Genomic DNA, 57548 nt, shown 5'->3' with positions numbered 1-57548 from the left:
ACGTGGATATCGACGACATTCTGTTCAACGAGAAGAAGCGGATCTCCGGAATCTCGGATGTCGCCGTGACAGCAGCAATAGTGCCGGTTCGTGTCACCGGGGACCCGCGTTCGTTGACACGCTTGGTACGCAACCTCGTCGACAATGCTGTTCGCCACGCGGAAAACCAAGTGTGGCTGAGCTGTTCCGAGGCCGGGGGCACAGCCCACATCATGATCGAAGACGACGGACCCGGCATCCCGGCATCCGAGAGGGAAAGAATTTTCGGACGCTTCGTCAGGCTCGACTCCCCGCGATCAAGAGAGGGCGGAGGCTCCGGACTCGGGTTGGCCATCGCGTCGGATATCGCTGCCACGCACGGTGGAACCATCACAGTAACCGAAAGAGCTAGCGGTGGAAGCAGATTCGACATCGCGATCCCGACAGATCAGGACTGAGAATTCGAATCTGACCTGCATCGGTAGCCCACGCCGCGCACCGTCTCAATGCTGTGTGTCCCGAACGGTGCGTCTACCTTTTTTCTCAGGTAGCCGATGTAGACCTCGACGATATTCTCGTCACCCTCGTAGTTGGTGTCCCAGACGGATCGAACAATTTCGCTCTTGGTCACGACTACCCCATTGTTGCGCATCAGAAATTCGAGAACGCTGTACTCGCGGGGAGTCAGCAACAGCACGATGGCACCCCGGGTCACCTGATGCCTCGCAGGATCGAGCGCCAAATCGCCGACGGTCAATACCGTCGGCCGTTGCGGTGCGCCCCGTCGTACCAATGCACGCAGGCGCGCAAGAAGCACCACGAAGGAAAAGGGTTTGACCAGATAGTCGTCGGCACCGAGATCGAACGCATCGGCCAGGTCGTACTCCCCGTCCTTCGCTGACAGCATCAGGATCGGCGTCCAGATCCGGCGGGCGCGCAGTTCGCGAACGATCTCGTAACCACTTTTCCCCGGCAACATGATGTCGAGAACAATCACATCGAACTCGTCGCTGCCGGCGGCAATAAGTCCGTCGTCACCGTTGTGTTCGACGGCAACCACAAATCCTTCGGCGACCAACCCCCGACGAATTGTCTCCGCCAGTCGTACCTCGTCCTCAACTACCAGTACTCGCACCGTAGGCCCCCTTTCCGAACTCAGTACAACAGATTACGCACCGTCGCCGAACGTGCATTCAGCGTTTCTTCAGCATCGGCTGGGCAGACTTCGATCCATGCTTGCATCTGTCACGTCCCCGCATGCCGTGGTCACCGAAGTGTTGACCGAAAGCACCACCGCGGAAATCGCCGTCACCGCGATGCTCGTTGCTGCCGCGCTTTTCGGAGTCGGATCGATTTATCGGTCAGCCGACGTGCGATCGACGGTCTTTCGAGTTGTCGGACTGGCGATCGCCCTGGTGACACTATCGGTGCAGGTAGTGCAGGCCGGGTGGCTGACAAGGTTCGACGGTCCCGTGACCGAGTGGATGGTCGCCCATCGGAGCAGCGGACTCAACCAGGTTGCCGTTGCCGTCACCGATATCGGTAGTCCCGTCGCGACAGCGATCCTCGGCATCGCGGCCGGCGCCTTGCTCTCGTGGCGTGCGAAGTCGGTGATCCCGGGCATCGTCGTCGTCGGCACCGTTGGCGCTGCAGCCGTCGCGAGCACCGTATTGAAAGCGATTGTCGGGCGTGAACGTCCGCCGACCGCCACTCAGGTTCTCCTCGAGACCGACCATTCCTTTCCTTCCGGCCACGTCACGGGCACAGCAGCTTTGATCGGCATCGTCGTCCTCGTTGTGGCGACGCAGCACACTCCGTCGATCAAACGACTTCTCATGCTCCTGGCGGTCATTGTCACGGTGATCGTTGCCCTCACCCGGTTGTATCTGGGCGTCCACTGGCTCACCGATGTCATTGCCGGGGCTGTGCTGGCAACACTCGCGGTCACTGTCGGCGGCGCAGCCTTCCGTTTTCTGAATACCCGTGCGCAAGCGAAACGTTGCGCACTCGTCCAGCTAGAAGACAGAACGGTCGAGCCCGCGCGGTGATTGTGCAGTCGCGCGGCTAGTTCGGCCTGCGACTGCACAATTGGCCTGCGAGGAGTTCCGGCGTAGAAACAACGACGTGCTCACCGGGGAAGAAGACTGCCCCGGTGTGCACGTCGCGTTCAAAAGCTAGTTCATGTCGTTCGCGATGATGTTCTCGATATTCCGTTCTGCCAGTGCGGTAATGGTGACAAACGGGTTGACACCGACATTGCCCGGAACGAGGGCACCGTCCATGACATAGAGCCCGGGATACTCGGGAAGTCGTCCGTAGTTGTCAGTCGCCTTACCGAGAACACAGCCACCGAGCGGATGGTACGTGAGCTGATCGCCCCAGGTCTGCACCGGGCCGAAGAGATCGGTCCGGTAGATGGTGCCTTCCTTCGAGTTGATCTTGTCGAACATCTTCTTCGCCATGTTGATCGACGGCTGGTTCTGCGAGCGTTGCCAATTCAGCCCAACCTTGCCAGTTGACGAGTTGTACTTGAACTGCGCACGTTCGGGGTTCTTGGCAATTGCCAGGTACAAGCTCACCCACAGTTCCGTACCCGCCGGGAAGGGCGCGATTTCTGCGAACACAGGCGCCGTGGGATCCGCCCAGTTGTCGATGCCCATCACCGGTATCGACGCTTGCTTCGCCCCTGTTGCATCCCACATGTGATTGGCGCGGGCCACCATCACGTTGCCGTTGTGGCCCCATTCCTGGCCGACAGCTCCAGGCAGGTTGGCCAGTTGCCCTTGCGCTTTCATCGATACCAGGAGCTTGCTCGTTCCGACGCTGCCGGCCGCGAAGAAGACTTTGTCCGCTGTCACGGTCTTCGTGCCGATGACATTGCCCTGCTCGTTGATCTGGTTCATCACCACCTGGTACCCACCACCGGTGGTTGCCGGCTTCACCTCGGTCACGACGTGCAGCGTGGTGATTGTGAGCCTGCCGGTCGCCGATGCCTGCGCGAGATACGTCTTGTCGAGGGACTTCTTGCCGGCGTTGTTTCCGTAGATGACCTCGGATGCCAACGCGGACTTGGTCACCTGGCCGGCGGCTTCCTGCTTCATGTAGTTGAAGTCGTACACGTTAGGCACGAATACCGTTGAGAATCCGGACCTCTGAGCGGTTTTGCGACCCGTTCGCGCAAACTTGTAGTATTCGGTCGACTCGAACCACGCCGCATCGATGTTGTTTACTCCCAGTGCGGCGTTTGCCTTCGGGAAGTAGGTCGAGTACATCTCGTCGGAATCGACGTCGGGCAGGATCTCTTCGAAGTAGTTGCGCTTCGGCGTCACCGCCATACCGCCGTTGACCAGCGACCCACCACCTACCCCGCGGCCCTGGTAGACCTTGATCCCACCAAAGTCTTCGGCATCAAGAACACCCACGTATTTGCTGATGTTCTTGTCAACCGAACCACCGGAGAAATGCGAAACCGGTTGCACTGTGCGATCTCTGAGCCACGTCGACCGTCCGTCCGGCGATAGCGTCGGGCAGAAGATCTTTCCGTCCGATCCCGGCGTGGTCCAGGCCTTGCCCATCTCGACCATGTGCGTGTCGATACCGGCTTGCGTCAGTCGGAGTGCTGTGACGGCTCCGCCGTAGCCACTGCCGATGACTAGCGCGGGCACGCGGTCGCCGTCGCCCAATGCCCGACGCGGTGCGGCCGCCGCAGTTGTCCACGTGGATGACAGCGCAGCAGCACCTACAGCTAATCCTGTTGCGGCAAGGAAGTTTCTACGCGAGAGCGCCGAAGTGGTACGCCCGTGTCGGTCCTTTGATCCAGTGCGAATGCTCAAGTGATTCCTTCTCGTTCGGTAGCCCCTGCGCAGAGATATACCGTCCGCAACGGAACCAGCGGAGCATTACTGGTCGGTAATATGGAACAAGTGTCAATTTTCCACAAAAATGGCCGGTGAACCTTAGGTTCACCGGCCACCGCACGAGAAAACGAATCAGGGTAGAGCAATACGTCCTTCGACTGCACTGAGCCCGATATCGGTCCGGAAGTGTCCACCGGGAAGCTTCACATTCGCGATCTTGGCGTACGCGTCGTCACGCGCTTCGGTGAGATCTTTACCTACTCCGACAACACTCAGCACACGCCCGCCGGCAGAGACGACGGCACCGTCTTCACGCTTCTTGGTACCCGCGTGCAGAACGCCGTCGGCGTCCGCTCCGGTGATCACGTCGCCCGTGCGCGGAGTTGCCGGGTAGTTCTCGGCAGCAATCACGACGGTGACCGCACTACCGTCGCGCCACTGGAGCGGGCCCACGGAATCGAGAGTGCCGGTGGATGTCGCATTGAGGAGTCCACCCAGCGGTGTTTCGAGCAGGGCCAGAACAGCCTGAGTTTCCGGGTCACCGAATCGGCAGTTGAACTCGACCACAGCCGGTCCGTCGACGCCCATGGCGAGGCCGGCGTAGAGAAGTCCGGAGAATCCACTTCCGCGCGCAACCAACTCTGCGGCGACAGGCTTCACGACGTCGTCGACGATCTGCGTGACCATCTCGTCGGGCAACCACGGCAACGGCGTGTAAGCGCCCATACCGCCGGTGTTGGGGCCGCTGTCGCCGTCGCCGACGCGCTTGTGATCCTGCGCGGGCAGCAGCGGGACAACCGTCTCGCCGTCAACGAGACAGAAGAGGGAAACCTCGGGACCGTCGAGGAAGGATTCGAGCAGGACGGGGTGCCCGAGTTCGAGCAATTCAGCAGCGTGATCGCGGGCTGCGACGCGGTCCGTGGTGACGACAACGCCCTTACCTGCAGCGAGCCCGTCGTCCTTGACCACCCAGTTGGGGCCGAAACGATCGAGAGCTTCGTCGAGCTTGGCCGGGTTGTCGACGATCTCGCTGTGCGCAGTCTTCACGCCGGCGACAGCCATCACGTCCTTGGCGAATGCCTTGGATCCTTCGATGCGGGCTGCATCAGCTGACGGTCCGAAGCAGGCGATACCAGCGGCGCGCACTGCGTCGGCGACACCGAGGACCAGCGGAACCTCAGGACCGATGACAACGAGGTCGGCTTCGACTTTCTGCGCCAAAGCAGTGACGGCTTCACCTGAAGCGACGTCGACCGGGTGTTGCTCGGCGATTTTTGCGATCCCGGCATTGCCAGGTGCGCAGATCAGGGCCGTGACACCTGGATCGCGAGCGAGAGAGAGAAGGAGGGCATGTTCACGGGCTCCGGAGCCGATTACGAGTACGCGCACGTGAACAGACTACGGCCCGGCATTGCCCACGCTGTCAGTGTGTTCCACCTGGGGCTTCTTGCACCAGCCTGAACCGACTTCCAACGACGGGCGAAATATCCGGTTCGAGATGACATCATATGAATATCTGAATAGGTGAACAGATGTAATTGACGTCTGTTCGTCACGAAAGGACACCAGTGAATCTGACCCGAACCAGCGTCCTGACACTCGCGGGCGCACTGTTGGTCGCATCCTGCAGTAGTCCCTCGGCCCCCTCCGACGACGGCCTCGTGCTTGCCGACGGCTACGAATTGGGCGGATACAACCCCGTCGCCGGCTTCGGCGCGGCCGGCGAAGCCAAGATGTACGACGGTCTGGTCCGCCTCACCGGCGGCGCCGGAATGCCCGGTTTCGAACCGGCCCTCGCCGCAAATGTTCCGACGGCCAACTCGGACGCCACCATCTGGACCGTCGAACTCCGCAGCGGTGTCACGTTCTCCGACGGCTCCACCTTCGACGCCGCCGACGTCGCCGCCACCTACAAGGCGATCCTCGATCCGGCATCGGCGTCCGAAGCGAAGTCGTCGTTCGACATGATCAGCGATGTCGTCGCGCTAGACGAGCGCACCGTCGAGTTCCGTCTGGCGTATTCCTACGCCCCTCTGCTCACCAAGATGCTGATCGGCATAGTTCCTTCGGAGTCCGTGGCGACACCCGGCCTTGCTGCCGAGTCGACGCTGAACACCCAACCGATCGGCACCGGCCCGTACACATTGGTAGACCTGTCACCGGATCGTGCGGTGTTCGCGGCCAACAAAAACTACTGGGGCGGCGAACCCCGGATCAGGAAACTCACACTCTTGTACGTCCCCGACGACAACACCCGAGCCCAGCGCATGATGTCCGGCGAGATCGACGGGACCAACCTTCCTCCACTCCTGGCCAATACGTTTGCCGATCGTGACGGCATGTCGGTCACCGCTCATCAGTCGGCAGACTGGCGTGGAGTCTCCCTGCCGACAAACAACCCTGTGGTCGGCGACAAGGCGATGCGCATGGCTCTGAACCTCGCAGCCAACCGCCAGTCCATGATCGACAACGTTCTCGGCGGACACGGCCGCGTCGCCGCCACTCCGATTCCCGAGGTCTACGGCTCGTCCTACAACCCGAATGCCACGTTTGCCTACGACCCGGACCGCGCCGCGCAGATACTCACCGAAGCCGGCTGGCTCGAAGGCAGCGATGGCATCCGCTCGAAAAACGGGCAGCGCGCGCAGTTCACGATCATGTACAACTCCGTGGATACTGTTCGTCGAGATCTGGCGCAGGCCTTCGCTTCCGACGCACTCGGTATCGGCGTCGAAGTAGATCTGGAAGCACTGTCGTGGGATCGCATCGACCCACGAATCAACCTGGACTCCACACTGCTCGGCGGCGGCGACGAGCCCTTCGATCCCGATACTCAGGCCTACAACGCGCTCGATTCGAAGTACATCGCGCCCGGGGTGGGGAGCATCTACAACAATCCGAGTGACTACTCGAACCCCGTTGTCGATGCTGGACTCGACGTCGGCCGACGCAGCCTCGACCCAGCCATTCGCGATGCCGCGTACCGAGATGTGCAGCAGGCCTACGTCGACGATCCCGGCTACGTGTACCTGGTCTTCCTCGACCACACGTATGTCTCGAAAGATTCCGACTGGAGGATGTCCGGACCGGTGCTCGAACCTCATGCTCACGGTGTGACGTGGGGTCCGTGGTGGTCCCTGCAGAGCTGGACACAAGAACAGTGACAGCCATCGACGTCCGAACTGGCGCCCCGGCAACACATCCGGATGGAACCCACAGCTCTCGCCGACGCGCCATCCTCACGATGGCAGTTCGGCGGATGTTGTTCGTCGTTCCCGTAATCGTGGTCGTGTCCACCGGATTGTTTGCTGCCGCGGCGATGTCACCTTTCGACCCCCTGGTGGGCTATCTCGGTTCGCGCTACATGACGACCAGCGAGGCAGACAAGGCTCTGATCGCCTCACAGATGGGCTTCGGCAACCCCTGGTACAGCACGTACTGGACGTGGCTACAGGGAGTGCTCACCGGGGATCTGGGAATCTCCCGATCGTTCAATCAACCTGTTTCCCAAGTCATTTCCGAGCGTTTGCCGTGGACACTCCTTCTGGTCGGTATCAGCCTGATGATCGCGATTCTCGCCTCACTCACGCTGGGCGTTCTCGCCGGAATTCGCAAGGGCGGGTTCCTGGACAAAACCGTGTCAGGCCTGTGCGTCGTCGTTCAGGGACTTCCTCCGTTTGTCATGTCGTTAGGCGCAATTGCGCTCTTCGCGTTAGCCCTCGGTTGGTTGCCCGTCGCCGGATTGACGGACGGTGGTGCCGATCCCACCGCTGGACAGGTTATTCGCCACCTGATACTTCCGGTGGCAGTGCTCGCGATCTCTCAAATGCCGTGGCTGCTACTGGCAGTCCGCGAGTCCGTGGCAGGGGCGGCCGGAGAAGGTTTTGTAGCTGGCGCCGTCGCACGTGGAATCCCGGCACCGACAATCACGAAGCGCCATATCCTTCCGACGTCGCTCGCTCCGTTCGTCAACATCATCGGGGTGCGTTTACCCGAATTGATCGTCGGCGCAGTACTGGTCGAGGAAGTGTTCAGTTGGCCGGGAATCGCCGGTGCCATCGTCTCGTCGGCTCGCGATCTCGACATGGCACTGCTCGCATTCCTCACCGTCGGAACAACGTTCACCGTCATGCTGGGTTCGCTCCTTGCCGACGTCGTTGTTGCCGTAATCGACCCGAGAGTGAACACAGATGGCTGAGAGACGTTTCAAGATCGCCGTCGGTGTCCTGATCCTCATCGCGCTCTATGCGGCATTTGTGCCATGGATCGCGGATGTCGACGACCGCGTCACCGATTTCGCCCAAGCACGGTTGGCGCCGTCGCTCGCCCATCCGTTCGGCACGGACTCGGCCGGCCGAGACCTGTTTGTACGCATTGCCGCCGGCATTCGCACGTCCCTGCTCATCGCCCTCGCTTGTGCCCTATTGACCACTGTGATCGGTGTAGCCGTCGGTACCACCGCGGGTTTGATCGGCGGCTGGGTAGACCGAATTGTCATGCGCAGCAACGACGCTGTCAACGCCCTCCCCCATCTACTGCTCGGCATCGTCATCGTCGCAATGTTCCGCGGAAGCATCGCGGCCATCGTGCTCTCAATCGCGCTCACTCACTGGACTCAGGTGGCGCGCATCATTCGCGGCGAAATCTTGAGCCTGCGCGAGCGTCCGTACATCGACGCGGCCATCCTTGCGGGCGCGAGTCGGCGGCACGTGATCATGCGTCACCTCGTCCCGGCCGCCGCACCCCAGGCACTGATCGCTGTGGTTCTTCTCCTCCCCCACGCGGTGTGGCACGAGTCCACCCTGTCGTTCCTCGGATTCGGATTACCGCCCCACAAACCCAGTCTGGGAACACTTCTCGAAGAAGCTCGAGGCTCCCTACTGCTCAGTGGCTGGTGGACTCTGGTATTCCCGGCTGCCGTACTCGTGATCGCAACCGTCGCAGTAGCAATCGCTGGTTCGGCGCTGCGATCAATGCTCACACCCCCGCGACCATCGGAGCTGAGACTGTGACAACCGGCCTACATATCAACTCGCTCACCGTCCGAATACCACTGGCCGACGGCTCGGTTGTCCACGCCGCCAGCGATATCGACCTCGACGTCCACAACGGGACGATCACTGCACTTGTCGGCGAGTCTGGCTGTGGCAAGTCCATCATCGCCACCTCGGTGATGAACATGCTGCCACCGGATACACGAAGAACAGGCAGTATCACGGTCGGAGATATCGACGTCTTCTCCGGCACTCCGTTCCGGGGCCGGCATGCTGCGCTCGTTCCTCAATCTGCCGCAACATATCTCACCCCCGTGCGGACCGCGCGATCACAGCTACAGGAGACGATCAGCACTCTCGGCAGCAATCACACCTGCGACGGGTTGGCGAGGCGAGTCGGACTCGAACCTTCAGCCCTCGACTGCTACCCCCATGAACTCTCCGGCGGTATGGCGCAGCGAGTTGCCATCGCCGGCGCACTGGCCGGAAATCCGTCGGTGATCGTGGCCGACGAACCGACTGCCAACCTCGACCGCACCCTCACCGACCATATCCTCGGTCTCCTCCGCGAATGTGCCGACGAAGGCGCAGCCGTCCTACTCATTACCCATGACCTGTCGTCCTTGATCCACAACAAGATAGCGGATCGCCTGGCCGTCATGTATGCCTCACGCATCATGGAAATCGGGCCCGCCGCGCAGGTACTGCAGGATCCACTCCACGACTACACACAGGACCTGATCGGCGCCTTGCCGTCCCGCGGACTGAATCCCATTCCCGGATCACCACCGCAGTTGACGGACCTCCCCGACGACTGCGTCTACTATCTGCGTCGACCGGAGTCCACCCAATCCGGCGGACCGACCGAACTTGTCACGCTCGGCGAACGCACCTACCGCACACTGCGAAAGGTGATCTGAGATGAGCTTGCACGGACGCAACATTATTTTCGGCTACGAGCGAGGCCGGTCGGTACTCGACAACGTCTCTCTCGAGATCCCGGCCGGACAATTGATCGGCTTGACCGGCCCGTCCGGTACCGGAAAATCCACGTTGGCAAGGATTCTCGCCTCCTTGGACGCCCCGTGGTCGGGCGAAGTTCATATCGACGGCACCCCCGTCGCCGGCACCAAATTCGGTGTACCCGGTGCGCTGAGGGGCGCCGTCTCCATGCTCTTCCAGTCTCCCCGTGCCGCAACAGATCCCCGTCACACATTGTCTCGCATCATCAGCCAACCTGCCGACATTGCACGGCGAACCATCGACATCGAAGCCCTGGCATCAGAAGTCGGGCTCACTCCCGATCTCCTGACGCGTCGTCCCCATCAGGTGAGCGACGGCCAGCTGCAACGCGCAGCGCTCGCGAGATCATTGGCGCAGCAACCCAAGTACCTCATCTGCGACGAGGCGACGGCGATGCTCGACGCTGCGACCACCGCATCCCTCGTGAGATTGATCGAGCGTCGAGCCACCGAAGCCGGCATGGGAGTGCTACTCATCAGTCATGATTGTGACCTACTCTTGGCCTGCTGCGAGCAGGTACACGACCTCGACGGCATTCGGGCATAGCGGGATCAGGCAGTCAGGTCGTAGAGGGTCACACCGTCCACCGTTGTGGCCGTAAAGTTCTCGGTCACCCAGGTTGATATCGCGGTCGCCGTTCCCTCGGCGTTCATGCCGCCACCCATCCCGCCGCCGCCAATGAAGAAGTGAATCTTCCCGTCGGCAACGTACTGCTGGAACTGTTCGAGCGTCGGCGACGGATCGCTACCGTTGAATCCTCCGATCGCCATCACCGGAGACTGGGTGGCAAGCTGATAACCGGATGCACTGTTGGATCCGATTGCTGCTGCTACCCAGGTGAACTGGTCCGCGTCTTGTTCGAGCTTCGCCACCAACTCTGCGCTGGGTGTACTGCCCTGCAGTAGGCCACCCCCGGCACCGCCGCCCATTGCCCCGCCTGCACCCTCGGCGACCGTTCCCCGTACCTGGCCTATACCGGTGGGTGCTGTGCCCATTCCCGGAACCGTCGCCGCACCGGCGCTGCCGCCATCCATTCGACGGCTACCGCCGTCTGCCATACCGCCTGGCATACCGCCTGGCATACCGCCGAATCCACCGCGGCCACCCATTCCTCCCTCGACGCTAGGACCAGCCGAGACTATCGAACCGGTATGCGAAGTGTTGATCGTGTCGATCGCATAGGCGGTCGGACCGGCCAGCCCGGTGAACAGGGCCGCGAATATCACCGCTACCCCGACTCGTCCTCGGGTTACCTTCGGGATCAGCATTGCAACTGCGGCCATAATGCCGACTAACAGAACGGTCCACCTCAGCCACGGGACAAACGAAGGTGTGCGTCCGAGCAGCACCCAGGCCATCGCCACCGTCGCGGCCAGCGAAAGTGCCAATACGATACGGACCCAGAATGTTTCGCGGTGACGCCACAGCAGCACGGAACCCGATCCAACCAGTGCGGCAATCGCCGGTGCCAGCGCCACTGTGTAGTACGCGTGGAAGATGCCGGCCATAAAACTGAAAGTCAGTCCCGTCACCAACAACCAGAGACCCCACACGATGAACGACGCACGTTGCGTATCTACACGAGGAGCTTTGCCTCGCAGCATAATTCCAGCAATGAAGAGGATCAGAGCGGCGGGAATCAACCATGCGATCTGGCCGCCTTGTGCAGATTCGAACATCCGGCTGATACCGGCAGTTCCCCACATACCGCCACCCCCACCACCTGGAGCCATACCACCTGCAACATCGCCCATCCCGGGGAATCCACCCGCAGCAGCTCCCGCAGCGTCACCGGCAGTCCGCATTCCGCCGCCACCGACACTGCCGGTCTCGTTGCCACTCAATCGTCCCAATCCGTTGTAGCCGAAGGTCAATTCGAGGATTGAGTTGTTCTGCGACCCGCCGATCCAGGGACGCGAATCCGCCGGCCACAATTCGACGATCGCCAACCACCAGCCGGCGGAGACGATCATGCCGCCGAGCGCGGCGAACAATTGCAGCACGCGCTTACCCAGCTTCGGCGGACCGGCAATCAGATAGGTCAGCGCCAACGGCGGCACGACGAGCATGACCTGCAACTGTTTGGTCAAAAATCCGAAGCCGCAGAACACCCCGACCAACACGAGCCATCGGGTACGTCCGTCCTGGACCGCGCGCATCATCGCCCACACCGCGGCGACCATGATGAGAACCAGCATCGCATCCGGATTATTGAACCGGAACATCAGTGCGGCAACAGGAGTGAGCGCCAAAACGAGACCAGACAGCAGCCCGGCCGCAGCACCGAAGTACCGGCGAACAGTGGCCCACAGGAGTGCCACCGAACCGACGCCCAGCAGCGCTTGCGGCACCAGCATCGCCCAGGAGTTGAGCCCGAAGATTCTCACGGACAACGACATCAGCCACAGCGACATCGGCGGCTTGTCGACGGTGATCGAATTCGCTGCGTCGGAGGAGCCGAAGAAGAAGGCCTTCCACGACACCGAACCGGCCTGTACGGCAGCGGCATAGAAGGAATTTGCCCAACCGGAAGCTCCGAGGCCCCAGATGTAGGCAACACCGGTACCGAGAAGAAGTACACCTAGTGCCCAGGGTTCCCAACGTACCGAATGCGACGGTTCGGGTACAGGCGTGGCGACGCTTTCCCGCTCGGCAATGGCTGTCATCGATTGACTCCTACAGATTGTGTGGAACGGAAGACCCAGCGCAGTGCGATAAACCGACTCACTGTGGCAACAAGATTGGCGATCACGAGAACGGCAAGTTCAACGTGCTTGGATGCTCCCGGGGCAAAGGAATGCAACAGGAACAACGATCCACTGGTGAGGAAAAGTCCGAATCCGAAGACGAGCAGTCCCTGCATCTGATGTCGTGCAGAGCCTTCCACGCCGCGAACACCGAAGGTGAAAGCACGGTTGGCCGCCGTATTGAAGACGGCGGTGATGAGCAGCGAAATTGCGTTGGCCCACTGAGCGCCCATGACCGAATGCAACGCCAGGTACAACAGTGCATAAGCCACCGTCGAGATGACACCGACGACGGCAAACCTCGCCAGCTGCCCCACCATCCCGCGAGGTACACCGGGAACCAGCGGTTCACGGCCGAAGCTCACCCGAAGCTCCGCCATTGGCAATGAGCCCGTCGACAATGCCCGCCCCACGCGCACCACCCCTTTGAGGTCCGCGACGGCGGTGGCCACGATGTCGACACGACTGTCCGGGTCGTCGACCCAGTCCACCGGAACTTCGTGAATCCGCATCCCGGCACGCTCCGCCAACACCAACAACTCGGTGTCGAAAAACCAGCCGGTGTCTTCGACCAACGGAAGTAGTTGGCGCGCAACGTCGACGCGCATGGCTTTGAAACCACACTGAGCGTCGGAGAAGCGCGCATGCAGTGCACTGCGCAAGATGAGATTGTAACTGCGCGAGATGAACTCACGCTTGGGGCCACGGACCACCCGAGACGAACGTGCCAACCGAGAACCGATCGCGATATCCGAATGGCCGGACAACAAGGGCGCGATCAACGGCATCAGCGCATTGAGGTCGGTGGAGAGATCCACATCCATATAGGCGACGACGTCCGCGTCGGATGCACTCCAGACCTGGCGCAGCGCCCGGCCGCGTCCCTTCTCCTCGAGATGCACGACGCGAACGTCGTCGAATTCGTCCGCCAACTTCTGCGCAATCGCCAGTGTCCGGTCGACACTGGCGTTATCGGCGACCGTGATTCGGGCCGGAAAGGGAACCTGCGTGCGGAGATGGTGGCGCAGGCGCCGAACGCATGTTTCGAGCCCGGCTTCCTCGTTGTATACCGGAACGACCACGTCCAGCACTACCGTTTTCGCGGCGACCGCGTCGGCGTCCGTGCTGCCCGCAGTCTGCATGGCTTCAGTCGTCATGCGTCCCAGGATTGACTGACAGGCTTCGGCCACTCTGGATACAGCCTGGGAGTTTCCTGGCAACCACTGTGCGGGATAACCTTCGAGGTATGCCTTCAGTCTTCAGCGCCATAATCAACGGAGATCTACCAGGACGTTTCGTGTGGGAAGACGACGACGTCGTGGCCTTTCTCACGATCGCTCCGGTCACGCAGGGCCACGTACTGGTGGTTCCGCGCGCCGAGGTTGATCAGTGGCAGGACGTCGATCCTGAACTCTTCGCCAAAGTCACCTCGGTTGCCCGCACGATGGGGCAGGCCGTGCGCAAAGCTTTCGATGCGCCCCGCGCGGGACTTCTGATCGCCGGGTTGGAAGTCCCGCATCTGCATGTCCATGTTTTTCCGGCTTACGACATGGGCAATTTCGACATCAGTGGCGCGGATCCCTCGCCGACTGCCGAGTCGCTCGAAGACGCACAATCACGACTCAAGGCTGCGCTCGGGGAACTCGGTCACGCGAGCAAAGTCTCGACGCGCTGACGGTTAGCTGAGAACGCCCGTCGCAATCTCTCCGAAGTCGCGACGGTCCATTTTGTCTCGCTCACCGACCCTGACCTGCTATTCCACATTCCGAACAGTCCGTTTTGGCCGTCGCACAACAACGAGTTTCGCTGCTACCGTTGGGCACTGGTCGAAGGACCCAAGGCCCAACGGGCACATCAGTCGGGGATCACTCGGAGGAAACGGAACCAAATGCAGGAACGTGCCAAAATCAGTCGCCAACAGATTCTCCGTGGTGCGGCTGACCGGTTCGAAATTACTGGATACGGCAGCACCAGCATGAACGACATCGTGTCGGCATCACGGATGACCAAGGGCGCGGTCTACTTTCATTTCTCTTCCAAAGATGACTTGGCTCAGGCCATCATCGAAGAGCAGCATCGGATATCTCTCGCATCGTTCACCGACGTGGCCGCCACGGGAGCGCCGGCATTGGAGCAGGTCATCATGGTCTGCAACGAAATTGCTCGGCAGTTGACCTCCGATCCTGTAGTACGCGCCGGCATTCGACTCACTCTGGAACTCAACGCGACTGACAGGCAACTCGATCCGTATCTCAGCTGGATTCGAGAACTGCAACGACTTTCGGAAATCGCTCAACGCCAAGGTGACATCCGCGCCGAGATCACTCCGGAAGCGATGGGTCGCGTCATCACGTCAACTTTCATGGGTGTGCAACTAATCTCGAATGTCTTGACCCGACGAGCAGACCTCGACGAACGCGTCGACGAACTATTTGCGTTGCTTCTTGCCGGTGTGGTGTCGGACAAGCGCCGCAACGACATCGATACAATTGTTCGAACCCGACTCGATTCCTACGCAGCCTGAAGTTTCGTCGCCGGAAGTTCGCCGCACTACTGACAAGTAACCCACGATCTTTCCGGCGATGAACTGATCAATCGTCATGCCCGTCGCGTGGCAGTTCGACGCGGAAGGTCGCTCCATCTCCGGGTCTACTCGTCACGGTTACCGTTCCCTGATGAGCCGCAACCAACGCCGACACGATGGACAACCCTAGACCTGCTCCGCCGGTCTCTCGTGTGCGAGACGTGTCTGCCCGATAGAATCTCTCGAAGATTCGGGAAGCATCTTCCTCGCTCAAACCATGTCCGGTATCCGAAACTTCGATCACGGCATTGCTTTCGGTTGTGCCCAATCGGATGGTGATCTCGGCATCCGGTGGTGTGTGTTTGATTGCGTTGCCGACAAGGTTTGCGACGATCTGCCGAAGTCGTGCTTCGTCACCGATCACTTCAGGGGTGCCTGGGCCTCCGGTCATCTGCAACGTGACCGTTCTGTCCGGCGCAATCGCTCGGGCAGCCTGAACCGAATCTGCTGCAACGGCAAGGAGATCCACCTGCCTCATCGCGAGTGGCCGCTGCTCGTCGAGCCTGGCGAGCATCAAGAGGTCTTCGACCAGCAGACCCATCCGCGACGCCTCACCTTCGATGCGATTCATCAGCGTTGCCGTGTCCGTCATAGCTCCTTGGCGATACAACTCCGCGAATCCGCGAATCGTGGTCAGCGGGGTTCGTAGCTCGTGGCTGGCATCACCGACAAAACGACGCATCCTCTCTTCCGATCGTCTCGCTGATTCCTCCGAAGCCTCCGTCGAGGAGAATGCGCTCTGGATTTGAGTCAGCATTCCGTTGAGCGCCAGGGACAATCGTCCAACTTCTGTACGATCGTCCCATTCTGGAACGCGACGATGCAGATCGCCGGCGGCGATAGCTGCGGCAGTTTCCTCGACCTCCACAAGCGGTCGCAGACTCCGACCGACTACAAAGTAAGCACCCCCGCCGAGCACGAGCAACACCACGATGCCGATGCCGAATTGCAGTCTGATCAAATCGTCGACGGTTTGCTCGATATCCGTGAGGCGTACCGCAATTGTTGTGGTCGTTCCGTCTCTCACGATTGTCAGCACACGCCACTGCACATCGGAACCGTCGTTCGACCCGGTAGTAACGGGACCGTTTGTCGCGTCGACGGACAAATCGGGTTCCGTCCGCGTCGACGGTTGATCGTTGAGAACGATGACGCGTCCGTCAGCGGTTACCGTTCGAACGAAGAACGGACTCGGCGGTCTGGTATTCGGCCCGACATCGCTGGGGGGCTGGACATCTCGCGAATGGGGCCTCGCCCAACCGTCGATGGCCTCGTACAGCGTCTTGTCGGTGCGTTGCGTCAACGAGTTCTCGAGCGCCGACGTAACCGCAACTCCCGACGCAAGCAAGCCGAGACCAGCCAATACCAGCAGGGCGGCTACGAGCGTGAATCGGAGCGATAGCCCATGCAATCGGGAAAGCCTTCTCGAAGAGGACTTTTCGGATTGCGAGTTCGTGGTCATTGCCTAGGTTCGCGCATCACGTAACCGACGCCGCGCAAGGTATGAATCAACGGAGTCTCGCCGGTATCGACTTTTCGTCGTAGGTAGGAAACGTAAGACTCGACCACACCGACCTCACCACCGAAGTCGTAGTTCCAGACATGATCGAGGATGCGCGGCTTGCTCAGTACCGTGCCGGCATTGACCATGAAGTACCGCAGCAGTGTGAACTCGGTCGGTGAGAGCGACACAAGTTCGCCGCTCTTCCACACCTCGCGCGTATCGTCGTCGAGTTCGATGTCTGCGAATTTCACCCGAGCCGACTGCTGCGGCGCGACGCCCCGTCCTGCCCGGCGCAGGATTACCCGCAGTCTGGTCACTACCTCTTCGAGACTGAAAGGCTTGGTCACATAGTCGTCAGCACCGAGTGTGAGTCCGGTGATCTTGTCGTCAAGGGCGTCCTTCGCCGTGAGAAAGAGGACCGGAGCGTCGACACCGTCCGCGCGTAGGCGGCGGAGCAGACCGAAGCCGTCCATTCCCGGCATCATCACGTCCAGAATTATGGCGTCGGGGCGGAACCCCCGCGCCACATCGAGCCCCTCGGCGCCACCCGATGCTGTGGCTACCTCGAATCCTTGAAAGCGAAGGCTCACGGAGAGCAACTCCACGATGGTGGGTTCATCGTCGACGACGAGAATTCTGGCTTCAACGGTCTTGTCGGTCACAAGACCATCTTCTCCCCTCCCACTGGATTCACACTGTGCATTCCCTGGGAGGTTCCTGTGAGCACAGCCCAGGATGACCGATCTGACCACTTGCATCGACTGACAAGGCAAGCTCTGTTGCTATCGTGGAGGAACGTCGAGAATGACATCCGGACGAGCGCACCGTACCCGGCCAGCGAAAAGACGGTGCCGAGGAGTTTTTTGTCATGGCTTGGATCGTTCTCGTCATTTCCGGTTTGTTCGAAGCCGTGTGGGCGACCGCACTGGGAAAGTCCGAAGGATTCAGCAAGCTGGCACCCACTGTGGTGTTTGTCCTGGGTCTCATCGTCAGCATGGCCGGACTCGCATATGCCATGCGCACGCTGCCGATCGGCACGGCGTATGCCGTCTGGGTCGGCATCGGCGCCTCATTGACCGTCGGTTACGCGATGCTGACCGGCACCGAGTCGTCCTCGATCATGAAGGTTCTGTTGATCCTCGTCATCATCGGCGCAGTGGTCGGACTGAAGGTTCTGCACTAGCTCCAGTATTTGTGTGTTACCGGTTACAGTTAATCGATGAAACTGGCCGAGATACTCACGCTCCCGTTACGGGCGGGTATCGCTGCTACAAAAATTAGCCTGGGTATTGCCGAACTTACGGTGACAACAATGCGGATGGTCGTCACCAACCCTGGTGCGGCCACGGTCGGCGCAGCGTCTTTGGCCAGTCCCAGCGGCCCCCTGCAGATGATTCAGCAACTGTCCTCGCTGACTGCGGATGATCGGCCGATCGGTCAGGCACTCGCCGCCGGTGGACCGCTCGACCGACTCTTGGCACCAGGCGGTCCGGTCGACAAGTTAACCGCTCCCGACGGCACACTCGAACGCCTTCTCGCACCCGGCGGTCCACTCGAACGCGTTCTCGCGCCCGGTGGCCCACTGGATCGAGTACTCGCCGAGGACGGAGCGTTGGAACGCCTTCTCGCACCAGGCGGACTCCTCGATCGAATGATGGCCGAAGACGGACCACTCGAGAGACTGACTGCGCAAGACGGCGCGGTCGAACGCTTGACGGCCAAGGACGGCGTCATCGATCGCGCACTCGCAGAAAACGGAATTCTCGAGACCCTGCTCGCCGAGAACGGCGCATTCGAACGACTCATCGCCGAAGGCGGCCCTCTCGACCAGATCGTTGCACTCTCCGACACCTTGACCTCATTGGCACCCAACCTCGAACGCATGAGTGCAAGCATCGAGATACTTCAGGAAACCGTCGAAATACTCAGCGCGGCAGTAGGTCCCCTCGGCGAGCTCGCCAGCAAACTCCCCAATCGGTGGCTCAAGGGAAAGAGTGAACGCCCAGGAACCGACCTGCCGATCGAGTCCGCATAACAGATCCAACCCGTGAGATCAGTTGTTGATCACGATATTGAGATTGATGATGATTCCACCGAAAGTCAAGATCGTGTTCGCGAGGCCAAGCGTGAAACCACTGTTCAGAGCGGCAATTAATCCGTTCATTGTCGTATCCCCTTTACTGTCTTCGGGTTAGACGTACAAGATTGTGCGCTGGCGCTGAGAATAGGCCATATCGGCAACGTTCGTGCAGTTGCCGAGAAATCTTGCACCGCAGTCACATCGTTGGCCGTCACATGTTGGCGCCCAACAGATTTAGCACAGCTAAGCTGCTTACCCATTGTGATGCACGGCCAAACATAACAATTGCGATACAGCGCCGACGATTGATAACAATAGAAACCGATTCGGCCACAATCCACCCCTTCCGCGAAAAACATACCGCGTGACAGCTATTTCAGTGCACAATGGACAAATGGCCCGCACGTGCCGGGACGAAAGGAAAGGTAAGCCAGTCGATGATGCCTCAGGACGCCGGTCGAAACATTGGGATACCTTTCAGCACAAAATATTTCGCTTCCCCAGCCAAGTTGGAGGCTACGTCCGAAGCATTGCGGTCCCTGTATTCGCAACTCGATCCCCCCGCACACTTCCTCGATCAACTCTGTAAACACGCTGTCGAGCTGGTCGACGACGCGCACATGGCCGGTATCACCGTCGTCGAATCCGATTCCGTTCACCACACCATCGCGGCCACCGATCGCCTCGTCCATACCGTTGACGCAATTCAATTCAAACTCCGCACCGGGCCTGCGCTGGTATCCGCGAACTCGACAGCTGTCGTGCATGCGCATTCCGACGAAGCCAGCATTCGGTGGCCACAATTTTTCAGTGCAGCAAGAACTTTCGGAATCTCGAGCTTCCTGTCAGTACCTCTACCCGGCCATAACGGCTCCCTCGGAACACTGAACCTGTACAGCCGCGACAACCGCGGATTCACCGGAACCGACGTCGCGCTGGTCCAACTCTTCGCCATCGCATCGGCATACGCCCTGCACAATTCACAGCGTCTGGCTCTGGTCGGAAAACGCGTGGCAGACCTCGAACTCGCCCTCGAATCCCGCGGAATCATAGATCAAGCCAAGGGCATCATCATGGGCACTCGACACGTCGATGCCGATCATGCCTTCTCGATCCTCATTCAGGAATCACAGAAGAGCAACATCAAACTTCGCGTGATTGCGCAGCAGCACATCGCTGCCGCTGTCGGCGTCGGCCACGCCGGGTCCGAAATTCGCGACTCTCGGCCGGCCGGCAACTAGAATCGGATTCGAATCATCCTTCCAGAGGGTTCGGAAAGGCCGTCGGATGCTCAGGCAACCGGCGGCCTTTCACTCTGCGATCCGGACCTTCGAACCGATGACCCTCGCACTCTCCCTACATAAAAGAGAGCACCCTCCCGGCTCACTGCCGGGTGAATGCCCTCTTCGCTGGAGCCTCCTGTCGGGATTGAACCGACGACCTTTCGCTTACAAGGCGAGTGCTCTACCACTGAGCTAAGGAGGCGAAAATCAGATGCGTCGCCGCGAACTAACTTTGCGGAGCCATCATATCCAAGCCATCTCAGTGGCCGCGCCCGGGTCACATTAGATACCGTATGCCCCATGTGCACCCCCCGGAGTCGGCGAGCAGTCCGCCGCCCCTGATGTCCAAACTCACCGAAGCCCTTACCCGATTGACCGGTCACCGCCAGGCAACTGTCGACACTGTCACCTCTGCACCCGCACCGCTACAACCGATCGACCTGACCGACGACGCCGTCGTCGCAGAAGTCCTCGATCTGGCGGTGCGGGTCGGTGAGGTACTCCTCGCATCCGGAACTGCGGCAATGGATACCGCCGAGCAAGTCCAGTTCATTGCAGCGACGTACGGCCTGGCCCAATGCGATGTCGATGTCACGTACAACTCGATAGTCCTGTCCGCGTATCGCGGTCCGACGCGGCCACCGGCAAGCACGATGCGAATCGTGCATTACCGCTCGATGGACTTCACTCGTCTTGCTGCAGTGGATCGTCTGACCCGCCGTATTCGACGCGAAGCCATCACCCCCGGCCAGGCGCACGACGCCCTGACTGCGATCACGACCGCACCGCACCCGTACAGTCGCTGGACCGCGACGCTGGCGTGGGCAGCCATGGCGGCATCGGTATCCGTGCTCCTCGGCGGCGGACTCCTGGTTGCCACGGTGGCGTTCCTGACGACGATGGTGATCGACCGAGTCAATCGAGTTCTGAACCGTTTCGGATTGCCGTTCTTCTTTCAACAGGTGATGGGCGGTTTGATTGCCGCTGCGCCGGCCGCCACCCTGTATACCTTCCAGGAACAGTTGGGCATCATCATCAGACCGTCGTTGGTCATCGCGGCCGGGGTGGTGGTTCTGCTGTCGGGGCTGTCGTTGGTGGGCTCGGTACAGGACGCCATCATGGGCGCACCCATCACCGCGGTTGCACGCTTCTTCGAGGTTGTGATGATGACCGGCGGCATCATCGCCGGTGTCGCCATTTCGCTGCGAGTCACCGGATTGCTCGGCTCGACCCTTCCCCCGATCAACGTCGAAGCTCTCCCGATTACCCAACTGCCCGTGCTGATGTTCTCGGGCGCTTTTGCGTCCGTGTTCTATGCCTTGGCTTGCTACGCAGAGAAGAGGGCCCTGACAGCCGCGTTCCTCGGCGGCGCGGCGGGCAGTGGTGTGTCCGTGTTCGTGCAGACGCTCGATGTCGGTCCCGTGATCGCTGCGGCAATCGCCGCTACCGTCGTCGGACTCGCCGGCGGTTTGATGGCCCGCCGGGCGTTGACACCGCCGCTGGTCGTAGCGGTTGCCGGCATCACTCCGCTGCTTCCCGGCCTGGCGCTGTACAAAGGCCTGTACTCGTTACTGGACGATCAGGTAGTGGTTGGCCTGACTGCGCTGTTGTCGGCGTTCGGCATCGGCTGCGCGTTGGCTGCGGGCGTCACGCTCGGGGAATGGGTGGCCCGTACGCTCCGCCGCCCGCGCATCCTGCTTCGAGTGGACTCACTGCGCCGTCCGATGGTCCTCAAGCGCAAACGCCGCCTGCCGGTAAACGGCAAATAGTCTCGGTAAGACACGAAGAGCTGGGCACCCGTAGGTGCCCAGCTCTTCGATCGTTGTGTGGAGCGGTCAGCTCTCCGTTGTGCGCCCAGCAGCAGCTTGATCTGCTTCCATTGCTTCGCGCAGACTCTTCGGACGCATATCGGTCCAGTTCTTTTCTACGTACTCGAGGCACGCTGCTCGGCTGTCTTCGCCGAATACGACGCGCCAGCCCGCGGGGACCTCGGAGAACGTGGGCCACAGCGAATGCTGGTCCTCGTCGTTCACCAACACGTAGAAGCGTCCGTCTTCGTCATCGAAAGGATTAGTGCTCATCTCGCCTCACTTGTTACGTACGTTTCTTGTGCGCTCAGACTAGCAAGCGCACCGGTCACTTTGGTGGGTCCGAATCGACGGTGTCAGTCCGCGTGTCCGTTTCATTCCACTCTGCAAGTAGATACCGCCTGTCACGTTGTCCGTTACAGCCAATCGGTAGTCACGAGTTACGGTACGCGGAACCGGACCGATCGGGCACCAGTTCACCCAAAACTGTCCAGTGGCCCCTAGCTCAGTCCTGCCACGGCCCGAATTCGAGCAGAATGTCGATTGCCAACCCACCGTCTTGTGGGCGAACCACATGTTCGAGTGCATACACACGCGAGCCTTCGGCTGCGCGGGCCAGATCGGAAATGGCGGGCAGAATCTCCGGTTCCGGCGGACCGCCCACACCGCGGTGATAGTTCTCGATGGAATGGCCGAGGTACACAACTCGCCCGCCGGGAGCGACCCATCCCCCGACGCGAGCCAGAGTGTCGACGAGATCGGCCAGCGGCATGTGCAGAAAACTGACCAAGACCAGATCGACTTCGTTCTCCGGCTTCCACGACGTCGCGTCGCCAACCCTCCAGTCGACGCTCTTCTCGGCATCACTCGATCGCGCGAGGTCTATCGCCACTGACGAATAGTCGACGCCCGTGACCGACCAGCCATTCTGGGCCATCCAGCGAGCATGGCGCCCGTCGCCACAAGCCAGGTCGATCGCAGATCCGGGTTTCAAGCCTGCCACTCGCGTGGCGACGGTTCCTGCCGGGTCGATTCCCCACGGCTCCGTCACGGCCCGGTACCGCTCGTCCCAATCCGATGCGTCCAATTTCTTGCCCCTTAAAGTCTCCGCCGGTGGAGCTTTCACGTCCGGCACCATAGCGCAAATCATACCCCCCGGGGTATGATCGAGAGAAGACGACAAAGGAGAACTCCCATGAACATCGCCATCGGCACCAAGGTCAGTGGAACATTCGACGACGTCGTGACTCGCACGCGCCAGGCTCTGGCGGAACAAGGTTTCGGCATCCTCACTGAAATCGACATGCAAGCCACGCTCAAAGCCAAGCTGGGCGAGGACATGGAGAAGTACCTCATTCTCGGCGCCTGCAATCCGGCCCTCGCGCACCGCGCGGTAACAGTCGACCGACAGATCGGCCTCCTACTGCCCTGCAACGTCGTCGTGCGCGAAGACACCGAGACGGAGAACTCGTTTTTCGTCGAGGCCATGAACCCGGATCTGATGGTGCAGGTTTCGGGTGACGCGGGCCTGGAGTCCGTTGCAGCCGATGCGGCCGTCAAACTCCGCGCAGCCATTGACGCGCTCTGATCCTGAAGGATTATGTTCGCTGAGCGAGCACAATCCTTCACGATCACAGCCAAACCATCCAAGAAAGGGCCATCATGACCGGCGATGAAGAGAGCCAAGCGCTCGTATTGAACAGGCTGCGCCGCGCGCACGGCCAGCTGGCAGGAGTGATCTCGATGATCGAGAACGGTCGCGACTGCAAAGCCGTGGTCACCCAACTGGCGGCCGTATCCAAGGCGCTCGACCGAGCCGGCTTCAAGATCGTTGCCAGCGGCCTTCGTGAATGCCTGTCCGGCGACGGCGCAGATGCACAGGAGCCACTGACCGAGGCAGAACTCGAGAAGCTGTTCCTCGCTCTGGCCTGAATCTGGACTGAAAACGCCGCAGGGCCGAATCACGGGTCCGGCCCTGCGGCACAATAACTTACGAAGCCAAGAAGTCGATCAACACCTTGTTCACCGCATCCGGACGCTCCAGGTACCCGTAGTGGCCGGTATCCGGGATTTCCTCGTATGCCGCAGTGGCGATGCAGTCCGCAACCTCACGCGAGAGGTAGGGCGGAATCATCCGGTCGTCGGCGAAGGCAACCGACAAGCACGGCCGCATGATTGCCCGGTAATCCCGGCGACGATCGAAGGCGCGGTCCATCGCGAGCTGCGCTCGAACACCGGGTGATGTTGAACCTCCGGTGAATTCGAAGATATCCATCCAGTCGCGGGCAGCGTGTTCATCGGCCAGAGTGGCGGGCGACAAATTCATCACCGCAGTCACGGCCGCACGATACTTTGCGGGCAGTTCGACACCACTGTCCATCAATTCACGCTCTCCCTGAGACAGGGTCTGCTGGAAATGATCCATCCGGGCATGGCCCGCGAGGAAAACCGCTTTGCGCACCAGATCAGGACGAGCCAACGTAAGTTCCTGCGCCACTCGGGCACCCATCGACGTACCGATCACAAAGGCGGGTCCACCGCCCAAATGCTCGATCAGTGCCGCGGTGTCGGCAACCATGTCCGGCATCGTGATGCCGCCGGTGCTCTCACCGGAAGGCGCGATTCCGCGGTTGTCGAAGGTGCAGACGCGGTAGCCCGCTGCAACCAGTGCCGGGGTCTGATGAAGGTCCCAGACACGCCCCGGACTGCCCGTACCCATGATGAGCACCACTAGATCCCCATCACCCTTGACCTGGTAATTGATCGGGATTCCGTTGATTGTGGCGACCGTCATGTCAGCCTTCCTCCTCATATTCTGAAACCGTATTCGCAATGCTGGTGTGGGTTGACCGAAGCGCGCCCGCTTGCCGCAACCCTAGCGCGTCTCGCGCCCTTCCCACGCGGCCCACAACTGTGAATATCGACCGCCCGCGGACACCAGTTCGCGGTGCGGACCTTCCTCCACGATCCGGCCGTGTTCGAGGACGATCACACGATCGGCTGCCGCTGCCTGCGTAAGACGGTGTGCAACAACCAGAGTCGTTCGTCCGGCCGTCGCCGCGTCTGCCGCTGATTCCAATTCGCGAGCGCCGGCGCTACCCGCTTCCGCAGTCGCTTCGTCCAGCACCGCGACGGCTGGGTCCACCAGCACCAACCGCGCCAATGCCAACTGCTGCGCTTGGGCGGCGGTGATCTCGTGGCCGCCTTCACCGACGACGGTCTCGATCCCCTCACTCAGAGCCGCTACCCATTGCTCCGCGCCGACGGTTTTCAGCGCCGACGCCATGTCCTCGTCCGAAGCGTCGGGGGCTGCCAAGCGCAGGTCCTCGATCAGCGGTCCGGCGAATACGTGAACCTCCTGGCTGACGATGGCGACGTGCCGTCGTAAATCGTCGAGTCTCGACAGCGGAACACCCCCGATCGACGCACTCCCCGAGGTCGGAATTATCGAACCGGCTGCGATGGCTGCAACCGTCGTCTTGCCGGCGCCGGTCGAACCGACCAGAGCCACCCGCTCCCCGGCGGCCACGGTGAGACTGAGGCCGTGGAGTACTTCACGGCCGTCGTAGCTGTGACGGACGTCGACCAATGTCAGTGAACCGTCGGCGGGCGATGCGCCCGTACCGAACGTGCGATCGGTGTCCGGAATCTCGACAACACCAACCAGACGCGCAAGGCTCGCACCGGCGGACTGCACTTCGTCGAAGGTGTACAACAGAGCGCCGATCGGATTGAACAAGCGGTGAAACAATAGAGCCGCAGTGGTTGTCTGGCCGACGGTCACGATGTCGCTGCGAACCAGGAGAAATCCCACGACGAGGATGGTGGACAAGCCCACGAATTCTGCTCGATTGCCGCGGCCGGCAAACCTGGTAAACAAGCCGAAGACCCCTACTGCCAGATCGCGAGCCTTCCCCGACGCGTCGTCGAGCCGGCCCAGATGCTCCTTCTCGAGCCCGTACGCCCGGACAGTGCGAATTCCGTGCACGCTGCTGATCAAAGCCTGCGCCCGTGTCCCCATCGCCACTCGCTGAGCCGCGTAGATCGGGGCGGAGCGCGGCAGGTACCACTTCAGAGCGAGGACGTACATCGGTAGTGCCACCAGTCCGGCCAGCCCCAACCGCCAGTCGATCCCGAGCATGGTGAGCATGCTCAGAGTCACGAGCAGAAGTGATGAAACCAGGCTCGGGATCACGTCGCCGACAGCCTTCGCTATCACTGCCACGTCGTCGCCGACCCGAGACAGCAGGTCTCCGGTCCCGACCTTCTCGACGGTCTGCACCGGAAGTCGAAGTGCACGGCCGACTGCCCGCTCACGCAGCGTTGCCAAAATCGTCTCACCGAGGCGTTTGACCAGATATGCCGCGATGCCGGTGAAAATTCCGCCGACGATTGCGGCCGCGGCAATGACGATCACCACTCCGACGATGGTCGATGTCGGCGCGTTTTCACGGACCCGGTCGACGAGTACACCGAATACGTAGAGCGGAATCAGTGCCATCGCCGACGCCACCGTCGAGGCCGCGACCGCAAGGACGGCCGCGGTTCGGTCTTCGGCGAGTGCAGAACGCAACCACCGCCAGGTTTCACTGCCACTGGCAATCGGGAGCAGTTCACGTTCGGTTGTGGTCATCGCAGCACCGCTCCTCGGTAGTTCTCGTCGGTGGCGGCAAGTTCGTTGTGAGTGCCCACCGCGGCCACAACTCCGCGGTCCACGACGATCACCCGATCCGTGACTGCCAACAATGCCGGACTGCTGGTGATCAGGATCGTGGTGCTCCGCCCGCCATTCGGGTGTGCGTGCCTCAGTTGCGCAATTCCCTCGGCGATCGACGCCTCCGTCACAGCGTCCACTGCCGTCGTGGGATCGTGCAGCACCATCACCGGAGTCCGAGCGAGCAGAGCCCGCGCCAACGCAACCCGCTGGCGTTGGCCACCGGACAAGCTGGCTCCGCGATCGGTGACCTCGAGTTCAAGCCCGTCGGGATGCGAGTCGACGACGTCGGCGGCCGCGGACGCGGACAACGCTTTCGCCAAATCTGCCGTCGGTGCACCGCCAGCCTCGAGATTGGATGCGAGAGTGCCGCCGAAGAGATCGGAGATATGCGGTTCCACGAGAACCGTGCGCCGGGAAAGCGTCAAGTCCATGTCGGACAGCGACACTCCTCCGACGCTCACCGAACCTCGATACTCGTCCGACGCCAATTGGCCGGACAGTACTGCAGCCAACGCTTCGCCGTCCTGCGGCTGGTAGGCGACGATTCCCAACAATTCACCTGCCGCGCAGTGTAAATCGACTCCGGCGAGCGTGCGAAATTCGATGCCGTCGAGCGTCAGATCAGTACCATCGAGGTCCGTCACCGAGCCCGCCTTCAATATCGGTTCGGCATCGAGAACCAAGGCCAACCGGTCCGACGACGCCCGGGCCACCGCAAAATAGCCGGGTAGCGAAGCAAGGAGTCCGAGCGGTTCGATGAAGAACTGCGCCAATCCGACGACAGTGATCAACTCGCCGACGGTGATCCGGCCTTGCAACGCGAAGTAGCCTGCAAGACCCGCGATCGCGACCGCGAGCAGGGCGCTGATCGTCGTCGACAACCCGGTGTAGATCGAGGTTGCCCGCGCTGTATCGATCGTCGAGGCGAGCGCATCTCGACTGACTTTGCGATACCGCTCCGACGCGGATGCCTCCGCACCGATTCCCCGAAGTGGCCGCAATCCGCTCACCAAATCCGTCGCCGTCGCCGACGCGCGTGCAATCGACTCCTGCTGCCCTTTTGCGCGAGACGTGATCAACGGCGCAGCGCGTTGCAGCAAACCCAGGATGACGGGAGTGCCGATCAGTACGGCCAACCCTAGGGGGACGTCGATCCACAGCAAGGCGATTGCCGACGCCACCGCAGCGGTCGATGCCGCAACGGCCCGCGGAACGATATCGGCGATCCACGACGTGTGCTCGGCGTCGGAAGTCGACACAGTCAGCAGTTCTCCGGCGCGGAGGTCTGTTCGCACGCCTCGCGGATCGAGAATCCGGTGGGCGACTTCGAGCCGTAATCGATGCGACTCCTCCTCCATCGCCTTCACGATGAACCTCGCACCGAGCCGCCAGGCCGCGGTGAGCATCAGAAACAGCACGCCGAGCGCGCAGATCGAGACAACGAGAGCAGTGGTGTCCGAAGTCTCGATTGCTCGATCGATGATCACCCCGATCGAGATCGGCACCGCGGTTTCGGCGAGTTGATGTACACAAACCAGCACAGTGCCGATGGCCAGCGGTCCCCGGTTGCGCACCAGAACTCGTCGTAAGATCGCAGCACCATTGTGTTTACCGGTGTCGGATTCACCGGCATCGGCGGAGGTACTGGCGGAGGTCGAACTCATGAAACTCCAAGCATTGACAGGAACCAGAACGTCGAGCGACGAATCAAGTAAGTCGACCCTAATACATGAGCAACTAGCGTTGACGTGCCCAGTTCTCATAGAGTCGCAAGTAAGAACCATTGCCTGCGACGTGCAGGCAAGCCCGAGAGGAACATGATGTCTGAGAACACGACCGTCGAAACCGAAGTCGAGATCGCGGACGAGGAAATCGAGACCGTGGCCGAAGAGACCGCTCGCATGGCGCAGCGTGTTGTCGCTGCCTACGCGGAGGATGCCGACGAGTGCAGGATGCTGCTCTCGATGCTCGGCATCAGCCCGGTCAGCAAAGTCGACTGAGTCTCGACCGAGTCTTTCCCTAATTCCCCAACGAGAAGGAACCACGTGTCTGTCAGTCCGGAATCGGCCAGCCCCACCCCTTCTGACAGCGTAAGTGCACCTTCCCCGGAGAAGACCGTGTCCGGGCAGGCCGAGTTCGTCGTTGTTGCGAACCGCCTGCCCGTAGACCTCGAGCGACTCCCCGACGGCACTACCCGGTGGAAGCGCAGTCCCGGCGGCTTGGTGACTGCACTGGAACCGATCCTGCGCAGCAATCAGGGCGCCTGGGTGGGCTGGGCAGGCGTTGCCGACGCCGATATGGACCCCATCGTCGAAGACGGCCTCGAGCTCTACCCGGTGCCGCTCAGCGCCACCGAGATCAACGAGTACTACGAGGGCTTCTCCAACGCCACGCTCTGGCCGCTGTACCACGACGTCATCGTCAAGCCCGAGTATCACCGCGAGTGGTGGAACGCGTACGTCGAGATCAACCGACGCTTCGCCGAAGCCACGTCCAAAGCCGCCGCACACGGCGCCACCGTCTGGATTCAGGACTACCAACTCCAACTGGTACCGAAGATGCTGCGAATGCTGCGTCCCGACCTCACCATCGGCTTCTTCCTCCACATTCCGTTTCCGCCGGTCGAGCTGTTCATGCAGATGCCGTGGCGCACCGAGATTATCGAGGGCCTTCTGGGCGCCGATCTCATCGGCTTCCACCTCCCCGGCGGCGCCCAGAACTTCCTGTTCCTCGCCAGACGCCTTGCCGGACAACAAACTTCACGCGGAAACGTCGGCGTGCGCTCCAAACTCGGTGTCGTACAGGTGGGTTTCCGCACGGTTCGCGTCGGCGCCTTCCCTATCTCCATCGACTCCGGCAAGCTCGACGAACGGTCACGCTCCAAGGCAATTCGCGACCGCGCCAAGCAGATTCGCAAGGAAATCGGCAACCCCAAGAACATCATGCTCGGTATCGACCGCCTCGATTACACCAAGGGCATCGACGTCCGCTTGAATGCTCTCCACGAACTCTTGATCGATGGCCGGATCGACCCAGCGGATACCGTCATGATCCAGTTGGCGACTCCCAGTCGTGAGCGTGTCGAAAGCTACGTCCAGATGCGTGGTGACATCGAACAGATGGTCTCCCGCATCAACGGTGAGTTCAGTGAAGTCGGACGCCCTGTCGTCCACTACATCCACCGACCCGTCGACCGCGACGAGCTGATCGCATTCTTCGTTGCCGCCGACCTCATGCTCGTCACGCCTCTGCGCGACGGCATGAACTTGGTTGCCAAGGAATACGTGGCCTGCCGCAGCGATCTGGGCGGGGCGCTACTGCTGAGCGAATTCACCGGTGCCGCAGCAGAACTGCGTCAAGCGTTCCTCTGCAATCCCCATGATCTTGACGACGTCAAGGACTCCATGGTGAAGGCTCTCAATCAGCCCAAGGAAGACGGCCGACGCCACATGCGTGCGCTACGTCGTCAGGTGCTCACCCACGACGTGGACCGCTGGGCCCGCTCGTTCCTCGATGCCCTTGCGCACGGCGGCGCTGCCGGACCGGCACTGATCGCACCGGACGAGGCCAACGAACTCGAAGAGGACAACTGAGTTCGTACACATAGAGAAACCCGGCCGAGGCGACTACCTCGGCCGGGTTCTTTTATATGTCGATCAGAACGGCTGGACGCTGTTCACAAGCCAGCGACCGTCCTGCTTCTCCAAACCTATCTTGACACGGCTGCCGCTTGCCACGGCTTCGGGTGCATCCTTCGACACGGTGATCTGATTGAGGAAGAGCATCGTCGTGGCAGTAGCCGGACCAGCATCGAGAATGGATGCGCCCTGCACCACGACCTGGACGGTCAGCGCCTTCTCCTGTGCACCCGGAATGATCACCGACTCGATCAACTCGGTGAACTGATCACGAAAATCGCCGGTCAATCCTTCTGCAGCGGAGTGCAACTGACCGTCGACATTGGTGTAGTCGTATTGGAACATCGCGACGGCCTGGTCGGATGAAACCTGTGCTACTTCTTCTCTGGTCTGATCAATCGCCGCGATGTCGCGGGCGCCGCCAGGACCGAAATACAGCCAAGCCGATACCCCAGCGAGCGCTATGGCGACTGCGCTGATCACGGCCAGCACTACCGCGGGCGCGGACACCCGGCTCGAGTTCGGTTGCGCGGCTGCAACTTCCGGTTGAGTACGGACGGTTTCCTGAGTCATGGCACGAACTCCACATTCGAGGCAAGGAGTTGCCCATCGGTATCGCACATAGTGATGCGCAGGCGATAATTGCGTTCCTCGGGTTCGGGCTGATCAGTATTCTTCTGCATCGCCCGCACCGCGACAAGCGATGTCCCGCAGTCACCCTCGGACTTCTCCAACCCAGCTTCGAGGATCTCGCCGTCCGTCTGGACACCGACCTGCCCGAGCACGCTGACAAACGAGTCCTTACGGCCGTCGAGCTGCGATTGGAATTCCTTGGTGGTGCCGGCCAGGAATTTGTCGAGGTCCGCACCTGCGGTCTCGGAGTGCAGGGTAGTCAGGTTGAGCGCTGTGGTTCGCGCACCTGCTACGTATGCGGCTCGCTCATCCTCAGCGTTGGACGCTGCGCTCCTGTCCACCAACAGGGTCACCAACACCACCGCGAACGAAATCGCGACAATCGAAGCGATAGCGATCCCGCTGATCAACTTCTTGGAAACAGCCGGTTTAGCCGCAGGTGTTCCTGGCTCGGACGCTGGTCCCGGTGTGACTGAAGCAACCGGCGCAGGAACAGGTACCTGCGCTCTGACTGGCTGGTCCTCCTTCTCCGGAGCTCGTTTGCCCAGATCAATCTGTGTCGTGGGCTTCTGAGGCGCCTTCTCTCCGTGAACTACTGTTGACGCTGCATCGACATCTGCGCCGGTCGGACCGGCGCTCCGAGACGCTCGGCGACGTATACGCTGCCCGGCCTTGGATTCTTCTTCGTTCATCAACCTTGCTGACCCTTCATGAACTCTTCGAGACTGATGTCTCCGCCGGCACCGAGTTTCGGCTGCGAGTACGTCCTTCCATCGGGTCCTACATATGTGCCTGTAGTCGGATCGTACCGACGTGCGCTCACCCCCGGTTCCGACGTATAGGAACTGGGAGTCGCGGTGATCGGTTGGGGTGGCCCGGACTGCGGATTGGTACCCAAGGGCACATATCCGGTTCTGCACTGTTCGACCGTCGCCGCGCGACGCCCCGGAAACTCCGCACACGGCAAGTTCCTGGCCCCACGAACAGCGATCGGCGAGTCCTGGGCAATACGACAGAACAGGTCCGACGGGGTGGCGATCGGAGACTCGTCTGCCGGACTGCGCCACTCCTCTGCCGGTAGGAAGCCTGTGGTGCAAGGCGGCGGGTCGTTCACTTCGAGATGGAAGTCGACCAGCGCACCGTCTGCGGGGTTACCCGAACCTGCAATGGTGACGAGCGCCGCTGAGAGCGGCGGATAGATCACCAGGATTTGCTCGATCGCGCTGTTGTAGATGACGCCGACTTCTCCGACAGAAACAAGATTTGCCAGCAGAATCGGCAGTGTCGGCTGAAGTTCCTGAAGCAGAGCATTCGCCTCGGAAGCTGCCGCCGGCCCTTTCTGAATAATCGCCCGCAAGTCCGGGTCACTGGCCCGGAGCTGATCCGTGAACGTCACCAGATCACTTGTCCACGAACGGATAGCGTCACTACTGACGATCTGGGTGTCGAGGAGCGGACCGGCCTGCTCGATCAGCGTCTTGGTCGCGTCGGAGTTGTTGTTTGCTTCCTCCACGAACAACCGGGCCGAGTCGATGAGCTTCTGCAAGTCCGGCCCAGCGCCGTTGAAGGCCTTGAAGGACTCGTCGATCACGGTCTTGAGTTTGGTGTCTGAAATGCTCTGCAGCAACATATCGGCCTGATCGAGCAGTGCGCCGACATCCTGAGGAATGCTGGTTCGATCGACCGGAATGACCGAGCCGTTCTCCAGGTGTCCGTCCACGACGATGGCGCCGGAGCCGTCGGTGTGCGGAATCAAATCGACAAACTGCTCACCGATCGCCGACACACTCTTGACCGCTGCGTCGACGTCGGCGGGCACTTTCACACTGCTGTCCAAGGACAACTGCGCATTGACCCCTGTCGGAGACAGCTCTACGGCCTTGACCACGCCGACCGTTTGACCGCGGAAGGTGACGTTTGAGTTCTTGTAGAGCCCACCGGTGGAAGGTAATTCGACGGTGACGTCGTAGCGCCCGATCCCGACCATGGCGGGAACCCGAACGTACTGCGTAGCCATCACGACCAAGCCGATGACGGTCAGCACGGTGAAGATGACAAGCTGGATGCGAACGAACTTTGTGAGCATCATGGCGCTGGTGCCCCCTGTGGAAGTCCCGGAACGGTGATCGGCGGAAGTCCCGGGATCGTCAAGGTATTAGGTTCAGCCGCTGAAGTTCCCGGCACGGGAGCTGTCGGAGCTGCGGCCGGTCGAAGTGGATCGCTCAGCGGATTTCCCACCTGCCCTGCCAGACCGGCCTGCTTACCGAGCACGCCTTCCGGGCCACCGAGAGATCCGGCCAGTGGTGTGCCCATGAGGAAGTTGGCGTCGAGCCTGGGCAGTGTCACGTCGATAGTCATCGCCAAGTTGGCGTAGTCACCTCGAATGACGTTGTCGATTCCGTTCTGGGGGAACGGGAACGTGAGCAGAACTCCCAGAACCTGGGTGAGCGCGTTACCGGAATCGGCAAGAGCTTTCAGGGTCGGCGACAATGCCCGGACATTGGTTGCAAAATCGTCGCCGCTTTCCTCGATGACGCGACTGGCGACGTCGCTGAGCCCGCCCAGGGATGTCAGCGCATTGGTGATGTCCTGGCGTTGAGCCACCAGGATGTCGAGCGCCGGCGGGATACCGTCGAGCGCCTTGTTCAGTGTGTCGCGTTGGGCCTCGACGGTAGTCGACAGGCGGTCGATTCCTTCCATCGCCGAAATGATTTCTCCGCGTTGATTGTCCAGGCTTCCCACAAGCTGATCGAGTTGCGGCAGGAGATCGCGAACAGAATCCTCACGTCCGACGAGCGCCGCGTTGAGCTCGGTGGTGATGTCCTGCACCTGTGCGAGTCCACCGCCGTTCAACACGACCGACAACGAAGACAACGTCTGCTCGGTGGTCGGGAAAGCGCCCGCCCGTTCGATGGGGATCAAGTCCCCGGCTTCGAGGCGCCCTTCCGGCTCCTCTTCCACCGGCGGCGCCAACTCGATGTGCTGGGAACCCAGCAAGCTTGTCTGGCCGATCTTCGCAGTTGCGTTGGCCGGCAATTGAACATCGGGGTTGAGCGACACCGTCACCAGGGCATGCCAGCCCTGGACTTCGATGTTCGAGACACTGCCCACCGCGACGTCATCGACACGGACAGGTGAATTCTGCGACAGGGTAGTCACATTGGGCATCTCGATCTGAACCTCGTAGGCACCTTCACCCCGGCCTTGAGTGCCGGGCATGGGCACGGAATTCAGTCCGTTCCATTCACAGCCGCTCGCGCCGAGAGCGACGCCCACTGCCACCGTTACTACAATGGCTTTCCGGGTAGCGCGCATCAGTTGCCTCCCCCCATGTTGAAGAGATCGGTGAGGTCCTTGGGAACAGACGTCATCGGTACACCGTCCAACGGTCCTGATGTCGGCTGCGGCGACGAAGCGGGCTGACCTGGACTAGCCACCGCCTCCAAACCTGGCTCTGTATAGACGATCTGCTCCGGGAATGCTTGAACGCCTGAGACCGGATTCAACAAGAATCCTGGGTAGTTGGCGATCAACGTACTGAGCACCGGACCCAGATACTCCTTGCACAGGTCAGCACTCCGCTCAGCATCAGCGGTGGCGATCGCTTGGATAGAACCACAAATCCACTGAATCGGATTCTTGACGTTGCTCAGCGCGATTGCGCCCGTCATACTGCCCTGCGCCGGCTTATAGATCTGATAGAAGTTGGCCAGCGAGGTAGGACCAGAATGCAGCACCTGCTCGATCTCCGGGCGCTTGTCTGTCAGTACCTGCGTAGCGTCGGCCAGGCGCGCAACCGATTCACTCAGGCCCGCTCGATTATCCTTCACAAATCGCTGAACGTCTCCGACCGCGATATCGAGATCGCTGAGCGCCGTACCCAACTCGTCGGAACTGCTGGCGAGCACGCTGCTCACGGAGGCGAGATTGCCGCTGAACTGCACGATCTGCTCGTTGCTCGAGGAAAGAGCGGTCACAAACGCCTGTAAGTTGCGGACGGTCGAGAAGAGATCGGTCCGCCCCTCCGACAATGTGTGCATGGTGGCCGAGAGTTCACGCAGCGTCGACCGAATGGACTCGCCGTTGCCTTCGAGGTTGTCCCCGAGGGTGTTGATGAACCGCCCGAGAGAGCCTTCGTCGTCGACACCTTCCGGCCCGAGAGCTTCCGAGAGTTTGGCGAGTTCCGCCTTGATCTCGTCCCACTCGATAGGCACGGCGGTCCGTTCGATCGGAATCTCGCCGCCGTTGGGCATCTTTTCACCACCGTCGAAAACCGGTGTCAACTGGACGAACCGCGCCGATACCAAACTTTGAGCGACGATAAGCGCCTTGGCATCTGCCGGAATTGCGACGTCGGAATCGACCTTCATCTCGACGTAGGTATCCCGGTCACGAGGCTCGATCTTTGTCACCTTGCCGACGTTGACGCCGAGCACCCGCACAACGTCACCCTCGTACAGACCGGTGGTCGAGACGAAGTGCGCCGAAATCTTGTTTTTGCTCACCCCTGGAACAAGAAGGTATACAGCGCCGGCGACAAGCAGCGCGACGAGGGCGCCGGCGCCGATCAGTATCCACTTCTTACGCGGATCGGTGGAGGCTGTTGTGTCGGTCATTCTCCGGGCCCCCTGATTGTCGGCGGAATCCCGGGAAAGAAGTCCTCGAGGTCCGAGGGAACTTGCTCAGGATCAACGCTGGTGTCCACCAGCGTCTTCCACCAGTTACTGGGCAGAATATTGATGATGAAGGCGTCGAAGAACGGTCCGCTGGCAACAGTCTCACCGAGCGCCGTGATGTACGGACCGAGTCCGTCGAGTGCCCCGGAGATATTGTCCTTGTTCTGCTGCAAATTCGCGGTGACGGCATTGAGCTTTTCGAGAGTGGGGCCCATTTGGGCCTCGTTCTCCTGTACCAACGCAGAGAGCTGACGCGAGACTGCCGAGGTATTGACGATCAACTGGCTGATCGAATCACGTCGTAGGCTGAGTTCTGCGAAGAGTTGATTTCCGTCCACCAGTAGCGAGTCGATCTGACCGCTCCGATCGGCAAGAATCTTCGTAACATCCTCGGCACGCGAGAGCAACTGCAGCAAGCTCTCGTCCCGCGAGTTAATGCTCTGCGAGAGCCTGGTCATGCCGTCGAGGGCACCACGCAGTTCCGGAGGTGTATCGGCCAGTGTTTCCGAGATCGCATTGAGCGAGTCGTTGATCTGCGCCGTGTCGAGTTCGGACGCCGTGGACCCCAGATCCCCGAGCGCATCGTTGAGCGAGTACGGAGAGTTGGTGCGTTCCAGTGGGATCGGCGTGCCGGTTCGCAGCAGACCGGAACCTTCGGAACGCACTGCGAGAGATTTGCGGCCGAGCACCGTATTGGTCTTGATATCTGCTGCCGTCTGCTCACCGAGAGCAATACCGTCCTTGACGGTAAATGTGACCAACACACTCTGATCGGCGAGTTCGACATCGCTGACCTTGCCGACGTTCACACCCGCCAGGGTCACATTGTCTCCTGTCACCAAACCGCCGGCATCCTTGAAGTATGCGGAGTAGCGGATTCCACCGGAGAGGAATTGAAGCTGATCGTATTGCAGCGCAGCACCGACGGTCGCGACGGCCAAGACAAGACCGATCACACCGATCTGTACGGGATTTCGTTCACGGGTAGGACTCATTCGACCTTCGCACACCTTCCCGTGGTCTGTACTGCGGTGGGCAGGATAATCGTGGTGCCATCAGGTCCGGAGAACTTGAAGGTATTGGCGCACAGGTAGAATTGGAAGAACGAGCCGTAGGTTCCGACCCGGATCAGCTTCCGATAGTCCGACGGTAGGCGTTCGAGTGACGTGTTGATGTCTTCCTTGCCCAGATCCAACTGCGTCGACACCCTGTTGGTCTGCGTTATCAGCGTCTGGATGTCCGGGCGGGTACCTTGCAGCAACGACGCGAGGTCTCCTGTTGCACCGGCGATCTCGGTGATCGAGTTCCCGATCGGCCCACTGTCCTTCGCTAAACCGCTGACCAACTGCTGGAGTTGGTCGATCGTAGTGGAGAACTGATCGCCCTTGTCGTTGATCGTGCCGAGGACGTCATTGAGGTTTCCGATCACGTCGCCGATCAACTGATCTCGGTCGGCCAACGTATTGGTGAACGAATTCGTGTTTCCCAGAAGGGAAACCAGAGTCCCGCCCTGCCCCTGGAAGACCTGGAGCAACGCACCGGACAAATCGTTGACCTGCTGCGGATCAAGCGCCCGCAGCAGGGGCTTGAACCCACCGAGCAACAAATCCAGATCCAGTGCAGGCGATGTCTGGTCGACCGGGATAGAACCACCTGAATCCAGGGTTTCCGCGGAACCCGTACCTTCCATCAATTCCATGTAGCGATCACCGACAAGGTTCTCGTATCGGACCGTCGCCTTGGTGCTCTTCATCAAGGAGTACTTGGCGTCGACGTCGAAGTCGACCTCGGCCTGGTTGGAATCGTCGATGGACACACCGGTCACAGATCCGACCGGAACACCCGCGATCCGCACCTTGTCCCCGGACTTGAGTCCGGACACGTCGGTGAACGTCGCCTGAAAACCATTGCTGCTACTGAAGCGCACCTGGCTGAAAACGATGGCCAGACCGGCGAAGATCACCGACATGACGACAGTGAAGATCAAGAGTTTTACTGTTGTCGGTCTCATCACTCCCCGTCCTGTTCGTAAGAGTCCCCGAAGAGGAACTGGAAGATCGTCGGAACGGTCACCTCGAGTTCGGTGTTAGGCACGAAAGGAACGTTGCCAGTGTTGGTGACCGCAAACGGAGCCTGCCCGTCCACCTTGGGATCGAAGCTCGGGAGCCCGTAACAATTGGGGCCACCGGATGCGGCCACCTTCGGAAGGGATTCCGGGTTGGTATACGCCTGAGCACCCCACATGAAGCTCGCACTGAGCATCAATGCCGCCTTGTCGCCGGTGCCGGCCATCGGTTCGAATTTAATTCGACCGTCGTTCAATCCGACGAGGAAGCACGTCAGACCCGGTGAGTACTCCGCGAGTAGCGTCGTGGTTTCGGTGAGGGTGCTCAAGGCAGTCGTGAGATTCTGCTCGTTGTCGGTCAACAAAGCGTTGCCGGTATCGGCGAGGCCGGTAATATTGAGCAGCAACAGATCCAGATTGGCTTGCTCCGCAACGATCGAACCGCTTGTGACGGTTGCATTGTCGAGGATCCGCAGCAGGTCAGGCGCAACATCCGCATACAGATTGGTGACATCGGACGCCTTCGCCAGATCCTCTTGTAACTGCGGCAGAGTGGGATTCATCTTCTCCAAGTAGGTGTTACCGAGTTCGAGAACCTCACCCAACGCTTCGCCGCGACCGTTGAGCGCTGTCGAGATGGCACCAAGCGTGGCGTTGAGCTTCTCGGGCTCGATCTTGGCGAGCATCTCGGAGAGATGCTCGAATACGCTGTTGAACTCAACTGTGACGCTGTCGGATTCGATAACCGCACCTTCTTGGATGGGCTTGCTCGACGGATCATCCGGAATCACAATGTTGACGTACTTCGCTCCGAATACGGTGGTGGACTTGATTTCCACGCGCGCATTGGACGGAATCATCTCCATCTGCCCCGGATTCATCGCCAGCTTGAGGTTGGCCTCGTCGCCGTCGAGTGAAATCGATTCGACCCGGCCCACCTGGACTCCGCGCAGTTTCACCTTGGCGTCGGGTTCCATGACAAGACCGGCTCGCGACGACGTCACCGTAATGGGCGTGCTTTTGGTGAAACCGCCCGAGAACATGGTCAGTGCCACGACCACGATGGCAACGAGTCCGAGGATCAGGCCTGCGGCGGCAAGTTTCTTGTGCCAGCTGGGAACAGTCATTTCTCTCGCCCCCTATCCCGACAGGTTGAAGTTGCCGGACCCGCCGTAAATGGCGAGTGAGATGAGAAGCGTAACTGTGACTACCGCGATCAGCGAGGCGCGCACAGCATTACCGACAGCGACGCCGACACCCACCGGACCACCGGTTGCATTGAAGCCGTAGTAGGTGTGGATGAGCATGATTGCCAGCGCCATGACTATCGCTTGAGCGAATGACCACAATATGTCCGTGGGTATCAGGAACGTCGTGAAGTAGTGGTCGTACACGCCGCCGGACTGATTGTAGAGGAACACCGTCGCGAACCTGCTGGCGATGAACGACGCAATCACTGCAAGCGAGTACAGCGGGATGATGGCGATCATGCCGGCCATCACGCGAGTGCTGACCAGGTACGGGATGGACGGGATCGCCATGGTCTCGAGTGCGTCGATCTCTTCCGAGACGCGCATGGAGCCGAGCTGCGCCGTGGAACCGGCGCCGATGGTGGCTGCCAGGCCGATGCCCGCGATGACAGGCGCGGCGATGCGCACGTTGATGAAGGCTGCGAAGAATCCCGTCAGTGCTTCGACGCCGATGTTGCCGAGTGAGCTGTAGCCCTGCATGGCGATGGTTCCGCCGGTGAAGAGTGTCAGGAAGCCGACGATCACGACGGTGCCGCCGATGACGGCCAGGGCTCCCGTTCCCATGCCGATCTCGGCGATCAACCGCAAAGTCTCACGCGGGTAACGTATCAGCGCCTTGGGTGCGTGTCCGAGTGCCTTCGCGAAGAACAGTGCCTGATCACCGATGCTGTCGATACCGCGTGAGACAGATCGGATCTGCCGACGGCTGCGGGGGAAGCGTCCTGCTGCTGCCAGTGCCATCAGTACCTCTCCCGTCCGTCGTCAGTTGCTGTGTCGGTGTCGATCGCTCTGCGCCTCATCATCCGGCCGTCAACTTGATGCCGATGTTGGTGATAAGCACGTTGACGACGAACAGCGCCATGAATGCGAACACGACGGTTTGATTGACGGCGTCACCGACGCTCTTGGCGCCGCCTTTGACGTTGAGTCCGAGGTAGGAGGCGACGAGGCCGGCGATCATGCCGAACAATCCGGCTTTGACCATCGAGATCATCAGCTCGCCGAAACCGGTGAGCAGTGTGATGCCGTTGACGAAGGCGCCGGGGTTCACGTCCTGGATGAAAACCGAGAACACGAACCCGCCGAGGATGCCGATGGTGCAGACCAAGCCGTTGAGCAGCAGTGCCACTCCGGTGGACGCGAGCACTCGGGGAACGACCAACCGCTGGATCGGATTGATGCCGAGCACCTTCATGGCGTCGATCTCTTCACGAATGGTGCGCGCCGAGAGGTCTGCGCAGATCGCGGTGGCGCCCGCTCCGGCCACGATCAGCACTGTCACGATCGGTCCGACCTGGGTGACGGTGCCGAGTGCAGCTCCCGCGCCACTGAGGTCGGCTGCACCGATCTCGCGAAGCAGGATGTTGATGGTGAAGCTGACGAGCACCGTGAACGGGATGGCGACCAGCACGGTCGGCACCATCGAGACGCGCGCTACGAACCACGCTTGATCGATAAATTCTTGACGTTGGAAAGGACGCGAGAAGACTGCCCGCAAAGTTTCGGCTGACATCTGAAAGAAGCCACCGACCGCTCGCAACGGTACCTCGACGAGGTCTACCATTCGTCCTCCTCGTCCATGGTTGCCGCAGTACTGTGTGTTCTCATAGCCCAGCCCCCGACAGCTTGTGACTCAGGTCATATTAACTAGAACGTGTTCACCTGTCAAAGAAAGTGACAGATAACAGATGAATTTCTGAAATCTCGGGTAGGTGCTCCGTGTACAGCAAGCACTCAAGTGTGCTGGATACCCGAAAATTTCATCGAAATATGTTGCAAATTAGTACTTTTGGAGGACTCGACGCAATCTGGCAAACAGTCGGAAAATCGTCACCTCCGAATGGCGACTCGACCACACGACCGCCGCAGCACAACAATCTAAAGTGCAAAATAGAACACAGTCCAGCTTTTTCGAGACCGGGAGTCTCACTGGACGCGTCAGCAAGCAACCTCGCCAACCAGACACGCGAACACGCTATTTCTACCAAGGATCAGTCAAATCGCCCGGTTGCCCGCGACAAAGAGTTTCGTGTCGCGGGCAAAGCGTTGGCAAAGTAGATCAGCCCAGCGCACGGACCACTCAGCCCAGCGCGCGAAGCGCGGCCGAAGCCGAAAACATCTTGCCCGGATCGCGATCGGCAAAATACTCACCCATCGCTGCGGACAACGCTTCCGAAGACCAGGCGTCGCCGTCCGCATCGAACCGCTGCTCCACGACCGGAGCTGCCATCAAGGCAACCATCGGACCGTAAACGACAAAGACCTGCCCGTTGATGGCGTCTGCCGCCGGTGAAGCCAGGTACGAGACCAACGACGCCACATGTTCGGGCGAGAGCGGATCGATACCGTCGACCGGTGCGTCACCGAATACGCCTTCGGTCATCGTCGTACGAGCCCGGGGGCAAATCGCGTTGGCGCGAACGCCGTAGCGGGACAGTCCGCGAGCAGCGGAGAGCGTCAGCGCCGTGATTCCGGCCTTGGCCGCACCGTAATTCGGCTGCCCCTCCGGACCGAGCAATCCGGCCTCGGACGACGTATTGATGATCCGCCCGTATACCGGAGCGCCGGCCGCCTTGGATTTTGCCCGCCAGTACGTAGCTGCGTTGCGGCACAACAGGAAATGTCCGCGCAGGTGAACTTCGAGTACCAGATCCCAGTCCTCGTCGGACATGTTGAACAGCATCCGGTCACGGACAACGCCGGCGTTGTTGACAATGATGTCGACGCTGCCGAACTGACCCTCTGCCCTCTCCATGAGAGCGTCGGCGGTGGAACGTTCACCGACATTGCCGGCGACGAACTCGACCTTGGCACCGAGCCCCCGAATCTCTTCGAGAGTTGTCTCGACGGCTTCACTGGGCGCCAGATCGTTGACGACCACCGATGCACCGGCCTTGGCCAGGCCGATCGCCTCGAACTTTCCGAGTCCCGATCCGGCACCGGTCACGATGGCAACCTTGCCTTCGAGGCTCGTTTCTGGACTGTTCAGGGCATTCATCGACGCGTTCTCCCGGTTCTATGCTGTCATGGGCCCGTTCCCGCTCGGCTGAGTAGCTGGGCCCCACAGATTCGCAACCTTAGAACGTGTTCCTGTTTTGGGCAATAGCCCTCAGGGATGTTCGGTCAATGCCGCGCGCGGACACTGTGCGATCGCGGAGCGAACATCCTCCCAGCGATCCTCCGGCGGACGTACGGAACTGATCACGAGCTCCTCGTTGTCGTCGAGGTCGAAAATATCGGGAGCGATACCGACACACACTCCATTGGCCTCACAACGGTCCAGATCAACCCTGACCTCCATGAACGTTCCTCTTCTCTACTCATCTACGCACGTACGAACACAAGTCCGGAGCAGTCGCTTCGCGGCTGCACTGCACACCGTTCCTCCCGTAACACTAGAACCTGTTCCAGTCCTGTGCAATGATTCGAAAAAGTAGTGAAATCGACGCCTTCGATCAGTCGACGTTAGAGACTGCACCACTGGCCTTGTAGATAGAACTTGTGTCAGAACAAACGATTTGTATCTCTACCGGAGAGGCAACCATGCACATCACCTACACCCCTGAGCAGCAAGAGCTGCAGGAGGAGTTGCGTGCCTACTTCGCCCAACTCATGACACCGGCTCGCCGCGAAGCTCTCGCCGCAACCACGGGTGAATACGGCGAAGGCAACGTCTACCGCGAGGTTGTCGCGCAGATGGGCCAGGACGGGTGGCTCACGCTCGGCTGGCCCAAGGAGTACGGCGGACAGGAACGCTCCGCGATGGATCAGCTGATCTTCACGGACGAAGCAGCGATCGCCGGCGCACCGGTTCCCTTCCTGACGATTAATTCCGTGGCACCGACAATCATGCATTTCGGCACCGACGAGCAGAAGGCATTCTTCCTCCCGAAGATCTCGCGGGGCGAGCTGCATTTTGCGATCGGATACTCCGAGCCCGGAGCCGGCACGGACCTCGCCTCGCTGCGCACCTCCGCGGTCAAGGACGGCGACGACTACATCATCAACGGCCAGAAGATGTGGACCAGCCTCATCCAGTACGCGGACTACATCTGGCTTGCCTGCCGTACAGATCCGGAAGCCAAGAAGCACAAGGGAATCAGCATGCTGATCGTCCCGACTACGGCAGAAGGCTTCTCGTATACACCGGTCCACACGATGGCCGGACCCGACACCAGCGCCACCTACTACCAGGACGTACGTGTTCCGGCGTCGTCGATCGTCGGGCAGGAACACGGCGGCTGGGGTCTGATTACCAATCAGCTCAACCACGAACGCGTCGCACTCACCTCTGCCGGTCCGATTCTGACCGCTCAGCGTGAGGTCCGGGAGTGGGCTCAGAACACCAAACTGCCCGACGGTCGACGGATGATCGATCAGGAATGGGTGCAGATCAATCTGGCCCGTGTCCACGCCAAGGCCGAGTATCTCAAGCTGATGAACTGGGAAATCGCGTCAGCCACCGATCACGCGCCTGGACCGGAGGCAGCGTCGGCCAACAAGGTGTTCGGCACCGAATTCGCTACCGAGGCTTACCGGTTGCTGATGGAAATCCTCGGATCTTCCGCAGTGATCCGGCAGAACTCCCCCGGCGCACTTCTGCGTGGACGAATCGAACGCATGCACCGCTCCGCCTTGATCCTGACATTCGGCGGCGGCACCAACGAGGTGCAGCGCGACATCATCGGCATGACGGCCCTGGGCTTGCCGCCCTCAAAGCGATAAGGACTGTTCGAGACATGGATTTCACCTTGACAGAGGCCCAGAACGATCTGGCCGGCCTCACCCGCGGAATTGTCAGCGAACTGGTTACCAATGATCGCCTGCGGGTACTCGACGCAGCCGAAGACCGGACCGATCTGGCCCTCTGGACCACTCTCGCTTCCTCCGGCGTACTCAGCGCCGCACTACCGGAGTCTGTCGGCGGCGACGGATTCGGAGTCCTGGAGCAGTGCAGCATCCTGGTCGAGTTGGGCCGCGGCGTAGCCGCTGTGCCCTTCTTGACCTCAATCATGACTTCTGCCAGTGCGATTGCAGAATTCGGCAACGACGCACAACGCACCGAGTGGGCAGCAACTGCGGCTTCCGGCGAAAAGATTCTCACGGCAGCATTGGCCGAGGAGTTCAACGATAATCCGGCCCTTCCGACCACCCGCGCTTCCCGGACCGTCGACGGTTGGACCCTCCAGGGATCCAAGATCATCGTCGACAGCGCACCGGTCGCCGATCTCTTCCTGGTACCGGCTCTGACCGACGACGGCGTTGTCGTGTTCCTGGTGCAGCCCAGCGATTCCGGAGTCTCGATTACACGCGAGTCCGTAGTCGATTTCGGCAGTGCCGGGCAGGTGGACTTCGAATCGGTCCAGCTTTCCGACGCCCGAGTCCTCGGCTCGCCGGCTCAGGGCACCGAGATCGCCGACTGGATCGTCGAACGCGCGCGACTCGGTTCCAGTGCCTACCAATACGGCGTCCTTGATCAGGCGCTGAAGCTGACCGCCGAGTACGCACGCGAGCGAGTGCAGTTCGGCCGCCCGATCGGCAGTTTCCAGGCTGTAGCGCAGCGCCTCGCCGACGGATACATCGACGTCAAGGGCGTGCGACTGACACTGTGGGCTGCTGCCTGGCGTCTGAGTGAAGGCCTACCAGCCGCTGAGGCCGTCCAGACCGCCAAGTTCTGGGCAGCTGACGCCGGGCATCGAGTCGCGCACACCGCTGTTCACGTTCACGGCGGCGTCGGGCTGGACGAGGATCACCCGGTTCACCGGTACTTCCTCGCTGCCAAGCGCCACGAATTCTTCCTGGGAAGCGCCACCGATCAGTTGCGCATTCTCGGTAAGGAATTGGCAAGCGTTCCCGCTTGATCCGTCCCACCGAGTGGAAACAACAGACCTGATCCTCGAAGAAACGAAGATGATGCAGTTATGAGTGAGAGCCCCACTGTTTCCGACCTACTCCTCGGAGTCAGCGAGATCGACGCGTACGGCATCAGCTTCGAGGATCAGGTCCTCAGTTGGCGTGAGCACATCCAGTACTCGTTCGACCGCGCCGCACTGCTCGATTCACTTCTCGATCACAACAGCCCACGACACTTCGGGCTGTTGATGGAGAACATTCCGGAATTCTCACTGCTCCTCGGTGCCGCAGCATTTTCCGGCACTGTCGCGGCGGGTCTCAACACCACCCGTCGCGGCCCGGCGCTGGCTCGCGACGTCGAGCTCTCCGATTGCCAGATCATCTTCACCGAGAACAACCAGATGCATCTGCTCGAAGGCGTCGACCTCGGCGCCGTTCGTGTTGTCAACGTGGACTCGCCCGAGTGGCAGGAACTGTTGGCACCCTTTGCCCACTCGCCGCAGCACGCTGTTGCGGCGGCGCCCGACGACCTACTGATGCTCATCTTCACCTCCGGAACCAGTGGTGACCCCAAAGCCGTACGCTGCACCCACCACAAGATCGCAGATCCCGCGATCATGCTCGGTGATCGATTCGGACTCGGGCCGGACGATGTCGTCTACATGGCGATGCCCATGTTCCACTCCAATGCGATCATGGCCGCCTGGGCGATCGCACTTCACCGCAAGTGCGCAATTGGCATGCGTCGCAAGTTCTCTGCCTCAGGATTTCTGCCCGACGTCCGCAAGTTCGGGATCACGTTTTCCAACTACGTCGGTAAACCTCTCTCGTTCATTGCATCGACTCCCGAGCAGCCTGACGATCACGACAACACGCTGAGGATCATGTACGGCAACGAAGGCTCCGCTCCGGCGGTCGCTACATTCGTCCGACGCTTCGATGCGCGTGTCATCGACGGTTTCGGTTCCACCGAAGGCGGCGTTTCGATCGGTGCAGCGCCGGTTCCCCGAGCCGGCACACTCGGACTGTTGCCCGACAGTGTGAAGATCCTTCATCCTGATACCGGAGTTCCCTGCCCGCCTGCGCAATTCGACTCCGACGGCCGAATCACCAACGCCGACGAGGCAACCGGCGAAATGGTCAACGTCACCGGACCGGGCACCTTCGCCGGCTACTACAAGAATCCCGAAGCCGACGCCGAGCGCATGCGCGGCGGGAAGTACTGGAGTGGCGACCTCGCGTACGCCGACGCCGACGGCTACGTCTACTTCGCCGGCCGCAGTTCGGGTTGGCTGCGCGTCGACGGTGAGAACATCGGTGCGGCGCCCATCGAGCGTGCGCTAACCGGATTCCCCGGGTTTGCGCATGTCTCCGTCTACGCCGTTCCGGACAGTGATGTCGGAGACCGCGTCATGGTGTCGGTGATCCCGGTGGGCGATGTCTCGAACTTTGACCCCGAAGCGGTTGCCGCCTACATAGATTCGCGTCCCGAACTCGGCCCGAAACAGAAACCGACCCTCATTCGGGTCTGTAGTGAATTCCCGCGAACCGCGACGTTCAAGGTAGTCACTCGAACCCAGAGCGCCGAGCGGTGGAACACCACTGATCCGGTGTGGATCCGTCAGCGGGGCGAAAAGGACTTCCAATTGCTCACGCCTGAGCGGGCCCTCACCCTCGAAAAGATTCGCGAGGATGTGGCCCAGCCCGTTCACGTTCAGTAGTGCTGCGCCAGAGGTTTGTGCGCTGACACGGTCTTGTAAAACTCGGTAAGTTGGAGTTGCGACGCCGCAGCTTCGTCGATCACGACAGTGGCGTGCGGGTGCAGTTGGAGAACCGACGCGGGGCATACTGCCGCGAGCGGGCCCTCGACTGCAGCCGCAATCGCGGCAGCCTTGTGCTCGCCGGTCGCAATCATTACCAAGTGCCGTGCATCGCAGATTGTTCCGAGCCCCTGGGTGATCACATGCCGCGGAACGTCCTCGAGGCTCTCGAAAAACCTGGCATTGTCGCGGCGGGTCTGTTCGGTCAGAGTCTTCACGCGTGTGCGTGAAGTCAGTGACGACGTCGGTTCATTGAACCCGATGTGGCCGTTTGCCCCGATGCCCAGGAGTTGCAGGTCCACGGGTCCGTTTGCGGCGATCGCGCGATCATAAGCCGCGGCCGCACCGAAGGGGTCTCCGGTGGTTCCGTTCGGGCTGAAGACGCGTGCACTGTCGAGGTCGATATGATCGACCAGTTCCGTACGGATCACCTGAGCGTAAGACTCTGGGTGGCCGTCGGGGAGTCCGACGTACTCGTCGAGCAGAAATGCTTGCAGCCCTGCAAAACTCAACCCTTCTTCGCGATGACGCCGTGCGAGATCGCGATACACGGACAGGGGCGACGAGCCGGTGGCCAAGCCCAGAGTTCTTGCGCCGGAACGAACTGCGTGGTCGAAGATGTCGGCGACGACCGTACCGGCCGAATCCGCGTCGTTGACGATAACAATTTCCATCGGGGTCCTTGCCTCAGCTTTCCAGGGTTTTCGTGAGCCAGCTACCCGAAGCCATGACGGCTCGGGGAAAGAGTTCTTTGTCGATGACAACAAGATCGGCACGACAACCCGGGGTGAGGTCACCGACCTTGCCGGTCAGGCCCAACAGCGCAGCGGGTGTACCGGTTGCGGCAGTAACCGCTGACAATAGATCTACGCCGGCATGGATCACAGTTCTACGAACGATATCCATCAGCCGACTGGTACCACCGGCAATTGCCGTGTCGCCTTGTCCCGCCAATCTGGCCACTCCAGCGACCACGTCCACGTCCAGCGGCCCAAGCGGATACCGCCCGTCCGGCATACCGGCCGCTGCCATTGCATCGGAGACTAATGCAATTTGGTGCGGACCCACCAAATCGAAGACTGTGGAGACTGTTTCGTCTGCCAGATGGACCCCGTCACCAACTAGTTCCACCACCATCTGCCCGCGAGCTGCGGCTGACAGGCAAGCGGCCACAGCACCCGGCGCACGGTGGTGCATCGGCGCCATCCCGTTGAAGAGATGTGTTGCACTGAGCGGCGCGTGCGCAGAATGTGCGATCGAACGCGTTGCTGTGGGGTTGGATGCGTCGGTATGACCCACACTAACCACGACGCCGTGAGTCTGAAGCATCGTCGAGAGTTCCGCGAAGTGCGCTGTCTCGGGTGCGATCGTCATCGACCGGATGTGGCCGCGCCCAGATTCCAACAGCGACTCGAGCAGTGCGGGGTCTCCGTCGAGAATACTCGCGGGATCTTGAGCACCACAACGCAATACCGAGAGAAACGGCCCTTCCAGGTGAATCCCGGCAAGTGTGCCGTCGTCCACGAGACTGGCGAGCAGGTCGATGCGCTGACGCAGGATCTCGGGGGGTGCCGAGACCAACGACCCTACGACCGAGGTGGTTCCGTTGTGCCGATGGTGGTCGGCTGCCGCGGTGGAGCCTTCTGAATCGGCTTCCGGGAATCCGAATCCGCCGGCGCCGTGACAGTGAACGTCGACGAGACCGGGGATGATTGTGGTGCCAGGCTCCGCGGGCTCGGGAACCGGATCCTTGCGCTCCGATGCCGGACCGGCCCACACCACACGATCACCCACGGTCTCAACGACGCCGTCCGGCAGGAGTCGACCTCCGGTGATCAGGCGCCCACGCAGGATCACGACATCACCGCAGCGGCAGCCGGACTGGCGGTATCTGCGATACCCAGCGCACGCAGTACTGCGTCTGCCAGCACGTAGTGTCCGTGTTCGTTCGGATGGAATGCATCGGCCAGGAGCGCCGACTGCGGACCGTCAGGCGAATTCGCTATCCACTGCGCATCGTGATCAACGAGAATCGCACGCGTCGATGCGGCGACCTGGCGGACCATATCGACATAGTCTGCTAGCCCGGCGCGGGTGGGAGCGTTCTCGACATCGATGGGCGGCGGTGTCTGCAGAATCGGCACGGCACCGAGACCACGCGCCCGGAAGATGATGTCAGACAGGTCTTCCCGGAAACCTTCGAGCCCGTCAACGCCGCCCAACGCGTCGTTGGTTCCCAGCATGATCAGAACCACCGACGGTTCGAAGATCTCGATGCGATGGGAAAATCCGTCACGGATATCGGAAGAACGGTTCCCGCTCACCCCGGTGTTGACGACGACGTGGTTGAAGAGTGACAGTTCCCCCCGTATGCGTTCGGCACAGTGCTCGACGTAGCTGCGACGCCCGTTGGTGTGGGCCAGACCCTGCGTGATGCTATCCCCGGTGAATACCCATCGGATCGGAGTCACCGAATCATTAAGCAATGCTTCGACTTTTCGGAGTTCAGCAGTCATCAACTCCGCCTTTCCGCACCCACGACCGCTGCAGCGAAGGTCGAGGTAATGAACGCCGGATCGGTGATCGCCGTACCGACGACAACTGAATCCGCACCCAATGAAATCGCCTGTGCTGCTGCTTCCGGACTGTGATAGCGACCCTCTGCGATGAGCACTGCAAACGGAAGTGCTTGCCGCAGTTCCGAAATCAGTTCCAGGTCCGGGCCACTCAGACGTCGACTGTTCTCGGTGTAACCGGCGAGGGTACTCGAGATGATGTCGGCCCCGGCAGCGGCGGCCGCGATGCCGTCCTCGAGAGTGCCGCAGTCGGCCATCACGAGAGCACCTCGAGCGTGAACCGCCTCAACGGTGTCCGCAAATGTCAGTCCGTCCGGGCGTGGACGCAGCGTCGCGTCGGCCGCAACGATCTGCGCACCGGCGTCGACGACATCCAACGCCGATTCTCTTGTCGGAGTGATGAACACTCCAGTGGAACCGATTTTGGTCAGTCCGATCACAGGTACACGCACAGCAGCCGCAACAGCCGCAACGTCCGGAGTACCACCGACTCCACCACAGCGAATCGCGGCCGCACCACCGTCGATGGCCGCCCTGGCCATCCGTTCGATCGTCGCGGTATCGCGCAGGGCGTGGCCGTGGCCTGCCTGGCACGAGACGATCAGCTTCCCGCTGATGATCGTGAGCAATTCGTCGATGGTCATCGTGATACCTCTGTTCGTGTTGCGGCGGCAAGCAGTCCGGCACCAACCAGCGGTGCATCGGTTCCCAGACGTGCCGGAAGAATGGCGGTGTCGGCGACGGGAGGCATAGCTTCGACGCGGAATGCCGAGACCAGGGGAGAGAGAAGATCGGCTCCGATCTGGGCGGCGCCACCACCGATGACGATGACCTCAGGATCGAATGCTGTTGCCACGCCGGCCAGAACTCGGCCGAGTAATTCACCGGCATCGGAGATCACTGCGCGAGCGATAGGATCACCCGAATGCATGAGGGCGACAACTCTCTGCAACGGTTGCACGGGAACTCCGGCACGAGAGGCGTACTCGGCGGCCATCGCTGGTCCGGATGCTACGGCTTCGAGGTGGTCTTTGCGGCCACATCCACAGCCGATGGCACCGGTTACGGGAACCAGCAGATGCGCCAGTTCACCGGCTGTGCCGTGAGCGCCGTGGCGGAGCCGGCCGTCGATCGACAACGCTCCACCGATTCCGGTGCCGATCGACACGAACAATACGGAGGTTCGGCCGTGGCCGGCACCGATCATGTTCTCGCCGTGTGCCATCACTCGAACGTCGTTGTCCACGGTCACCGGAAGTCCGGTATGAGCTTCTAGCTCCTCCCGGACCTCCGCACCGTTCCACCCGGGCAGGATGTCGGACGCGAACACCACTCGGCCGCTTGCACGGTCGACGATTCCCGGTGATCCCACACCGATTCCCGACACAGCGTGTTCGGCGCGCAGTTTGTCGATCAATGCAGCGGTCGTGTCCAGCACCGCCGCTCTGCCCGCCGCCGGCGTCTCCGCCCGAACGGATTCGATCACCTCACCAGCGGAAGTAATCACCGCCGCAGCCACTTTGGTGCCGCCGATATCGACGCCGATCCAACGCTGATGCCCGTGTGTCATGGTCAGAGCAGTCCGGCGCGTTCGAGAATGACCTTGATCGTTGCGGCTTCGGACTCATCGAGCGAGAGCATCGGTGCACACATCGTGTTGCCCGTGATGACACCGCGCAGAACCAGAGCCGTCTTGAAAGCGCCCAGACCGGCAGCGCCGGGGCTTACGCGGCCCGGCGTCGGCGCCTCGACGATGGAAAACAGATCCGTGAGTCGGTCCTGCTCGGTCTTGGCAGCGGCCCAGTCGCCGGCCTGCGCGGCGCGCCACAGACGAACGTATCCGTGCGGGTCGACGTTGGCCAAGCCGGGAACTGCGCCCGATGCACCCATGAGCAGGCATCCGTCGACAACGACCTCGTGGCCGGTGAAGATCGCGAAGTTCTCCAGACCTACCGACTGACGGAGCAGCATGCGGAAGCTCACGTCGTCACCGCTGGAGTCCTTGACACCGGCGATGACGCCTTCTCGGCCGAGTTCGACCAGCATTGCCGTGTTGAGCTTGCTGTGAACGCGAACCGGAACGTCGTACGCGAACAGCGGAAGATCCACTGCTGCATGGATGGAGCGGAAGTGTGTCGCTGTTTCTTCGGCGTTGGTGATCGCGTAGAAGGGTGCGGTCGCGACGATGGCGTCGGCACCGGCCTCGCATGCCTGCTTCGCCACCTCGATAACTCGGTTTGTGGTCATGTCGTTCACGCCGACCAGCACGGGCAGCTGGCCGCCGACGTGGCCGATTGCGGTCCGAACAACCTGCGCGCGCTGGGCGTCGGTGAGGTAGCCGACCTCACCCGAGGAACCGAGGATGAACAGCCCGTCGACGCCGGCTTCGATCTGCATCGACAGCAGTCGCTCGAGCGACTTCGTGTCGACGTCGCCGTCGAGGGTCAGGGGTGTGACGATCGGAGGAACGATTCCGCTGAAGGTCGTGGCATCCGTGCTCATGTGGGTCTCCATAATTTTGTTCTCGGATTGAATTGGGGGTAATGCACTTACAGAAAGGTCAGCTGACGGAAACCGGCTGTCCAGACGCGGCGGACCGATAAGCTGCGTCGATGACCCGCATCGACGCACGAGCGTCGGCAACGGTGTAGTCGGGTTCGATCCGTTTCGGAAGTCGATCGAGCAGATGCGACAGGAAGCTCGAGACCGCGTTGTCCGATCCGAATCCGCCGATTGACAGTGCTGTCACACCACCGGCAGCTCCGAACTGCATGACCGCAGGTTTGTCGTCATCCGAACTGGCATATCCGTGTGACCCGAGAACACGAACTGTTGCTGTGTTGGCACCGAAACCTGGTGCTGCCGGGATTCTTCCAACAGTGACGGTCGCCGTGACACCGTGGGCAAGCGCGAGTGAGATCAGAGCTGTGTCTTCGACACCGTACTTCTCATGTGCACCGCCGTAGAGCGTGCTGGTCTCCGCATAAACCTCGGTTACGTCCAGTCCGGTCAGATACCGGAGATAGTCGGCGGCATATCCCAGGAAGTTCACAACCTCTCCCCCGCCGGACAACGCCGGGTCCACAACAAGTTCGGGCCTCTCCACGGAGGTAGCGAAATGTGTTCCACTGGCCAAGAACTCGATGTCCACATGTCGCGGAAGTCCCAGATTTCCCGCGTCGATCCAACGACGCAGTCTCCGGAGTGCCGGCGAATGGGTGCGGTTGACTACTGAGCAGATACGCCCGTTCACGCGAGCAGCTTCCTCGACTGAAGCGGCTTCTGCTTCGTCGATGCCTACCGGCTTATCCACGAGCGCGTCGAGACCTGCGTTCAATGCCGCAATGGCAAGGCGGGCATGACGCGTCGGCTCACTACAGATAATCGCCAGGTCGATGCGATCAGGATCGAGGAGTTCACTCAGCTCGTCGATCCACGGGATGCCGGCGGCTGCCGCCATGGCAATACCGTCGCCGCGGATCCAGTCGGGGACCGAGGATTCGTCGGAGACACCGACCAGTTGAACCCGGGGGTCTGCTCGTAGCAAGTCTGCATAGGATCCGGCATGTCGTACGCCGCTGATGAATCCGACTCGAATCGAATCAGTGGTAGTCATCGCTGTCCCCCCAGTTCGATAGTGACTGCGCGACCGGTATCGAGCGATTGCTGCGCGGCGACGGCGGTAGCGAGAGCCGCACGTACCTGCCAGTTCTCGACGATCGGTGTCGCCGACCCGTCGAGAGTGTCGATCCAGTGACGCATCTGATGCGTCATCGCGTCCTCGATCGACGACGGTGGTGCATTGGTGGTGTCGGACATCAACCCCGGATCGTCGCCGGTGTCGTGGGCAAGGGTGCCGCGTGTGCCGGATACGACGATGCGGCGCACCATCTTTCCCGATTGCGGTAGCGCATAGGCCAATTCGATCAATGCCAGGGAACCGTCCTCGAATCGGACAGTCAGATGGAAGCTGTCGTGGACCGGCATGCCAGCAGCGAAGGTCGGGAAGCTGCGGGCGAAGACTCGGATTGGGCGCCGATCGATGAGCCAGGTCACCAGATCCAGTGCGTGAGTCCCGTTGTGTACCGGATGCCCGCCTGACTTCTCCTTGTCGTGCTGCCAGCCGCGCCAACCACCCGGCCACACGTGGCCGGTGTACCAACTGAGGTGGATCAATCGAGGATCACCGATTGCTCCGTGACCGATCGAAGTACCGATCGAGCTGATCGACGGCTGGAAACGCACCGTCTGGCCGACCATCAACGACGTACCGTTTCCTTCGGTGGCCGCTACCATGGCGTCGAAGTCTGCGACAGTCAACGCAGCCGGCTTCTCCACGTGCACATGCTTTCCGGCGCGACCTGCGGCGATGGTGACCGGTGCATGATCCGGTGTGGCTCCGACGACGTTCACAGCATGGATCGACGGATCAGCAAGAACGCGTGCGAGATCCGTCGACGCTTGTGCCCCCGGGGCCAGAGCGGCTACTGAGGCCGACCGGTCGAGATCACTACCGACAACGCAGACAACCTCGACCGACGATAGACCGGCCAGCGCTTTCACATGGTCGCGTGCAATTCCGCCGCTTCCGATTACAGCGACGCGGACACTCATGGGGCGGTCCTCAGGCCGGCGGGCTCGACATTTCCGAGACGCACCTGTTCTGCGACTACCAGGGCGCGATCACTGGCCTCGAGCAACGGAGAATCTGCCGAGCCTGTGTCGAGAACCGCTGCAATCTCATCGATTTCGTAGCGGATCGCGGCCTGCATCCATACCGACGAGGCCCCACCGCCCGAGTTGTACTTCTGTGTCTTGACGGCCGAGTCGATCAAGGATTGATTCTCGGTTTCGATATCGAAGATCGGCCAGGACTCGACAACCTGACCGCCTCGCAACCGACGGACCTGACCGCTGTGGAAATCGGCGCGGATCGCACCTTCACTGCCGTTGACCGTCAGATCCCAGGTCGACGTGTGCGAACGCGTCGAAATGGCATGTCTGCCAACGGCTCCACTGACAAACTTCACCACGGTGTTCCGAAACCCGTCATCGGCTGTCGCAATGCTCGACACGGCACTCACATCACCGCCGAGCCAGCACAGCAGATCCAGTTCATGAATTTCGTGAGTGAGTTCGCCGCCGGTTCGGCTCTTGTCGAGCTTCCACCAGTTCGGGTCCGCGCCGTCACTGTCGATCCACCGCGAGCGCGACGTCTCGATTGCACTGACGTCCCCGAGCTCTCCGGATCGAACCGACTCCGCGAGGCGTCGCACACCAGGCATCATCCGCATGATGTGTCCGACCATCAACGATGAGCCATTGGCGTCGGCGCTCGCGATCATATTTCGCGCATCGACGAGTTCGACAGCAAGTGGTTTCTCGACAAAGACCGCCTTCCCACGTTCGAGTGCGGCGATGGCAGGTTCCGCGTGTGCGTGATTGGGCGTCGCAACGACAACGAGGTCGAGTGGGGCAGCAGCAACCGCGTCGTGATCGTCCGTGGGAATAGCCGAGAACTCTGAAGCGACTTCCTTTGCCCGCCCCAGGTCGCGGTCGCAGAGCATCGTGAGTTCGAAACGTGGATGGGCAGCAAGCTCGCGAGCGAGAGCACTACCGAAGAATCCGCAACCGACCACACCGACTTTGTATCGGGTCATGAAGTCTCCAAAGATTGGATAAGGGATGTCCTATGTTGTACAGGCAGTGCGATCTGCCGTCAATTCGACATCGGTAACACAGTCTTCATATATGCAGGTAGAAGCGCTAAATGTCTCCAAAAAGCAGCTGATGCGCAAAATTTTTCCTCGTCAGATCTCGAGAATCTCTTTACGCGTTCTGATCCGCAATGTAAGTTACGCAACATCGGACGTCGAACATAGGACATCCCCTATCCACTCCCCTTAGATGTCCCGCTCCCAGCCTTGGAGGCCGCCTTGAAGAACGAACGACCGCTGAGCTCCGCGTTCACCCGCCGAGACCTGTTTCGATATACAGGACTGCTCGGAGCTGCCGCAGGCATCACCGCGACCCTCGCTGCTTGCGGCGGTGGCCCGTCGTCGACCTCCGTTGTAGGCGGATCTTCGAGCACCGGAGATCTCACCACCGCTATCGGATACGGCAACGATCAGAGCTTCGACCCGATGCAGACGGCCTCGGGCTTCCTGATGGCCGCGGTCAACCACGTCTACGAGGGCCTCCTCGAAAACGATCCCGCCACCGGCGAGACATATGCCGCACTTGCGCAGTCCGTCCCCACGGACAACACCGCGTCGAGCTGGACCATGAAGATCCGTGAAGGCGCGACCTGGCACGACGGCACACCCGTCACGTCCGACGACGTCGTCTTCACGTTCGACCGCATTCTCGATCCGCAGCAGAACGTGTTGATCCGCTCGTTCTTCTCGTCGTGGCTGCAGTCGGTCAGCAAGGTCGACGATCAGACCGTGACGCTGAGCTTCAACTACCCGTTCAGTGCTGCCGCACAACGTCTCTCGATCGCCAAGATCATGCCAAAGCATGTCTTCGACGGCCGTTGGGACGAAGCAAAGGCCGGCACTCTGGTTGTCGGCTCCGGTCCGTACAAGGTGACCAGCCATACACCCAAGAGCAACACGGCATTCGAGGCTTTCACCGCATACAACGGCTCACGGCCCGCGAATTTCGCCACGATGAACTGGATGTCCATCGTCGACACGTCGTCACGGATCGCCCGTGTCTCGGGAAGCAACGCCGGCGCTCAGCTCGCCGACAACATCCCCGTCGCGAACGTCCCGACGCTGACATCCGGTGGGCGCACCGTCGAGGGCAACCCAGGCATGAATCTCATGTACCTGCTCTTCGACACGACGCAGGCCCCGTTCGACGACGTCCGAGTTCGTCAGGCAATGTTCTACGCGATCAACACCCCGAAGATGATCGAGATCGCCCTCGGCGGCAAGGCCGCTCCCGCCACCAGCTACCTGTACGAGCGCAATCCCGATTACTCGCGTGCCTCCACCGTCTACTCCTACGATCCGGAAAAGGCGAAGTCCCTCCTCTCCGCCGCCGGCGTCAGTGGACTCGACCTGACTCTGCTCTCCACCAACGTCAGCTGGCTCGCGGATTGCCTGCCCACGATCAAAGAGTCCTGGGATGCAGTCGGATTCAACACCACCCTCGAGCCGCAGGACACCAGCGCGATGGTCAGCAAGCTCAACAGCGGCCAGAAGTTCCAGATTGCAGCCGGCACGTCCAACCCGCAGGCCTTCGGAAGTGACGTCGACCTGCTCGTCCGCTACACGTACAGCAAGGGCGGGCTCTGGACCAAGACCTACGCCAAGTGGGACGACACGCCCGAAGCTCAGAAGATCTACGCCACCATGGACGACGCGACCCGCGAGACGGACCCCGGCAAGCGCAGCACCCTGGTGCAGTCGTACCTGAACCAGATCGCCGAAAATGCCGTCTACTACCCGGTTCTGCATCAGGAACTGTTAACGGCCTGGGATCCGAAGAAGATCGCCGACGTCACACCACTGCCGTACCCCGGCGTCAACCTGCTTCAGTCGAAGCCCGCCTGATGCCCGCGCGCGCGGCAATTTCCGACAACTGAGAGATCCTCCGATGGCAAGAGTCCTCCCCATGCTGATCAGGCGATTACTGATACTGATCCCCCTGATTCTCGGCATCATCGCGTTCGTCTTCATCGTGATGCAGTTCGCGCCCACCGACCCCGCAACAGCGGCATTCAACGGTGGCAACCCGACGGCAGAACAGTTGCAGCAGTTCAAAGAAGAGAACGGCCTGCTCGACCCACTGCCACTGCAGTACGTCCACTTCGTGACCGATCTTGTCAGCGGCAACATGGGTAACAGCCTGATTTCGGGTACGCCGGTGCTGGATTCGATCTCCACAGCGCTGCCGCTGACGATCCAGCTCACGGTTCTCGGACTGGTCATTGCCATCGTGATCTCGTTGATTTTCGGTGTTACCAGCGCACTGTTCCGTGATCGCTGGCCCGATCAGGTAATTCGAGTGATTTCACTCGGCGGTGTTGCCGCACCGTCATTCTGGTTGGCACTGCTGATGATTCAGTATCTTGCCGTCCAGCTCGGCTGGTTCCCCACCGGCGGCTACGTCAATCCGAGCGACTCCATCACCGAATGGCTTTGGTACATGGCGCTTCCCGCGCTGTCACTGGCACTCCCCGTCGCTGCCCAACTCACTCGTATCATCCGCACCTCCATGGTCGAGGAATTGGACAAGGACTACGTGCGCACCGCGATCGGCAGCGGTCTGCCCTACCCCGTGGTGATCGGCCGAAACGTGTTGCGTAACGCGCTGATCAATCCGCTCACCGTTCTGGGCTTGCGAGTGGGCTACCTCCTCGGTGGCGCCGTAGTCATCGAGCAGATCTTCGGCCTTCCCGGCATGGGTCAGCTCATGATCAACGGCGTCACCAACGGTGACCCCGCAGTCG

The 57548-nt window shown here is 60.9% G+C and carries 55 protein-coding genes, 1 tRNA gene and 1 riboswitch (1 of these 57 running past the window's edge); of the genes, 22 read left to right on the top strand and 34 right to left on the bottom strand.

Going from position 1 to position 57548, the window contains the following annotated elements; genetic code table 11:
* On the top strand, nt 1-437 hold the end of the coding sequence (locus tag QM600_RS12470) for a sensor histidine kinase (RefSeq protein ID WP_283261766.1). Its footprint begins 949 nt before the window's first position; only the last 437 of its 1386 coding nucleotides appear in the window; its start codon lies off the left edge, out of view; the stop codon is at nt 435-437.
* On the opposite strand, the gene QM600_RS12465 is transcribed toward QM600_RS12470, so the two are convergent.
* Nucleotides 428-1114: a response regulator transcription factor gene (locus QM600_RS12465; RefSeq protein ID WP_283261765.1), complete on the bottom strand. Its 687-nt coding sequence runs from the start codon at nt 1112-1114 to the stop codon at nt 428-430. The genes QM600_RS12470 and QM600_RS12465 overlap by 10 nt on opposite strands.
* Before the next feature lie 97 nt (nt 1115-1211).
* Here QM600_RS12465 and QM600_RS12460 point away from each other — a divergent pair, with 97 nt between their 5' ends.
* On the top strand, nt 1212-2027 hold the full coding sequence (locus tag QM600_RS12460; protein ID WP_283261764.1) for a phosphatase PAP2 family protein: 816 nt from the start codon (nt 1212-1214) through the stop codon (nt 2025-2027).
* A gap of 126 nt (nt 2028-2153) precedes the next feature.
* On the opposite strand, the gene QM600_RS12455 is transcribed toward QM600_RS12460, so the two are convergent.
* Nucleotides 2154-3812, bottom strand: coding sequence for a GMC oxidoreductase (locus tag QM600_RS12455; RefSeq protein ID WP_283261763.1), 1659 nt, complete (start codon nt 3810-3812; stop codon nt 2154-2156).
* A 156-nt stretch (nt 3813-3968) separates the two neighbouring features.
* Nucleotides 3969-5225 carry a phosphoribosylamine--glycine ligase gene (gene purD, locus QM600_RS12450; RefSeq protein WP_283261762.1) on the bottom strand — a complete coding sequence of 419 codons (1257 nt, stop codon included), beginning with the start codon at nt 5223-5225 and terminating at the stop codon, nt 3969-3971.
* 179 nt (nt 5226-5404) lie between these two features.
* Here purD and QM600_RS12445 point away from each other — a divergent pair, with 179 nt between their 5' ends.
* The 5 genes from QM600_RS12445 to QM600_RS12425 are packed head-to-tail and all read left to right on the top strand — an operon-like array spanning nt 5405 to nt 10399.
* Complete coding sequence (locus QM600_RS12445; protein WP_283261761.1) at nt 5405-7000, top strand: ABC transporter substrate-binding protein; 1596 nt, start codon at nt 5405-5407, stop codon at nt 6998-7000.
* Entirely contained in the window at nt 6997-8034 is a 1038-nt protein-coding gene (locus QM600_RS12440; protein WP_502942955.1) for an ABC transporter permease, read from the top strand. The genes QM600_RS12445 and QM600_RS12440 overlap by 4 nt, the downstream gene beginning before the upstream one ends.
* Nucleotides 8027-8848, top strand: coding sequence for an ABC transporter permease (locus QM600_RS12435; protein WP_283261760.1), 822 nt, complete (start codon nt 8027-8029; stop codon nt 8846-8848). Before QM600_RS12440 ends, QM600_RS12435 begins: the two co-directional genes overlap by 8 nt.
* On the top strand, nt 8845-9750 hold the full coding sequence (locus QM600_RS12430) for an ABC transporter ATP-binding protein (protein ID WP_283261759.1): 906 nt from the start codon (nt 8845-8847) through the stop codon (nt 9748-9750). The genes QM600_RS12435 and QM600_RS12430 overlap by 4 nt, the downstream gene beginning before the upstream one ends.
* Nucleotide 9751: 1 nt before the next feature.
* On the top strand, nt 9752-10399 hold the full coding sequence (locus QM600_RS12425; protein WP_283261758.1) for an ABC transporter ATP-binding protein: 648 nt from the start codon (nt 9752-9754) through the stop codon (nt 10397-10399).
* A 5-nt stretch (nt 10400-10404) separates the two neighbouring features.
* Here QM600_RS12425 and QM600_RS12420 read toward each other — a convergent pair whose 3' ends face one another.
* Nucleotides 10405-12519: an ArnT family glycosyltransferase gene (locus tag QM600_RS12420; protein WP_283261757.1), complete on the bottom strand. Its 2115-nt coding sequence runs from the start codon at nt 12517-12519 to the stop codon at nt 10405-10407.
* Entirely contained in the window at nt 12516-13742 is a 1227-nt protein-coding gene (locus QM600_RS12415) for a bifunctional glycosyltransferase family 2/GtrA family protein (RefSeq protein ID WP_283261811.1), read from the bottom strand. The genes QM600_RS12420 and QM600_RS12415 overlap by 4 nt, the downstream gene beginning before the upstream one ends.
* A 104-nt stretch (nt 13743-13846) precedes the next feature.
* On the opposite strand from QM600_RS12415, the gene QM600_RS12410 reads away from it, so the two are divergent.
* Both QM600_RS12410 and QM600_RS12405 read left to right on the top strand, forming a co-directional pair.
* On the top strand, nt 13847-14275 hold the full coding sequence (locus tag QM600_RS12410) for an HIT family protein (RefSeq protein ID WP_283261756.1): 429 nt from the start codon (nt 13847-13849) through the stop codon (nt 14273-14275).
* A gap of 213 nt (nt 14276-14488) precedes the next feature.
* A complete protein-coding gene (locus QM600_RS12405) occupies nt 14489-15124 on the top strand; it encodes a ScbR family autoregulator-binding transcription factor (protein ID WP_283261755.1) in 636 nt (211 codons plus the stop codon).
* Nucleotides 15125-15191: 67 nt separating this feature from the next.
* Here the strand turns inward: QM600_RS12405 and QM600_RS12400 are convergent, their stop codons facing one another.
* Both QM600_RS12400 and QM600_RS12395 read right to left on the bottom strand, forming a co-directional pair.
* Nucleotides 15192-16646 (bottom strand): sensor histidine kinase, encoded by a 1455-nt coding sequence (locus tag QM600_RS12400; RefSeq protein WP_283261754.1) that lies wholly within the window; start codon nt 16644-16646, stop codon nt 15192-15194.
* The gene (locus tag QM600_RS12395; RefSeq protein ID WP_283261753.1) at nt 16643-17350 is read right to left on the bottom strand and encodes a response regulator transcription factor; all 708 of its coding nucleotides are present in this window, start codon (nt 17348-17350) and stop codon (nt 16643-16645) included. The genes QM600_RS12400 and QM600_RS12395 overlap by 4 nt, the downstream gene beginning before the upstream one ends.
* A gap of 130 nt (nt 17351-17480) precedes the next feature.
* Nucleotides 17481-17543: riboswitch (guanidine-III (ykkC-III) riboswitch) on the top strand.
* A 13-nt stretch (nt 17544-17556) separates the two neighbouring features.
* Between QM600_RS12395 and QM600_RS12390 the strand changes: the two genes are divergently transcribed.
* The 3 genes from QM600_RS12390 to QM600_RS12380 all read left to right on the top strand — a co-directional run bounded on the left by QM600_RS12390 (nt 17557) and on the right by QM600_RS12380 (nt 20009).
* Entirely contained in the window at nt 17557-17871 is a 315-nt protein-coding gene (locus QM600_RS12390) for a DMT family transporter (RefSeq protein ID WP_094271192.1), read from the top strand.
* Between the two features lie 36 nt (nt 17872-17907).
* Complete coding sequence (locus tag QM600_RS12385; protein ID WP_283261752.1) at nt 17908-18723, top strand: ABC transporter; 816 nt, start codon at nt 17908-17910, stop codon at nt 18721-18723.
* Nucleotides 18724-19277: 554 nt separating this feature from the next.
* Nucleotides 19278-20009, top strand: coding sequence for a GAF and ANTAR domain-containing protein (locus QM600_RS12380; protein ID WP_283261751.1), 732 nt, complete (start codon nt 19278-19280; stop codon nt 20007-20009).
* 169 nt (nt 20010-20178) lie between these two features.
* On the opposite strand, the gene QM600_RS12375 is transcribed toward QM600_RS12380, so the two are convergent.
* Nucleotides 20179-20253, bottom strand: a tRNA-Thr gene (locus QM600_RS12375).
* Between the two features lie 139 nt (nt 20254-20392).
* On the opposite strand from QM600_RS12375, the gene QM600_RS12370 reads away from it, so the two are divergent.
* Entirely contained in the window at nt 20393-21820 is a 1428-nt protein-coding gene (locus tag QM600_RS12370; RefSeq protein WP_283261750.1) for a threonine/serine exporter family protein, read from the top strand.
* A 66-nt stretch (nt 21821-21886) separates the two neighbouring features.
* On the opposite strand, the gene QM600_RS12365 is transcribed toward QM600_RS12370, so the two are convergent.
* Both QM600_RS12365 and QM600_RS12360 read right to left on the bottom strand, forming a co-directional pair.
* Nucleotides 21887-22132 (bottom strand): MbtH family protein, encoded by a 246-nt coding sequence (locus QM600_RS12365; protein ID WP_094271187.1) that lies wholly within the window; start codon nt 22130-22132, stop codon nt 21887-21889.
* A 232-nt stretch (nt 22133-22364) separates the two neighbouring features.
* Nucleotides 22365-22946, bottom strand: coding sequence for a class I SAM-dependent methyltransferase (locus tag QM600_RS12360; RefSeq protein ID WP_283261810.1), 582 nt, complete (start codon nt 22944-22946; stop codon nt 22365-22367).
* A gap of 108 nt (nt 22947-23054) precedes the next feature.
* Between QM600_RS12360 and QM600_RS12355 the strand changes: the two genes are divergently transcribed.
* Nucleotides 23055-23447: a DUF302 domain-containing protein gene (locus QM600_RS12355; protein ID WP_283261749.1), complete on the top strand. Its 393-nt coding sequence runs from the start codon at nt 23055-23057 to the stop codon at nt 23445-23447.
* A gap of 74 nt (nt 23448-23521) precedes the next feature.
* Nucleotides 23522-23791 (top strand): metal-sensitive transcriptional regulator, encoded by a 270-nt coding sequence (locus tag QM600_RS12350; protein ID WP_094271184.1) that lies wholly within the window; start codon nt 23522-23524, stop codon nt 23789-23791.
* 58 nt (nt 23792-23849) lie between these two features.
* Here the strand turns inward: QM600_RS12350 and QM600_RS12345 are convergent, their stop codons facing one another.
* The 3 genes from QM600_RS12345 to QM600_RS12335 form a co-directional block, all read right to left on the bottom strand.
* Nucleotides 23850-24653: an alpha/beta fold hydrolase gene (locus tag QM600_RS12345; RefSeq protein WP_283261748.1), complete on the bottom strand. Its 804-nt coding sequence runs from the start codon at nt 24651-24653 to the stop codon at nt 23850-23852.
* A gap of 81 nt (nt 24654-24734) precedes the next feature.
* Complete coding sequence (locus tag QM600_RS12340; protein WP_283261747.1) at nt 24735-26492, bottom strand: ABC transporter ATP-binding protein; 1758 nt, start codon at nt 26490-26492, stop codon at nt 24735-24737.
* Nucleotides 26489-28240: an ABC transporter ATP-binding protein gene (locus QM600_RS12335; RefSeq protein WP_283261746.1), complete on the bottom strand. Its 1752-nt coding sequence runs from the start codon at nt 28238-28240 to the stop codon at nt 26489-26491. The genes QM600_RS12340 and QM600_RS12335 overlap by 4 nt, the downstream gene beginning before the upstream one ends.
* Before the next feature lie 156 nt (nt 28241-28396).
* Here QM600_RS12335 and QM600_RS12330 point away from each other — a divergent pair, with 156 nt between their 5' ends.
* Together QM600_RS12330 and QM600_RS12325 are read left to right on the top strand one after the other, a co-directional pair.
* Complete coding sequence (locus QM600_RS12330) at nt 28397-28576, top strand: hypothetical protein (protein ID WP_169632072.1); 180 nt, start codon at nt 28397-28399, stop codon at nt 28574-28576.
* Nucleotides 28577-28693: 117 nt separating this feature from the next.
* Nucleotides 28694-30169: an alpha,alpha-trehalose-phosphate synthase (UDP-forming) gene (locus tag QM600_RS12325; RefSeq protein WP_283261745.1), complete on the top strand. Its 1476-nt coding sequence runs from the start codon at nt 28694-28696 to the stop codon at nt 30167-30169.
* Between the two features lie 63 nt (nt 30170-30232).
* On the opposite strand, the gene QM600_RS12320 is transcribed toward QM600_RS12325, so the two are convergent.
* The 12 genes from QM600_RS12320 to QM600_RS12265 form a co-directional block, all read right to left on the bottom strand.
* Nucleotides 30233-30787 carry a twin-arginine translocation pathway signal gene (locus tag QM600_RS12320; protein WP_283261744.1) on the bottom strand — a complete coding sequence of 185 codons (555 nt, stop codon included), beginning with the start codon at nt 30785-30787 and terminating at the stop codon, nt 30233-30235.
* On the bottom strand, nt 30784-31539 hold the full coding sequence (locus QM600_RS12315; RefSeq protein ID WP_283261743.1) for an Rv1363c family protein: 756 nt from the start codon (nt 31537-31539) through the stop codon (nt 30784-30786). The genes QM600_RS12320 and QM600_RS12315 overlap by 4 nt, the downstream gene beginning before the upstream one ends.
* The gene (locus QM600_RS12310; RefSeq protein WP_283261742.1) at nt 31539-32936 is read right to left on the bottom strand and encodes an MCE family protein; all 1398 of its coding nucleotides are present in this window, start codon (nt 32934-32936) and stop codon (nt 31539-31541) included. Before QM600_RS12310 ends, QM600_RS12315 begins: the two co-directional genes overlap by 1 nt.
* Nucleotides 32933-34162: an MCE family protein gene (locus QM600_RS12305; RefSeq protein WP_283261741.1), complete on the bottom strand. Its 1230-nt coding sequence runs from the start codon at nt 34160-34162 to the stop codon at nt 32933-32935. Before QM600_RS12305 ends, QM600_RS12310 begins: the two co-directional genes overlap by 4 nt.
* Nucleotides 34162-35463: an MCE family protein gene (locus QM600_RS12300; protein WP_283261740.1), complete on the bottom strand. Its 1302-nt coding sequence runs from the start codon at nt 35461-35463 to the stop codon at nt 34162-34164. Before QM600_RS12300 ends, QM600_RS12305 begins: the two co-directional genes overlap by 1 nt.
* Nucleotides 35460-36518 carry an MCE family protein gene (locus QM600_RS12295; protein WP_283261739.1) on the bottom strand — a complete coding sequence of 353 codons (1059 nt, stop codon included), beginning with the start codon at nt 36516-36518 and terminating at the stop codon, nt 35460-35462. The genes QM600_RS12300 and QM600_RS12295 overlap by 4 nt, the downstream gene beginning before the upstream one ends.
* The gene (locus QM600_RS12290) at nt 36515-37534 is read right to left on the bottom strand and encodes an MCE family protein (RefSeq protein WP_283261738.1); all 1020 of its coding nucleotides are present in this window, start codon (nt 37532-37534) and stop codon (nt 36515-36517) included. Before QM600_RS12290 ends, QM600_RS12295 begins: the two co-directional genes overlap by 4 nt.
* On the bottom strand, nt 37534-38715 hold the full coding sequence (locus QM600_RS12285; RefSeq protein ID WP_283261737.1) for an MCE family protein: 1182 nt from the start codon (nt 38713-38715) through the stop codon (nt 37534-37536). The genes QM600_RS12290 and QM600_RS12285 overlap by 1 nt, the downstream gene beginning before the upstream one ends.
* A gap of 12 nt (nt 38716-38727) precedes the next feature.
* Nucleotides 38728-39579 carry an MlaE family ABC transporter permease gene (locus tag QM600_RS12280; RefSeq protein ID WP_283261736.1) on the bottom strand — a complete coding sequence of 284 codons (852 nt, stop codon included), beginning with the start codon at nt 39577-39579 and terminating at the stop codon, nt 38728-38730.
* 58 nt (nt 39580-39637) lie between these two features.
* A complete protein-coding gene (locus QM600_RS12275; RefSeq protein ID WP_283261735.1) occupies nt 39638-40402 on the bottom strand; it encodes an MlaE family ABC transporter permease in 765 nt (254 codons plus the stop codon).
* Nucleotides 40403-40918: 516 nt separating this feature from the next.
* Nucleotides 40919-41836 (bottom strand): 3-oxoacyl-ACP reductase, encoded by a 918-nt coding sequence (locus QM600_RS12270; protein ID WP_283261734.1) that lies wholly within the window; start codon nt 41834-41836, stop codon nt 40919-40921.
* A 111-nt stretch (nt 41837-41947) separates the two neighbouring features.
* Entirely contained in the window at nt 41948-42139 is a 192-nt protein-coding gene (locus QM600_RS12265) for a ferredoxin (protein ID WP_007734330.1), read from the bottom strand.
* Between the two features lie 242 nt (nt 42140-42381).
* On the opposite strand from QM600_RS12265, the gene QM600_RS12260 reads away from it, so the two are divergent.
* From QM600_RS12260 to QM600_RS12250, 3 genes are read left to right on the top strand one after another with little or no spacing between them, the layout of a single operon-like run.
* Nucleotides 42382-43563, top strand: a complete 1182-nt coding sequence (locus QM600_RS12260; protein WP_283261733.1) for an acyl-CoA dehydrogenase family protein — start codon at nt 42382-42384, stop codon at nt 43561-43563.
* A 14-nt stretch (nt 43564-43577) separates the two neighbouring features.
* On the top strand, nt 43578-44699 hold the full coding sequence (locus QM600_RS12255; protein WP_283261732.1) for an acyl-CoA dehydrogenase family protein: 1122 nt from the start codon (nt 43578-43580) through the stop codon (nt 44697-44699).
* Between the two features lie 60 nt (nt 44700-44759).
* Nucleotides 44760-46412 carry a long-chain-fatty-acid--CoA ligase gene (locus QM600_RS12250; protein WP_283261731.1) on the top strand — a complete coding sequence of 551 codons (1653 nt, stop codon included), beginning with the start codon at nt 44760-44762 and terminating at the stop codon, nt 46410-46412.
* On the opposite strand, the gene nagB is transcribed toward QM600_RS12250, so the two are convergent.
* From nagB to QM600_RS12205, 9 genes are read right to left on the bottom strand one after another with little or no spacing between them, the layout of a single operon-like run.
* Complete coding sequence (gene nagB / locus QM600_RS12245; protein WP_283261730.1) at nt 46406-47185, bottom strand: glucosamine-6-phosphate deaminase; 780 nt, start codon at nt 47183-47185, stop codon at nt 46406-46408. The two genes, QM600_RS12250 and nagB, sit on opposite strands and share 7 nt — an antisense overlap.
* 13 nt (nt 47186-47198) lie before the next feature.
* Entirely contained in the window at nt 47199-48368 is a 1170-nt protein-coding gene (locus tag QM600_RS12240) for an N-acetylglucosamine-6-phosphate deacetylase (RefSeq protein WP_283261729.1), read from the bottom strand.
* Nucleotides 48365-49027, bottom strand: a complete 663-nt coding sequence (locus tag QM600_RS12235; protein WP_283261728.1) for an SGNH/GDSL hydrolase family protein — start codon at nt 49025-49027, stop codon at nt 48365-48367. Before QM600_RS12235 ends, QM600_RS12240 begins: the two co-directional genes overlap by 4 nt.
* Nucleotides 49027-49731, bottom strand: coding sequence for a putative N-acetylmannosamine-6-phosphate 2-epimerase (locus QM600_RS12230; protein ID WP_283261727.1), 705 nt, complete (start codon nt 49729-49731; stop codon nt 49027-49029). Before QM600_RS12230 ends, QM600_RS12235 begins: the two co-directional genes overlap by 1 nt.
* Nucleotides 49728-50657 (bottom strand): ROK family protein, encoded by a 930-nt coding sequence (locus QM600_RS12225; RefSeq protein ID WP_283261726.1) that lies wholly within the window; start codon nt 50655-50657, stop codon nt 49728-49730. Before QM600_RS12225 ends, QM600_RS12230 begins: the two co-directional genes overlap by 4 nt.
* Before the next feature lie 2 nt (nt 50658-50659).
* Nucleotides 50660-51589, bottom strand: coding sequence for a dihydrodipicolinate synthase family protein (locus QM600_RS12220; RefSeq protein ID WP_283261725.1), 930 nt, complete (start codon nt 51587-51589; stop codon nt 50660-50662).
* Nucleotides 51590-51647: 58 nt separating this feature from the next.
* A complete protein-coding gene (locus QM600_RS12215; RefSeq protein ID WP_283261724.1) occupies nt 51648-52703 on the bottom strand; it encodes a Gfo/Idh/MocA family protein in 1056 nt (351 codons plus the stop codon).
* Nucleotides 52700-53701, bottom strand: coding sequence for a Gfo/Idh/MocA family protein (locus QM600_RS12210; protein WP_283261723.1), 1002 nt, complete (start codon nt 53699-53701; stop codon nt 52700-52702). Before QM600_RS12210 ends, QM600_RS12215 begins: the two co-directional genes overlap by 4 nt.
* On the bottom strand, nt 53698-54747 hold the full coding sequence (locus QM600_RS12205; protein ID WP_283261722.1) for a Gfo/Idh/MocA family protein: 1050 nt from the start codon (nt 54745-54747) through the stop codon (nt 53698-53700). The genes QM600_RS12210 and QM600_RS12205 overlap by 4 nt, the downstream gene beginning before the upstream one ends.
* Before the next feature lie 276 nt (nt 54748-55023).
* On the opposite strand from QM600_RS12205, the gene QM600_RS12200 reads away from it, so the two are divergent.
* On the top strand, nt 55024-56649 hold the full coding sequence (locus QM600_RS12200; protein ID WP_283261721.1) for an ABC transporter substrate-binding protein: 1626 nt from the start codon (nt 55024-55026) through the stop codon (nt 56647-56649).
* Between the two features lie 61 nt (nt 56650-56710).
* The coding region (locus QM600_RS12195; protein ID WP_283261720.1) for an ABC transporter permease at nt 56711-57548 on the top strand (838 nt) is incomplete at its 3' end.

This window comes from Rhodococcus sp. IEGM 1379 (assembly GCF_030056815.1).
GTDB lineage: Bacteria > Actinomycetota > Actinomycetes > Mycobacteriales > Mycobacteriaceae > Rhodococcus_F.
This window is presented reverse-complemented; position numbering and strand designations above follow the sequence as displayed.

Bases quoted from the DNA above. Each gene is read 5' to 3' on its own strand.
- QM600_RS12460 (WP_283261764.1), top strand. From the start codon at position 1,212: ATGCTTGCATCTGTCACGTCCCCGCATGCCGTGGTCACCGAAGTGTTG.
- QM600_RS12435 (WP_283261760.1), top strand. From the start codon at position 8,027: ATGGCTGAGAGACGTTTCAAGATCGCCGTCGGTGTCCTGATCCTCATC.
- QM600_RS12425 (WP_283261758.1), top strand. From the start codon at position 9,752: ATGAGCTTGCACGGACGCAACATTATTTTCGGCTACGAGCGAGGCCGG.
- QM600_RS12420 (WP_283261757.1), bottom strand. From the start codon at position 12,519: ATGACAGCCATTGCCGAGCGGGAAAGCGTCGCCACGCCTGTACCCGAA.
- QM600_RS12415 (WP_283261811.1), bottom strand. From the start codon at position 13,742: ATGCAGACTGCGGGCAGCACGGACGCCGACGCGGTCGCCGCGAAAACG.
- QM600_RS12410 (WP_283261756.1), top strand. From the start codon at position 13,847: ATGCCTTCAGTCTTCAGCGCCATAATCAACGGAGATCTACCAGGACGT.
- QM600_RS12405 (WP_283261755.1), top strand. From the start codon at position 14,489: ATGCAGGAACGTGCCAAAATCAGTCGCCAACAGATTCTCCGTGGTGCG.
- QM600_RS12400 (WP_283261754.1), bottom strand. From the start codon at position 16,646: ATGACCACGAACTCGCAATCCGAAAAGTCCTCTTCGAGAAGGCTTTCC.
- QM600_RS12390 (WP_094271192.1), top strand. From the start codon at position 17,557: ATGGCTTGGATCGTTCTCGTCATTTCCGGTTTGTTCGAAGCCGTGTGG.
- QM600_RS12385 (WP_283261752.1), top strand. From the start codon at position 17,908: ATGAAACTGGCCGAGATACTCACGCTCCCGTTACGGGCGGGTATCGCT.
- QM600_RS12370 (WP_283261750.1), top strand. From the start codon at position 20,393: ATGTCCAAACTCACCGAAGCCCTTACCCGATTGACCGGTCACCGCCAG.
- QM600_RS12365 (WP_094271187.1), bottom strand. From the start codon at position 22,132: ATGAGCACTAATCCTTTCGATGACGAAGACGGACGCTTCTACGTGTTG.
- QM600_RS12355 (WP_283261749.1), top strand. From the start codon at position 23,055: ATGAACATCGCCATCGGCACCAAGGTCAGTGGAACATTCGACGACGTC.
- QM600_RS12350 (WP_094271184.1), top strand. From the start codon at position 23,522: ATGACCGGCGATGAAGAGAGCCAAGCGCTCGTATTGAACAGGCTGCGC.
- QM600_RS12345 (WP_283261748.1), bottom strand. From the start codon at position 24,653: ATGACGGTCGCCACAATCAACGGAATCCCGATCAATTACCAGGTCAAG.
- QM600_RS12340 (WP_283261747.1), bottom strand. From the start codon at position 26,492: ATGACCACAACCGAACGTGAACTGCTCCCGATTGCCAGTGGCAGTGAA.
- QM600_RS12335 (WP_283261746.1), bottom strand. From the start codon at position 28,240: ATGAGTTCGACCTCCGCCAGTACCTCCGCCGATGCCGGTGAATCCGAC.
- QM600_RS12330 (WP_169632072.1), top strand. From the start codon at position 28,397: ATGTCTGAGAACACGACCGTCGAAACCGAAGTCGAGATCGCGGACGAG.
- QM600_RS12320 (WP_283261744.1), bottom strand. From the start codon at position 30,787: ATGACTCAGGAAACCGTCCGTACTCAACCGGAAGTTGCAGCCGCGCAA.
- QM600_RS12315 (WP_283261743.1), bottom strand. From the start codon at position 31,539: ATGAACGAAGAAGAATCCAAGGCCGGGCAGCGTATACGTCGCCGAGCG.
- QM600_RS12310 (WP_283261742.1), bottom strand. From the start codon at position 32,936: ATGATGCTCACAAAGTTCGTTCGCATCCAGCTTGTCATCTTCACCGTG.
- QM600_RS12305 (WP_283261741.1), bottom strand. From the start codon at position 34,162: ATGCGCGCTACCCGGAAAGCCATTGTAGTAACGGTGGCAGTGGGCGTC.
- QM600_RS12300 (WP_283261740.1), bottom strand. From the start codon at position 35,463: ATGACCGACACAACAGCCTCCACCGATCCGCGTAAGAAGTGGATACTG.
- QM600_RS12295 (WP_283261739.1), bottom strand. From the start codon at position 36,518: ATGAGTCCTACCCGTGAACGAAATCCCGTACAGATCGGTGTGATCGGT.
- QM600_RS12290 (WP_283261738.1), bottom strand. From the start codon at position 37,534: ATGAGACCGACAACAGTAAAACTCTTGATCTTCACTGTCGTCATGTCG.
- QM600_RS12285 (WP_283261737.1), bottom strand. From the start codon at position 38,715: ATGACTGTTCCCAGCTGGCACAAGAAACTTGCCGCCGCAGGCCTGATC.
- QM600_RS12280 (WP_283261736.1), bottom strand. From the start codon at position 39,579: ATGGCACTGGCAGCAGCAGGACGCTTCCCCCGCAGCCGTCGGCAGATC.
- QM600_RS12275 (WP_283261735.1), bottom strand. From the start codon at position 40,402: ATGGTAGACCTCGTCGAGGTACCGTTGCGAGCGGTCGGTGGCTTCTTT.
- QM600_RS12270 (WP_283261734.1), bottom strand. From the start codon at position 41,836: ATGAATGCCCTGAACAGTCCAGAAACGAGCCTCGAAGGCAAGGTTGCC.
- QM600_RS12265 (WP_007734330.1), bottom strand. From the start codon at position 42,139: ATGGAGGTCAGGGTTGATCTGGACCGTTGTGAGGCCAATGGAGTGTGT.
- QM600_RS12260 (WP_283261733.1), top strand. From the start codon at position 42,382: ATGCACATCACCTACACCCCTGAGCAGCAAGAGCTGCAGGAGGAGTTG.
- QM600_RS12255 (WP_283261732.1), top strand. From the start codon at position 43,578: ATGGATTTCACCTTGACAGAGGCCCAGAACGATCTGGCCGGCCTCACC.
- QM600_RS12250 (WP_283261731.1), top strand. From the start codon at position 44,760: ATGAGTGAGAGCCCCACTGTTTCCGACCTACTCCTCGGAGTCAGCGAG.
- nagB (WP_283261730.1), bottom strand. From the start codon at position 47,185: ATGGAAATTGTTATCGTCAACGACGCGGATTCGGCCGGTACGGTCGTC.
- QM600_RS12235 (WP_283261728.1), bottom strand. From the start codon at position 49,027: ATGACTGCTGAACTCCGAAAAGTCGAAGCATTGCTTAATGATTCGGTG.
- QM600_RS12230 (WP_283261727.1), bottom strand. From the start codon at position 49,731: ATGACCATCGACGAATTGCTCACGATCATCAGCGGGAAGCTGATCGTC.
- QM600_RS12225 (WP_283261726.1), bottom strand. From the start codon at position 50,657: ATGACACACGGGCATCAGCGTTGGATCGGCGTCGATATCGGCGGCACC.
- QM600_RS12220 (WP_283261725.1), bottom strand. From the start codon at position 51,589: ATGAGCACGGATGCCACGACCTTCAGCGGAATCGTTCCTCCGATCGTC.
- QM600_RS12215 (WP_283261724.1), bottom strand. From the start codon at position 52,703: ATGACTACCACTGATTCGATTCGAGTCGGATTCATCAGCGGCGTACGA.
- QM600_RS12210 (WP_283261723.1), bottom strand. From the start codon at position 53,701: ATGAGTGTCCGCGTCGCTGTAATCGGAAGCGGCGGAATTGCACGCGAC.
- QM600_RS12205 (WP_283261722.1), bottom strand. From the start codon at position 54,747: ATGACCCGATACAAAGTCGGTGTGGTCGGTTGCGGATTCTTCGGTAGT.